At 73.6% G+C, this 57,671-nt stretch carries 50 protein-coding genes and 1 pseudogene (1 of these 51 running past the window's edge); 24 read left to right on the top strand and 27 right to left on the bottom strand.

All coding sequences use genetic code 11. The annotated features are described in order from the left end of the window. Positions 1-179: 179 nt before the first annotated feature. Entirely contained in the window at positions 180-2,999 is a 2,820-nt protein-coding gene (locus K7640_RS27610; protein ID WP_308042786.1) for a M36 family metallopeptidase, read from the top strand. Positions 3,000-3,273: 274 nt separating this feature from the next. Continuing rightward, the gene (locus K7640_RS27615; protein ID WP_255610069.1) at positions 3,274-7,641 is read left to right on the top strand and encodes an ExeM/NucH family extracellular endonuclease; all 4,368 of its coding nucleotides are present in this window, start codon (positions 3,274-3,276) and stop codon (positions 7,639-7,641) included. Positions 7,642-7,789: 148 nt separating this feature from the next. Here the strand turns inward: K7640_RS27615 and K7640_RS27620 are convergent, their stop codons facing one another. Then, positions 7,790-8,863, bottom strand: a complete 1,074-nt coding sequence (locus K7640_RS27620; RefSeq protein WP_222957860.1) for a DUF4037 domain-containing protein — start codon at positions 8,861-8,863, stop codon at positions 7,790-7,792. Between the two features lie 182 nt (positions 8,864-9,045). Between K7640_RS27620 and K7640_RS27625 the strand changes: the two genes are divergently transcribed. Further along, positions 9,046-9,969: a 5'-3' exonuclease gene (locus K7640_RS27625; RefSeq protein WP_222957861.1), complete on the top strand. Its 924-nt coding sequence runs from the start codon at positions 9,046-9,048 to the stop codon at positions 9,967-9,969. A 30-nt stretch (positions 9,970-9,999) separates the two neighbouring features. On the opposite strand, the gene K7640_RS27630 is transcribed toward K7640_RS27625, so the two are convergent. The 3 genes from K7640_RS27630 to K7640_RS27640 form a co-directional block, all read right to left on the bottom strand. Next, positions 10,000-10,875: an MHYT domain-containing protein gene (locus tag K7640_RS27630; protein WP_222957862.1), complete on the bottom strand. Its 876-nt coding sequence runs from the start codon at positions 10,873-10,875 to the stop codon at positions 10,000-10,002. 232 nt (positions 10,876-11,107) lie between these two features. Then, positions 11,108-11,890 carry a ThuA domain-containing protein gene (locus tag K7640_RS27635; protein ID WP_222957863.1) on the bottom strand — a complete coding sequence of 261 codons (783 nt, stop codon included), beginning with the start codon at positions 11,888-11,890 and terminating at the stop codon, positions 11,108-11,110. Between the two features lie 687 nt (positions 11,891-12,577). Next, a complete protein-coding gene (locus K7640_RS27640; RefSeq protein ID WP_222957864.1) occupies positions 12,578-15,376 on the bottom strand; it encodes an RNA helicase in 2,799 nt (932 codons plus the stop codon). 85 nt (positions 15,377-15,461) lie between these two features. Here K7640_RS27640 and K7640_RS27645 point away from each other — a divergent pair, with 85 nt between their 5' ends. The 7 genes and pseudogenes from K7640_RS27645 (at position 15,462) to K7640_RS27675 (ending at position 21,517) form a co-directional block, all read left to right on the top strand. Beyond that, complete coding sequence (locus K7640_RS27645; protein ID WP_374198132.1) at positions 15,462-16,232, top strand: HAD family hydrolase; 771 nt, start codon at positions 15,462-15,464, stop codon at positions 16,230-16,232. A gap of 89 nt (positions 16,233-16,321) precedes the next feature. Continuing rightward, positions 16,322-16,426 (top strand): annotated as a pseudogene (locus K7640_RS31040) (hypothetical protein); the annotation flags it as partial. 151 nt (positions 16,427-16,577) lie between these two features. Further along, positions 16,578-17,036 (top strand): hypothetical protein, encoded by a 459-nt coding sequence (locus tag K7640_RS27655; protein ID WP_222957866.1) that lies wholly within the window; start codon positions 16,578-16,580, stop codon positions 17,034-17,036. Positions 17,037-17,111: 75 nt separating this feature from the next. Further along, on the top strand, positions 17,112-17,636 hold the full coding sequence (locus K7640_RS27660) for a PadR family transcriptional regulator (RefSeq protein ID WP_222957867.1): 525 nt from the start codon (positions 17,112-17,114) through the stop codon (positions 17,634-17,636). Next, on the top strand, positions 17,633-18,313 hold the full coding sequence (locus tag K7640_RS27665; RefSeq protein WP_222957903.1) for an ABC transporter ATP-binding protein: 681 nt from the start codon (positions 17,633-17,635) through the stop codon (positions 18,311-18,313). Before K7640_RS27660 ends, K7640_RS27665 begins: the two co-directional genes overlap by 4 nt. Next, on the top strand, positions 18,310-20,463 hold the full coding sequence (locus K7640_RS27670; RefSeq protein ID WP_222957868.1) for an FtsX-like permease family protein: 2,154 nt from the start codon (positions 18,310-18,312) through the stop codon (positions 20,461-20,463). The genes K7640_RS27665 and K7640_RS27670 overlap by 4 nt, the downstream gene beginning before the upstream one ends. A gap of 58 nt (positions 20,464-20,521) precedes the next feature. Further along, on the top strand, positions 20,522-21,517 hold the full coding sequence (locus tag K7640_RS27675) for a DMT family transporter (RefSeq protein WP_374198133.1): 996 nt from the start codon (positions 20,522-20,524) through the stop codon (positions 21,515-21,517). On the opposite strand, the gene K7640_RS27680 is transcribed toward K7640_RS27675, so the two are convergent. Further along, positions 21,480-22,406 (bottom strand): diacylglycerol kinase family protein, encoded by a 927-nt coding sequence (locus tag K7640_RS27680; RefSeq protein ID WP_222957869.1) that lies wholly within the window; start codon positions 22,404-22,406, stop codon positions 21,480-21,482. The two genes, K7640_RS27675 and K7640_RS27680, sit on opposite strands and share 38 nt — an antisense overlap. 169 nt (positions 22,407-22,575) lie before the next feature. Here K7640_RS27680 and K7640_RS27685 point away from each other — a divergent pair, with 169 nt between their 5' ends. The 3 genes from K7640_RS27685 to K7640_RS27695 all read left to right on the top strand — a co-directional run bounded on the left by K7640_RS27685 (position 22,576) and on the right by K7640_RS27695 (position 26,609). After that, entirely contained in the window at positions 22,576-23,988 is a 1,413-nt protein-coding gene (locus tag K7640_RS27685) for a metallophosphoesterase (protein ID WP_222957870.1), read from the top strand. Between the two features lie 291 nt (positions 23,989-24,279). Beyond that, positions 24,280-25,626, top strand: a complete 1,347-nt coding sequence (locus K7640_RS27690) for a nucleotide sugar dehydrogenase (RefSeq protein ID WP_222957871.1) — start codon at positions 24,280-24,282, stop codon at positions 25,624-25,626. Beyond that, on the top strand, positions 25,623-26,609 hold the full coding sequence (locus K7640_RS27695; protein WP_222957872.1) for an NAD(P)-dependent oxidoreductase: 987 nt from the start codon (positions 25,623-25,625) through the stop codon (positions 26,607-26,609). Before K7640_RS27690 ends, K7640_RS27695 begins: the two co-directional genes overlap by 4 nt. A 73-nt stretch (positions 26,610-26,682) precedes the next feature. On the opposite strand, the gene K7640_RS27700 is transcribed toward K7640_RS27695, so the two are convergent. From K7640_RS27700 to K7640_RS27710, 3 genes are read right to left on the bottom strand one after another with little or no spacing between them, the layout of a single operon-like run. Beyond that, positions 26,683-27,612 carry a diacylglycerol kinase family protein gene (locus K7640_RS27700; protein WP_222957873.1) on the bottom strand — a complete coding sequence of 310 codons (930 nt, stop codon included), beginning with the start codon at positions 27,610-27,612 and terminating at the stop codon, positions 26,683-26,685. 44 nt (positions 27,613-27,656) lie between these two features. Further along, positions 27,657-28,892: an RNA polymerase sigma factor gene (locus tag K7640_RS27705; RefSeq protein ID WP_222957874.1), complete on the bottom strand. Its 1,236-nt coding sequence runs from the start codon at positions 28,890-28,892 to the stop codon at positions 27,657-27,659. Beyond that, a complete protein-coding gene (locus K7640_RS27710; protein ID WP_222957875.1) occupies positions 28,889-29,236 on the bottom strand; it encodes a YciI family protein in 348 nt (115 codons plus the stop codon). The genes K7640_RS27705 and K7640_RS27710 overlap by 4 nt, the downstream gene beginning before the upstream one ends. A 193-nt stretch (positions 29,237-29,429) precedes the next feature. On the opposite strand from K7640_RS27710, the gene K7640_RS27715 reads away from it, so the two are divergent. From K7640_RS27715 to K7640_RS27740, 6 genes are all read left to right on the top strand, one after another. Next, positions 29,430-29,717: a hypothetical protein gene (locus K7640_RS27715; RefSeq protein WP_222957909.1), complete on the top strand. Its 288-nt coding sequence runs from the start codon at positions 29,430-29,432 to the stop codon at positions 29,715-29,717. A gap of 243 nt (positions 29,718-29,960) precedes the next feature. Beyond that, the gene (locus K7640_RS27720; RefSeq protein ID WP_222957876.1) at positions 29,961-31,499 is read left to right on the top strand and encodes an ABC transporter substrate-binding protein; all 1,539 of its coding nucleotides are present in this window, start codon (positions 29,961-29,963) and stop codon (positions 31,497-31,499) included. Further along, positions 31,496-32,440, top strand: coding sequence for an ABC transporter permease (locus K7640_RS27725; protein ID WP_222957877.1), 945 nt, complete (start codon positions 31,496-31,498; stop codon positions 32,438-32,440). Before K7640_RS27720 ends, K7640_RS27725 begins: the two co-directional genes overlap by 4 nt. After that, positions 32,437-33,312, top strand: a complete 876-nt coding sequence (locus K7640_RS27730; protein ID WP_222957878.1) for an ABC transporter permease — start codon at positions 32,437-32,439, stop codon at positions 33,310-33,312. Before K7640_RS27725 ends, K7640_RS27730 begins: the two co-directional genes overlap by 4 nt. After that, positions 33,309-34,298, top strand: coding sequence for an ABC transporter ATP-binding protein (locus K7640_RS27735; RefSeq protein WP_222957879.1), 990 nt, complete (start codon positions 33,309-33,311; stop codon positions 34,296-34,298). The genes K7640_RS27730 and K7640_RS27735 overlap by 4 nt, the downstream gene beginning before the upstream one ends. Further along, positions 34,295-35,293, top strand: a complete 999-nt coding sequence (locus tag K7640_RS27740) for an ABC transporter ATP-binding protein (RefSeq protein ID WP_222957880.1) — start codon at positions 34,295-34,297, stop codon at positions 35,291-35,293. The genes K7640_RS27735 and K7640_RS27740 overlap by 4 nt, the downstream gene beginning before the upstream one ends. A gap of 150 nt (positions 35,294-35,443) precedes the next feature. On the opposite strand, the gene K7640_RS27745 is transcribed toward K7640_RS27740, so the two are convergent. From K7640_RS27745 to K7640_RS27770, 6 genes are all read right to left on the bottom strand, one after another. After that, positions 35,444-36,250 carry an SAM-dependent methyltransferase gene (locus K7640_RS27745; protein WP_308042794.1) on the bottom strand — a complete coding sequence of 269 codons (807 nt, stop codon included), beginning with the start codon at positions 36,248-36,250 and terminating at the stop codon, positions 35,444-35,446. 274 nt (positions 36,251-36,524) lie between these two features. After that, positions 36,525-37,478 (bottom strand): twin-arginine translocase subunit TatC, encoded by a 954-nt coding sequence (gene tatC, locus K7640_RS27750; protein WP_222957882.1) that lies wholly within the window; start codon positions 37,476-37,478, stop codon positions 36,525-36,527. An 18-nt stretch (positions 37,479-37,496) separates the two neighbouring features. Then, positions 37,497-37,838 (bottom strand): Sec-independent protein translocase subunit TatA, encoded by a 342-nt coding sequence (gene tatA, locus K7640_RS27755; protein ID WP_222957883.1) that lies wholly within the window; start codon positions 37,836-37,838, stop codon positions 37,497-37,499. 214 nt (positions 37,839-38,052) lie between these two features. Beyond that, positions 38,053-38,301 (bottom strand): hypothetical protein, encoded by a 249-nt coding sequence (locus K7640_RS27760; RefSeq protein WP_222957884.1) that lies wholly within the window; start codon positions 38,299-38,301, stop codon positions 38,053-38,055. Positions 38,302-38,311: 10 nt separating this feature from the next. Next, positions 38,312-39,322, bottom strand: a complete 1,011-nt coding sequence (locus tag K7640_RS27765) for a YafY family protein (RefSeq protein WP_222957885.1) — start codon at positions 39,320-39,322, stop codon at positions 38,312-38,314. After that, complete coding sequence (locus K7640_RS27770; RefSeq protein ID WP_222957886.1) at positions 39,319-40,317, bottom strand: YafY family protein; 999 nt, start codon at positions 40,315-40,317, stop codon at positions 39,319-39,321. Before K7640_RS27770 ends, K7640_RS27765 begins: the two co-directional genes overlap by 4 nt. 117 nt (positions 40,318-40,434) lie before the next feature. Between K7640_RS27770 and K7640_RS27775 the strand changes: the two genes are divergently transcribed. Next, the gene (locus K7640_RS27775) at positions 40,435-41,418 is read left to right on the top strand and encodes a cation diffusion facilitator family transporter (RefSeq protein WP_222957887.1); all 984 of its coding nucleotides are present in this window, start codon (positions 40,435-40,437) and stop codon (positions 41,416-41,418) included. A 56-nt stretch (positions 41,419-41,474) separates the two neighbouring features. After that, positions 41,475-42,560 carry a DUF3866 family protein gene (locus tag K7640_RS27780; RefSeq protein ID WP_222957888.1) on the top strand — a complete coding sequence of 362 codons (1,086 nt, stop codon included), beginning with the start codon at positions 41,475-41,477 and terminating at the stop codon, positions 42,558-42,560. A 6-nt stretch (positions 42,561-42,566) separates the two neighbouring features. Here the strand turns inward: K7640_RS27780 and K7640_RS27785 are convergent, their stop codons facing one another. Next, positions 42,567-43,058, bottom strand: coding sequence for a carboxymuconolactone decarboxylase family protein (locus tag K7640_RS27785; protein WP_222957905.1), 492 nt, complete (start codon positions 43,056-43,058; stop codon positions 42,567-42,569). 306 nt (positions 43,059-43,364) lie between these two features. Between K7640_RS27785 and K7640_RS27790 the strand changes: the two genes are divergently transcribed. Continuing rightward, positions 43,365-44,309 (top strand): hypothetical protein, encoded by a 945-nt coding sequence (locus tag K7640_RS27790; protein WP_222957889.1) that lies wholly within the window; start codon positions 43,365-43,367, stop codon positions 44,307-44,309. Between the two features lie 53 nt (positions 44,310-44,362). Here the strand turns inward: K7640_RS27790 and K7640_RS27795 are convergent, their stop codons facing one another. From K7640_RS27795 to K7640_RS27805, 3 genes are all read right to left on the bottom strand, one after another. After that, positions 44,363-44,557: a hypothetical protein gene (locus tag K7640_RS27795; RefSeq protein WP_222957890.1), complete on the bottom strand. Its 195-nt coding sequence runs from the start codon at positions 44,555-44,557 to the stop codon at positions 44,363-44,365. 61 nt (positions 44,558-44,618) lie between these two features. Then, entirely contained in the window at positions 44,619-45,977 is a 1,359-nt protein-coding gene (gene pafA, locus K7640_RS27800) for a Pup--protein ligase (protein ID WP_222957891.1), read from the bottom strand. Positions 45,978-46,164: 187 nt separating this feature from the next. Continuing rightward, positions 46,165-47,253: a LacI family DNA-binding transcriptional regulator gene (locus K7640_RS27805; RefSeq protein ID WP_222957892.1), complete on the bottom strand. Its 1,089-nt coding sequence runs from the start codon at positions 47,251-47,253 to the stop codon at positions 46,165-46,167. 16 nt (positions 47,254-47,269) lie between these two features. Here K7640_RS27805 and K7640_RS27810 point away from each other — a divergent pair, with 16 nt between their 5' ends. Continuing rightward, on the top strand, positions 47,270-48,505 hold the full coding sequence (locus K7640_RS27810; protein WP_222957893.1) for a sugar MFS transporter: 1,236 nt from the start codon (positions 47,270-47,272) through the stop codon (positions 48,503-48,505). Here the strand turns inward: K7640_RS27810 and prcA are convergent. The 6 genes from prcA to arc form a co-directional block, all read right to left on the bottom strand. Next, positions 48,502-49,335, bottom strand: coding sequence for a proteasome subunit alpha (gene prcA, locus K7640_RS27815; RefSeq protein WP_222957894.1), 834 nt, complete (start codon positions 49,333-49,335; stop codon positions 48,502-48,504). The genes K7640_RS27810 and prcA overlap by 4 nt on opposite strands. 63 nt (positions 49,336-49,398) lie before the next feature. Beyond that, positions 49,399-50,238: a proteasome subunit beta gene (prcB, locus tag K7640_RS27820; protein ID WP_222957895.1), complete on the bottom strand. Its 840-nt coding sequence runs from the start codon at positions 50,236-50,238 to the stop codon at positions 49,399-49,401. Further along, positions 50,157-50,843: an endonuclease VII domain-containing protein gene (locus K7640_RS27825; RefSeq protein ID WP_222957896.1), complete on the bottom strand. Its 687-nt coding sequence runs from the start codon at positions 50,841-50,843 to the stop codon at positions 50,157-50,159. Before K7640_RS27825 ends, prcB begins: the two co-directional genes overlap by 82 nt. A gap of 21 nt (positions 50,844-50,864) precedes the next feature. After that, a complete protein-coding gene (locus K7640_RS27830) occupies positions 50,865-51,074 on the bottom strand; it encodes a ubiquitin-like protein Pup (protein WP_222957897.1) in 210 nt (69 codons plus the stop codon). A 107-nt stretch (positions 51,075-51,181) separates the two neighbouring features. Then, on the bottom strand, positions 51,182-52,699 hold the full coding sequence (gene dop / locus K7640_RS27835) for a depupylase/deamidase Dop (RefSeq protein WP_374198134.1): 1,518 nt from the start codon (positions 52,697-52,699) through the stop codon (positions 51,182-51,184). Positions 52,700-52,864: 165 nt separating this feature from the next. After that, a complete protein-coding gene (gene arc / locus K7640_RS27840) occupies positions 52,865-54,646 on the bottom strand; it encodes a proteasome ATPase (RefSeq protein ID WP_222957898.1) in 1,782 nt (593 codons plus the stop codon). Positions 54,647-54,824: 178 nt separating this feature from the next. Between arc and K7640_RS27845 the strand changes: the two genes are divergently transcribed. Then, positions 54,825-55,121 carry a ferredoxin gene (locus tag K7640_RS27845; RefSeq protein ID WP_222957907.1) on the top strand — a complete coding sequence of 99 codons (297 nt, stop codon included), beginning with the start codon at positions 54,825-54,827 and terminating at the stop codon, positions 55,119-55,121. Between the two features lie 56 nt (positions 55,122-55,177). Here K7640_RS27845 and K7640_RS27850 read toward each other — a convergent pair whose 3' ends face one another. The 3 genes from K7640_RS27850 to K7640_RS27860 form a co-directional block, all read right to left on the bottom strand. Continuing rightward, complete coding sequence (locus tag K7640_RS27850; protein WP_222957899.1) at positions 55,178-55,747, bottom strand: hypothetical protein; 570 nt, start codon at positions 55,745-55,747, stop codon at positions 55,178-55,180. 220 nt (positions 55,748-55,967) lie between these two features. After that, positions 55,968-56,936: a tRNA (adenine-N1)-methyltransferase gene (locus tag K7640_RS27855; RefSeq protein ID WP_222957900.1), complete on the bottom strand. Its 969-nt coding sequence runs from the start codon at positions 56,934-56,936 to the stop codon at positions 55,968-55,970. Then, positions 56,933-57,671, bottom strand: partial view of a site-2 protease family protein gene (locus K7640_RS27860; protein WP_374198135.1) — the 3' portion only. The gene runs 416 nt beyond the window's last position; the window shows 739 of its 1,155 coding nt (coding positions 417-1,155); the start codon falls outside the window, past its right edge; the stop codon is at positions 56,933-56,935. Before K7640_RS27860 ends, K7640_RS27855 begins: the two co-directional genes overlap by 4 nt.

Genomic DNA, 57,671 nt, shown 5'->3' on the forward strand with positions numbered 1-57,671 from the left:
GCTGACCCTCGACAACGGATTCCAGTACCGCAGCTATTTCAAGTTCATCAGCTGATCCCTGACCGCGACACCGGATAGCCCCGGAGGGAGCGTCCCGACCACGGACACTCCCTCCGGTGGTGTCGCGGACCCGTTCGAGGCGAGACCCGCCGCGTCCGTACAGCGAAGGGAAACCCCCCGTGCAGACATCCCCCTCGAATTCGCGTGGCCGACGCGTCGCCGCGGTGCTGATGGCCACCGGCCTCGTCGTGGCCCTCGGGCCGTTCACCGCCCGGCCCGGTTGGGCCGCGCCCGACGAGCAACCCGAACCCCTCGGCCGCTTCCTCACCGGCCCGAACCAGGGCAGCCCCGCGGAGATCGCCACCCGCTACCTGCGGGCCCACCCGGCCGAGTACGGGGTCCGCGCCGCGGACCTCGCCGACCTCACGGTCGCCTCCAGCTACACCAGCAAGCACAGCGGAGTGACCCACGTCAACCTGGCGCAGCGCCACCAGGACCGGGAGGTCTTCGGCGCCACCGCCACCGTCAGCGTGGCCCGCGACGGCAGCGTCGTCTTCGTCGGCGACACCCTGGTCCCCGGGCTGACCGGCGCGGCCACGGCCACCCCGTCCCTCGACGCGGTCGACGCGGTGCGGGCCGCCGCCGACGCGCTCGACCTGGCCGACCCGCAGGGCCCCCGGGTGCTCAGCCGCACGACCGGCCCGGCCCAGCGCACCGTCGTCTCCGGCGGCGGCATCTCCGACCAGCCCATCCCCGCCAAGCTCGGCTGGCAGCCCACCGACGACGGCCTGCGCCCGGCCTGGCAGCTGGTGATCGACGACGCCAGCGACGTGCACCTGTGGAACGCCACCGTCGACGCCGAGAGCGGCGAGCTGCTCGCCGCCGACGACTGGACCGACCAGGACAGCCCGGCCGACCTGGCCAGCACGCTGGGCCGCCGGACGGCACCGGCGGCGGCCGCCGCCGCTCCGGCACCGGCCGCCGCGAGCGTCCGGCCGCCGAACCCGGTCCAGGACGGGTCGAGCTACCGGGTGTTCGAGTTCCCCAAGGGCGACCCGAACGACGGCCCACAGACGGTGGTGACCAAGCCCGCCGACGGGGACGCCTCGCCGTACGGCTGGCACGACACCGACGGCGCCGCCGGCGCCGAGCACACCACCACCCGGGGCAACAACGCGCACGCCTACACCGACCGGGACGCCAACAACCAGGTCGACCCGGGCAGCGCGGCCGACGGCGGCGCGGGCCTCAGCTTCGACTTCCCGGCCGACCTGAACGAGCACCCGCAGACCTACACCCAGGCCGCGGTGGTGAACCAGTTCTACTGGTGCAACGTGGTGCACGACCTGACCTACCGGTACGGCTTCGACGAGGCGTCCGGCAACTTCCAGGTCAACAACTACGGCCGGGGCGGGACCGGCGGCGACGACGTGCAGTGCGAGGCGCACGACGGCTCGGGGCAGAACAACGCCAACTTCTCCACCCCGGCGCTGGACGGCGGGCGGCCCCGGATGCAGATGTTCCTCTGGCCGGGCAACCAGTTCGGCCTGCCCAACGCGGTCACCGTCGACGGCCGCACCTACGAGGCGGAGTACGCGCGGTTCACCCCCGCGCCGACCAGCGCCGGCTTCGCCGGCCAGGTGGTGTCGGTCGACGACGGCGTCGGGGCGGCCGGCGACGGCTGCACCGACTACCGGCTGCCGGCCGGCGCGATCGCGGTGGTCGACCGCACCAGCGCCTGCAACTACCACGTCCAGGTGAGCAACGCCGAGCGGGCGGGCGCCACCGCCGTGGTGGTGGTGAACAACGTGGCCGGCGCCCCGGTGGTGATGAGCGGCTCGATGAGCCCGGCCGTCGGCATCCCCGCGGTGATGGTGAGCCAGGCCGACGGGGCCGGCCTCCGGGCGGCGCTGCCGGCCGCCGGCCGGGTGCACCGCAACCTCGACCGGCCGGCGATGCGGGACGCCTCGTTCCGCTCGGAGACGATCTTCCACGAGTACGGCCACGGGGTCTCCAACCGGCTCACCGGCGGCCCGACTGTCAACTGCCTCACCGGCGACGAGCAGATGGGTGAGGGCTGGAGCGACTTCCTCGCGATCACCTCGCTGCTCAACCCCGCCATCGACGACCCGGAGAACGCCCGCGGCTACGGCCAGTACCCGCTGTTCCAGGACAGCCGGGTCGGCGGTGGCATCCGGCCGCGGCCGTACTCGCGGAACATGGAGATCCAGCCGTTCACCTACGACAGCATCAAGACCGGCGGCTGGCTGGACGGCACCTCGCTGGCCGCGCCGCACGGCATCGGCCACGGCTGGGCCGCCGTCCTGTGGGACGTGACCTGGAACCTCGTCGACCGGCACGGTTTCAACCCGAACCTCTACCAGGCGTGGCACACCGGCGGGAACAACCTCGCGATGCAACTGGTGATCGACGGGTTGAAGATGCAGGGCTGCGGCCCCGGCTTCGTCACCGGCCGCAACGCGATCATCGCCGCCGACGCCGCCCTGACCGGTGGGCAGAACGCCTGCATCCTCTGGGGCTCCTTCGCCCGCCGCGGCCTGGGCTACAGCGCGGTGCAGGGCACCACCGGCCGGAACGACAACAGCGAGGCGTTCGACACCCACCCGTCCTGCCGCGGTGACTTCGTCGGGCGGGCGGCCCAGCCGGCCCTCAACACCGTCGTCGCCGGGGACGCCGTACCGATGAAGTTCACCCTCGCCACCAACCGCGGCCTGGACATCCTGGCCAGCGGCTCGCCCTACTCCCGCCTGGTCGACTGCGACACCCTGCGCACCGTCAACCCCGACGGGTCGATCACCCCGCGTCCGACCCCCGTGGCGGCCCGCAACCCGGGCGGCGCCGGCCTGAGCGCCAACGCCAACGGCCAGTACAACTACCCGTGGAAGACCGACCCCGCCTGGGCCGGCACCTGCCGCGAGTTCGTCCTCACCCTCGACGACGGATACCAGCACCGGGCCTACTTCAGGTTCATCAGCTGACCCCTCGACCGGGTCGGGCCCGGGTCACGCCGCAGCCGGCGGCGTGACCCGGGCCGGTCACGTTCGGTGATCACGGGTGCCCGCCGAGCGCTCCGGCGACCGGCCGGGCACCCGTCGACAGCGTGACGCGGCAGGTCGACGCCGGGGCCGTCGCGTCGATCAGCGTCGCCGGCTGCCCGGTCGACCATTCCTTTCCGTACATCCGACGGCTCACCACCGGACACCGTGCTCGCTTATCCTCCAGCGGTCGAACCCCCCTCGGAGGCTCAGCTTCATGCGCAGAACCAGAAGATCACTGACCGTGGCGGGTGCGCTGCTCACCAGCGGCCTGCTCGCCCTGACCAGCGGCGCCACCGCGTACGCCGACCCAGCGGACACGCTCCCCGCCATCAGTGAGATCCACTACGACAACGCCGGGACCGACACCGGCGAGGCGATCGAGATCGAGGCGCCGGTCGACTTCGACCTGACCGGCTGGCAGATCGTCCTCTACAACGGCGCGAACGGCGCGGCGTACAACACCCGGACCCTGAGCGGCACGGTGCCGGCCGCCGGCGTGGTCGTCGCCAACTACCCGACCGACGGCATCCAGAACGGCTCCCCCGACGGCGTCGCGCTGGTCTCCCCCACCGGGTCGGTCGCCGAGTTCCTCACCTACGAGGGGACCTTCACCGCGGTCGGCGGCCCGGCCAACGGGATGACCGGCACGGACATCGGGGTCGAGGAGACCACCACCACCCCGGTCGGCCAGTCGCTGCAGAAGATCAACGGCAAGTGGAACGCCCCGGCGCCGCACACCTTCGGCGCCCGCAACGCCACCCCCGGGCCCGACCCGGACCCCGAGCCGGAGCCGGTCGGCTGCACCGTCACCGTCGACCGCACCATCGCCGAGGTGCAGGGCACCGGCGGCGCGACGCCGCTGCCGAACACCCGGGTCACCGTTGAGGGCATCGTGACCGCCGACCACCGCACCGGTGGCTACAACGGCGTCTACGTGCAGACCGCCGGCAGCGGTGGCGACCGCCCGGTGGCCGCCGGCACCGCCTCCGACGGCATCTTCGTCTACCTCACCACGAACACCGCGAACCACCCGTCGGTCACGGTCGGTGACCGGGTCCGGGTCAGCGGCACCCCGAACGAGTACAACGGCCTCACCCAGCTCACCATCGCCGCCAAGGCGGACGTGCAGATCTGCGCGCACGACGCGACCCTGCCCGCCCCGGTCCCGGTCGGCCTGCCGCTGGCCGACGACGCCCGCGAGTCGGTCGAGTCGATGCTGGTGGCGCCGCTCGGGCAGCACACCGTCTCCGAGGTGTACAACACCAACCGCTACGGCGAGGTCGTGCTCGCCGCCGGTGACCGCCCGGCCCCCAACGCGACCGACCTGGCCCGCCCGGGCTCGGACGCGGCCAAGCAGGTGATCGCCGACAACAAGCTGCGCCGGATCCTGCTCGACGACGGCAAGACCACCAACCTGTCCACCGCCGGGCTGCTGCCGCCGTACCTGTCCAAGGAGAACCCGCTGCGGGTCGGCGACTCGGTCGAGGCGTTCGGGCCGGTCGTGCTCTCGTACGGCTTCAGCGAGTGGCGCCTGCAGCCGACCACGCCGGTCAGCGCGGACACCCCGACGGTCGGCCGGACCACCTTCAAGGCCACCAACCCGCGGACCGCGACGCCGGCGAACGTGGGCGGCGACATCCGGGTGGCCAGCTTCAACGTGCTCAACTACTTCGTCCACTTCGGTGGCGACGCCCGCGGCGCGGCGAACGAGGCCGGGCTGGCCAAGCAGGAGGCGAAGATCGTCGCGGCGATCAGCGCGCTGGGCGCCGACGTGGTGGGTCTCGAGGAGATCGAGAACTCGGTCCGGTTCGACGCGAACGACCCGCAGCAGGCGCTCAAGCGCCTGGTCACCGCCCTGAACGCCAAGGACGGCGCGGGGACCTGGGACTACGTCCGCACCCCGGCGGAGCTGCCCAGCGCGGCCGAGCAGGACTTCATCACCACGGCGATCATCTTCAAGCCGGCCAAGGTCGCCCCGCAGGGCCCGGCGCGGTCGGTCAACGACGAGAGCGTCTGGTTCAACGCCCGCGAGCCGATCGCGCAGACGTTCACCGCGGGCAAGCTCACCTTCACCGTGGTGGTCAACCACCTGAAGTCCAAGAGCGGCACCGGCACCGGCGACAACGCCGACACCGGGGACGGCCAGGGCTCCTGGAACGGCGACCGGGTCCGGCAGGCCCGGGCGCTGACCGCCTTCGTCGACCGGGTCAAGGCCGACAGCGGCACCGACGACGTGCTGCTGCTGGGTGACTTCAACGCGTACACCCAGGAGGACCCGATGCAGGTCCTCTACGACAAGCAGTACAAGGACCTCAACGACACCGGCAAGGCCACCTACGTCTTCGGTGGCGAGTCCGGCTCGCTCGACCACGCCCTCGCCTCGCCGTCGCTGGCGTCGCGGGTGACCGGCGTCGACGTCTGGCAGATCAACGCCGTCGAGTCGTTCGCCTTCCAGTACGACGGGCTGGCCGCCTTCTACGACCCGAACCCGTACCGGGCCAGCGACCACAACCCGGTCGTGGTGGGCCTGAGCACCAGCGCCAAGCCGGTCAACCTCCAGCTGCTGGGCATCAACGACTTCCACGGCCGGCTGGAGTCCCCGGCCACCGTCGGTGGTCAGCCGGCCGGCGGCGCCGCCCAGCTCGCCGGCCTGGTCGGCCAGCTGCGGGCGCAGAACCCGAACACCGCGTTCGTCTCGGCCGGTGACAACATCGGCGCGTCCACCTTCATCTCCGCGATCGACGGGGACAACCCGACGATCGACGCGCTGAACGCGGCCGGCCTGGTCGCCTCGGCGGTGGGCAACCACGAGTTCGACAAGGGCATCGCCGACCTGACCGGCCGGGTGTCCGACCGGGCCGACTTCCCGTACCTGGGCGCCAACGTCTACCGGGGCGCCGACCGGGCGCTGCCGGCGTACTCGGTGAGCACCGTCGGTGGGATCAAGGTCGGCTTCGTCGGCGTGGTGACCGAGCAGACCGCGTCGCTGGTCAGCCCGGACGGCATCGCCGGCCTGACCTTCCGTGACCCGGTGGCCGAGGCCAACCTGGTCGCCGGCCAGCTCAAGGACGGCAACCCGGACAACGGCGAGGCCGACGTGGTGGTGCTGCTCGCGCACGAGGGCGCCGCGACGGAGAACATCAGCTCTGCCGAGGCGCTGGCCAACGACCCGGTCTTCGGCAAGTTCACCCGGGTCGACGCCACCATCGACGCCATCTTCAGCGGTCACACCCACCAGCCGTACGCCTTCAAGGTGCCGGTGCCCGGGTCGGACAAGCTGCGGCCGGTGGTCCAGGCCGAGGACTACGGCCTGCGGCTGGGCAAGGTCAACCTGACCTTCGACCCGAACTCGCGCTCGGTGACCGCCGCCGACGCCACACTGGTCGACGTGGTCGGCGCGCCGCAGCACCCGGCGGTGGCCGACATCGTGGCCGCCGCGAAGGTCAAGGCCGCCGAGCTGGGCAAGCAGAAGCTCGGGGCGATCACCGCGGACATCAAGCGGGCCTACACCAACGGCAACGAGGACCGGGGCAAGGAGTCGGCGCTTGGCAACTTCATCGCCGACGTGCAGCTCGCCGGCACCTCCGACGCCGGCCGGGGTGGGGCGCAGATCGCGTTCATGAATCCCGGTGGCCTGCGGGCCGACCTGCTCTACCGCACCGACGGCACGGTGACCTACGCCGACGCCTTCGCCGTGCAGCCGTTCGCCAACGACGTGGTCACCAAGACCTACACCGGCGCCCAGATCAAGCAGGTGCTGGAGGAGCAGTGGCAGCCCGACGGGGCGTCCCGTCCGGTGCTGTGGCTGGGGGTCTCGAAGGGGTTCAGCTACACCTACAACCCCGACGCGCCGAAGGGCTCGCGGATCACCTCGGTCAAGCTCAACGGCACGGCGCTGGACCCGGCGGGCAGCTACCGGGTGACGGTCAACTCGTTCCTCGCCTCCGGTGGCGACAACTTCACCACCCTCGGCCAGGGCACCAACCGGGCGACCACCGGTGACAACGACCTCACCATGCTGGTGAGCTACTTCGCGGCGAACTCGCCGGTCACCGCGGACACCCAGCCGCGCTCGGCGATCGGGCAGGCCGGACCGCAGTGCACCACCACGATCACCGGCAACTACGCCAAGCCGCTGGTGGTCACCGCGGGCCTGACCTGCCTGGAGAACGCCACCATCGGCGGCTCCGTCACGGTCAACCCGGGGGCGTCGCTGGTGGTCACCGGCGGCACCATCGGCGGCCCGCTCTACGCCACCCGCCCGGTGCTGCTCGACCTCGCCGGCGCGACGGTGTCCGGCCCGGTCACGGTCTCCGGCGCCACCGGCGCACTGAAGATCGTCAAGGGCAAGGTGGGCGGCCCGCTGTCGGTCACCGCCAGCACCGGCGGGGTGTCGGTCGACACGGTCACGATCAGCGGCCCGGTCACCCTCACCGGCAACACCGGCAGCCAGCCGGTCGTCGTCGCGGCGAACACCATCGGCGGCCCGCTCGCCTGCTCCGGCAACACCCCCGCCCCGGCCAACGACGGCCGGCCGAACAAGGTGAGCGGCCCGGCCAGCGGCCAGTGCGCGCGCCTGTGACAGCGGGCTGACCGCCGGTCCACGGACCGGCCGGCCCGAACCCGGTCCCCCGGGCATCGCCACGATGCCCGGGGGATCGGCGTTTCCCGCCGGGCCCGCGCCGTCGGTCCCGGCGGGGCGCGACAGGGGCGTGGTGCCGGCCGCGCCGTCAGTCCGGGTGGACCGCCGCCGCGATCCGGCGCAACCCCGCCGGGTCGGCGAGCACGTCGACGCTGTGCAGGTACTGGTCGACGGCGCCGACCGGTGGCCGGTCCCGCAGCACCGGGTCGGTGATCGCCGCGCGCAGCGCGGTGACGAACCGGCCGGCATGCAGCACGAGGAAGGGCCGGCCGTGGAACGGGCGGGCGGTGGGCGCGACGGGCCGGGCCAACCCGGTGTCGTTGGTCCAGGCCGCGACGATCTCCAGGGCCCGGACCAGGCCGTCCTGCCGCTCGGCCCAGTCACCCGGCCCGAGCGCCCGGGCCAGCGCGTCGACCGCCGGGTCCGCCGCCGGCAGCCGGCGGAACACGCTGCCGAGCCACTTGTCGTACGGCGGCCACCGGCGGTGCGCCAGCAGGCCGAGCCGCATCAGGTCCCGGGCCAGCCCGGCGGCCACCACCCGGCTGCCCAGCTCGTCGCCCACCTCGGCGCAGCGTCCCACCAGGTGTTCGGCCTGGCCGACCCGGCCCCAACCGGCGGCCAGCACGTACCGCCAGACGTCGTCGGGATACCAGGCCAGCCGGTCCCGGACGGCGGTCAGCGCGCCGCCGAGCCCGTCGTGGAAGACCGCCCCGCCGCTCAGCTCGGCCAGCCGCTGGGTGGGCAGCCCGAGCCAGTCCACGGCGGCCAGCCCTCCGCGGGGGTCGAGGCCGAGCTTGTCCCGCAGCCAGCCGCCCAGCTCGTCGACGGTCACCCCGTGCCGGTCGCCGTCGGCGTCCACCGTGCCCAGGCGGGTGGTCGGGCCGCCGGAGAACCGGGTCGGCCAGCCCAGGAACTCGGCCGGCAGCCCGGCGTCGAGGACCGCCCGCAGCGGCGCGACCTCGTCTTCGTCGGCGACGAAGAGCTGGGTGCGCGGACCCCAGTCGTGGTCGGTGGAGCGCGGGGTGTCCAGGCCGAGCAGCTCCGAGCCACCGTCGAGCAGCCCGGCGGCGTACCGCAGGTCGGGCCGGCGCTCGGCCAGCAGCGGGGCGACCACCTCGTGGTGGAACCGGCGGGCCAGCGTCAGCCCGGGAACGAACGCCATGCCGGCATCCTGCCCCGTCCCGCCGGGCCGGACCAGCCGATTCCCGCCCACGCCGCCCGCCCCCTCGCGGGTGGTTCGGTGTCGTACCGAGTGCGGCCCAGCCCGGCGGGCGACCGGCTACGACGACGACCGCCGCTGAGTCGCGTACCCCGGTTGTCGGTCGGTTGTGCCAGGCTGTCCGCGTGACCCAGCGAGCCCCGATCCTGCTGATCGACTCCCCCAGCCTCTACTTCCGGGCCTACTTCGGCATTCCGGAGTCGGCCGCCCGGACCGGTGACGGCCAGCCGGTGAACGCCGTGCGCGGTTTCCTCGACATGCTCGCCCAACTGATCCGCACTCGCCGGCCCGACCGGATGGTCTGCGCGCTGGACCACGACTGGCGGCCGCAGTGGCGGGTGGAGCTGCTGCCGTCGTACAAGGCGCACCGGGTGGCGCCGGCGGGCGGCGAGGTGGTGCCGGACACGCTCTCCCCGCAGGTGCCGATGATCCTGGAGGTGCTGGCGGCGGTCGGCATCACCGTGGTGGGCGCGGCCGGCTACGAGGCCGACGACGTGCTGGGCACCCTGTCGGTCACCCAGCCCGGCCCGGTGGAGGTGGTCTCCGGCGACCGGGACCTGTTCCAGCTGGTCGACGACGCCCGTGGGGTGCGGCTGCTCTACGTCGGTCGAGGCGTGGCCAAGCTGGACGACTGCGACGACGCGGCGGTGCGCGCCCGCTACGGCGTGCCCGCCGACCGGTACGCCGACTTCGCCGCCCTGCGCGGCGACCCGAGCGACGGGCTGCCCGGGGTGGCCGGGGTCGGGGAGAAGACCGCCGCCCGGCTGATCGACAGGTACGGCAGCCTGGACGGCATCCTGGCCGCCCTCGACGACCCGGGCGCCGGCTTCGCCCCGGGCCTGCGCACCAAGCTGGTCGCCGCCCGGGACTACCTGGCCGTGGCGCCGAAGGTGGTCCGCGTCGCGCTGGACGTGCCGCTGCCGGCGCTCACCACCGACCTGCCCACCGCGCCGGCCGATCCGGAGCGGCTGCTGGAGCTGGCCGAGCGGTGGAACCTGGCCGGTTCCACCCGCCGCCTGGTCGACGCGCTCGCCGGCGCGCGTGCCTGAGCGCGACCGGGTCGCGGCGCCGCCGGCCGGTCACTTCCGCCGCGACGGGAAGGTGCTGCCCGGTTGGGCCAGCGTCGACCGGGCGCGCAGCCCCACCGGGTCGGCCGCCGGCTCCGGGGCGGCGTCGGCGGGGCCGTCGGGTCCGTGCCGGCCATCGACGTAGGCGAAGCCGGCCCGGTCCTCGTCGGTCGGCGCGGCCAGCAGGGCGTAGATCAGCCCGACCACGCCGAAGATCACCGCGAGCACGATCGGCACCAGCAGACCGCTGACCTCGGTGCCGGTCAGCTCCCCGCGCCGGGCGTGCAGGTGCACCGACAGGGCACTCATCCCGGTGAAGTGCATGCCGTTGACGGCCACCCCCATGACCAGGGCGGAGGCGGCCAGGGCCAGGGCCCGGCGGACGGTCATCGACAGCCAGAGCGCGACGGTCGCGGCGACCACGGCGATGACGATGGACAGCGCCACCCGGGTCGGGTCGTAGCCGAGGCTGCCGTCCAGCCGCATCGCCGCCATGCCGGTGTAGTGCATGGCCGCCACGCCGCTGCCGGTGAACAGCCCGCCGATCAGCACCCGGCGCGCGCCGAGGCGGCCGGTGCCCACGATGGCCAGCCCGATGCCGACGGCGACCACGGCGATCACCGTGCTGGCCGCGGTGAGCGGGATGTCGTAGCGGATCCGGGTGCCGGCGACGGCGAAGCCCAGCATCGCCATGAAGTGCATCGCCCAGATGGCGGTGCCGCCGATGGCCCAGGCGGCGAGCAGGCCCCACCAGGCACGCTGGCCGGCCGTTGCGGCGCTGCGGATCCGGCCGGCGCAGACCAGGCCGAGGAAGGAACCGAGCACCGACAGCGCGTAGCTGAGCGCCGGCGTGATCCATCCGTACTCAAAGTGATTGATCTCCGCCACCTCGGCGCTCCCCTATCCCTCGTGCGGCCCGGGACAGGCCCGCCCGGACAATGATCGGACAGCCCGTGAGCAGGCGCGACGGCACCCCCGGGACACTTCCCGCGGTGTCACCGCAGTGACTCTGCGCGATCCCGTCAACGGGACCGTCGTGACCGAAAGTGATCATCCGGCCCGCCCGCCGACCCGGGGCGGGTGGCCGGGGCCCTCGGTCGGGCCCCGGCCACCACGGTGGTCAGTTCGGGTCGCAGTTGAACTTGGCCTGACCGGCCGCCATCTTGATCCCGCCGAGCAGGTGCTTCAGGAAGAGCGGCTCGGTGTACGAGGCGTCGGTGTGACCGAGGGCCGTGTACACGGAGCGCCCACCGTCGTAGCGGTGGCACCAGACCATCGGGTGGTCCTCGCCCATGGATCCGCCGGTGTAGCCGACCGGCTGGTAGGTGGACTCGTCGATCCTGGCCAGCACCCGGACCGAGCCGCGCGGACTGGTCTGGAAGTTGTACCACTCGTCGGTGCGCCACCACTTGTTCGGCAGCCCCCGGGTGACCTCGGTGCCCTGTCCGACGACGCGGACCAGCGCCGGCTGGATGGCCGGGTGGTCCCGGAAGTACGCGCCGACGAGGCCGCCGTACCAGGACCAGCTGTAGCCGCTGTCCGAGGCGGCGTGCACGCCGAGGTAGCCGCCGCCGCCCTGGATGTAGCGCTCGAACGCGGCCTTCGCCGCGGGCGAGGTCACCGGGTCGCCGGTGGTCGACAGGAAGATGACCGCGTCGTACTTGGCCAGGTTCGCGTCGGTGAACTGCCCGTCGTCCTCGGTGGTGTCGACGCCGAAGCCGTTCTGCTGGCCCAGCTTCTCGATGGCGGCGATGCCGGCGGGGATGGAGCCGTGCCGGTAGCCGGTGGTCTTCGAGAAGACGAGGACCTGGTACTGCGCGGTCTCCGCCGCCGCCGGGGCGACCGGGGCGACCAGGCCGACGATGAGCGCGAGCACGGCGAGCGCTCGTGACGATGCCTTCATGACTCTCCTTGTTCGGTGTGGTGGGTGCGGTGCGTCGCCCGTGGGCTGACGCCGCGTCTCGGGTCGACGGCCTCCTTCCGGTCGGTGCGCGCCGTCGTGCCCCGGCGCGCCGAACTGGGACGGGGAGAGTGGGACAACGGGGACCGGCGCCGCCGCCGGCCGCCGGGGGAACGCTGGTCGGGCGGTCGAGGATCCGCTCGACGGCGACGCCACGGCCGCCGGGTACGGCGGACGCGGAGCCGGGGCGCGCACTCCCTAATTTTGTCCATCCGCTGAACAAACTATGGAGCCCTGACGCCGTCCACAAGAGCGGGTTCGTCCGGTTCGCCCCGTTCGCAAGGCGCGCGGCGGCCTATGCCGGAAGTTGCCTCCATCAACAACTTGCGGCGACGTGCCTGGTCAGCAGCATGGTGGGCCAGCACCACCCCATGGCGGAGTTAGCGGCCGTGGTGGGCCAGCACCAGCCTGGGTGGTCAGCGGCCGTGGTAGGCCACCGGGCCGTGCGGGGTGCGTTCCGCGTCCTACCAACTTGATGTCGTAGACGAATCATTCGGTGGCTCGGTCGCGCCCGTTCGCGGCAATGAGCGGGGTCGGTGATTCGTTTGTGAGGTCAAGTTGGTAGGGCGCGCATGAGGTAGGTCCGGCTCCGGGCCCGCGCGTGGGCGTCCCGGGGCACCCCGTGGGTGGTCAGCGGGCGTGGTAGGCCAGCACGCCCCGGTTGACGGTGGCGATCGCCTGCCGCGCGGTGGACCGCAGCTCGGTCGAGGCGCCACCGGAGTCGGCGAGCTGACCGAGCAGGTCGACCACCTGGCGGGCCCACCGGACGAAGTCGCCGGCCGGCATCTCACCGTCGACCTGGTGGCCGCTGGCCAGCACCTTGGCCAGCGCCTCTCCCCTGGCCCACCGGTAGATGGGCCAGGCGAAGCCGAGATCCGGCTCCCGGGTGACCGCCAGGCCGTGCTCGGCCTCCTCGGCCTCGATCTCGCCCCACAGCTTGAGCGTCTCGTCTACCGCCTCGGCGACCGGGCCGCGCGGCAGCGACGCCCGCTCGTCGACGTCGCGGCGGGCCTCGAAGACCACCACCGACACGGCGGCGGCCAGCTCGGCCGGGGAGAGCCCGTCCCAGACGCCCCGGCGCAGGCACTCGGCGACCAGCAGGTCCGCCTCGGTCCAGATCCGGCCCAGCATCCGCCCGGCGTCGGTGACGTCGCCGCCGGTGGCGAGGTAGCCCCGGGCGGTGAGCAGCGCGACGATCCGGTCGAAGGTGCGGGCGAGCGAGCCGGTCCGCCCGGCCACCCGCTGACGCAGCTCCTCGGTGTCGCGTTCCAGCCGGCGGCGCCGCTCCGCCCAGCGGGCGTGCTCCTCCCGGTCCGGGCAGTCGTGGCAGGGATGCCGGCGCAGCTCGGAGCGGAGCTGGCTGAGCCGGTGATCCTCGCCGGCGGCCTGCCGGGACCGGCCGCCCCGGCGGCCACCGTGCCGGTCCAGGCCGGTGCCGCTGACCGCCGCGGCCAGGTCCCGGCGGGCGGCCGGGGAGCGGTGGTTGAAGTGCTTCGGCACCCGGATCCGGGTGAGCACCTCGGCCGGGCTGGTGAAGTCACCGGGGCTGACCCGGCCGGCCCACCGGTCCTGGGTGAGCACCAGCGGACGGGGCTCGCCGAAACCGCCGGTGGCCGGGTCGAGCACCACCGCCAGGCCGGCCCGCCGGCCGGACGGCACCCGGATCACGTCACCGACCCGCAGCCGTTCCAGGGAGGCGACGGCGGCGGCCTTGCGCTGGGTCTGCCCCTGCCGGGCGATGGCCCGCTCCCGGTCGGCGATCGCCACCCGCAGCGCGAAGTACTCGTCGAAGTCGCCGTGGTGGCAGGCGGCCTCGGCGCCGTACGCGTCGATGGTCTCGGTGTTGCGCTGCACCTGCCGGGCCAGGCCGACCACCGACCGGTCCGCCTGGAACTGCGCGAACGACGACTCCAGCAGCGCCCGGGCCGGCTCCGCGCCGACCGTGCCGACCAGGTTGACCGCCATGTTGTACGACGGCCGGAAGCTGGAGCGCAGCGGGTAGGTGCGGGTGGAGGCAAGACCGGCCACGTGCCGGGGGTCGGTCTCCGGCGACCAGACCACCACGGCGTGCCCCTCGACGTCGATGCCGCGCCGCCCGGCCCGGCCGGTGAGCTGCGTGTATTCCCCCGGGGTGAGGTCGACGTGCGCCTCGCCGTTGTATTTCACCAGGCGTTCCAGCACCACGCAGCGGGCCGGCATGTTGATGCCGAGCGCGAGGGTCTCGGTGGCGAAGACCGCCTTGACCAGGCCGCGGACGAACAGCTCCTCGACGACCTCCTTGAAGGCCGGCAGCATGCCGGCGTGGTGCGCGGCCAGACCGCGCTCCAGGCCGTCGAGCCACTCCCAGTAGCCGAGCACCGACAGGTCCTCACCGGGGATGGCGGTGACCCGCGACTCCACCACCCGGCGGATCTCGGCCCGCTCCTCGGGGGAGGTCAGCCGCAGCCCGGCGGCGAGGCACTGCTGCACGGCGGCGTCGCAGCCGGCCCGGCTGAAGATGAACAGGATCGCCGGGAGCAGCCCCTCCCGGTCGAGCCGGTCGACGATGTCCGGGCGCATCGGACCCCGCCAGCGGGGGCCGCGCCGGCCACCGCCGGGCCCGGCGCTGCGGCCCTCGCCCAGCTCCAGGCGGCGCAGCGTGTCCCGGGTGTAGCGCAGCAGCTCAGGGTGCACGTCGTGCTTGCGGGCCGCGTCGGCGTCGTGGAACAGGTCGAACATCCGCTTGCCGACCAGCATGTGCTGCCACAGCGGCACCGGCCGGTGCTCGCTGACCACGACCGCGGTCTCGCCGCGCACGGTGACCAGCCAGTCGGCGAACTCCTCGGCGTTGGAGACGGTGGCCGACAGCGAGACCAGGGTGACCGAGGCGGGCAGGTGGATGATCACCTCTTCCCAGACCCCGCCACGGAACCGGTCGGCGAGGTAGTGCACCTCGTCCATCACCACGTAGGCCAGTCCGTCGAGGGTGCTGGAGCCGGCGTAGAGCATGTTGCGCAGCACCTCGGTGGTCATCACCACCACGGGCGCGTCGCCGTTGATCGCGTTGTCGCCGGTGAGCAGGCCGACCTGCTCGGCGCCGTACCGGTCGACCAGGTCGTGGTACTTCTGGTTGGACAGTGCCTTGATCGGCGTGGTGTAGAAGCACTTGCGCCGGGTGGTGCCGGCCGGGCCGCCGTCGGCCACCGACGGCTGGTCGGGCGTGCCGCGCAGCGCCAGGTGTACGGCGAACTCGCCGACCACGGTCTTGCCGGCGCCGGTCGGGGCGCAGACCAGCACCCCGCTGCCCCGCTCCAGGGACTGACAGGCCTCCCGTTGGAAGTCGTCGAGGTCGAACCCGAGGTCACGGGCGAACTCGTCCAGTGCCGGAAACTCGGCGGCGTACGCGGCCCGGCGGCGCGCCGCGGCGTACCGCTCGGCGGGACTCGACATGCTCCCAAGATTACGGCGTGCGCCGGGACGGCACCGACCAAGGCGTCCGGTCAGGGCGTCCGAGGCGGTCGGTAGGGTGCACGGCGTGCCGGACCATGCGCAACCCACTCAGAAGCCCGCTGCGGCGGACGCCGAGGACGCCGTCCGCCCGCGGGTGCCCCGTCGCCCCGTGGCGGCGGTGCTGCTCGACTTCCACGGCACCCTGGCCCAGGTGGAGGACCCGCTCGCCTGGGTCACCGCCGCCGCGGCGAGCTGCGGGGTGAGCCTGGAGCGCGGCCGGGCCACCGTGCTTGCCGACCGGCTGGTCACCGCCGGGCGCGCCGGTGGGCCGCCGCCCGCCCGGGTGCCGCCCGGGCTGGCCGAGCTCTGGGCCGACCGGGACCTCTACGAGTACGCCCACCGGGGCGCGTACACCGGGCTGGCGGAGACCGTCGACGCCGGCATCGACGGGCTGGCCGAGGCGCTCTACGAGCGGGTGCTGGCGCCGGAGGGCTGGGTGCCGTACCCGGACGTCGAGGCGGTGCTGAAGGAGCTGCGGGGCGCCGGGGTGAAGGTGGCGGTGGTCAGCAACATCGGCTTCGACATCCGTCCCTTCTTCGCCGCCTGGGGCCTGGCCGACCTGGTCGACGCCTACGCCCTGTCGTACGAGGTGGGTCGCTGCAAGCCGGACCCGGGGATCTTCCTGCGGGCCTGTGGCCTGCTCGGCGTCGACCCGGAGCACGCGCTGATGGTGGGTGACACGCCGGCCGACGCCGGCGCGGTGCACGCCGGCTGCGCGGCGCTGGTGCTGCCCTGCGCGGACGCCGGCCGGCGCAACGGCCTGGGCGCGGTGCTCGACCTGGCCCTGGGCGGCTGACCAGCACTTATCGGTGCTAACGCTCGGGTGATACTCGCGTTAGCCAGCGGCGCTAACCGGGTCCGGGTAGCGCTGATATCGTGATCTTCATGGACGCCGCACCCCGGGACCGGATCGTGCGGGCCGCCGCGGCGCTGCTCGCCGAGGGGGGCCGTGACGCGGTCTCCACCCGGGCGGTGAGCCGGGCGGCCGGCGTCCAGGCGCCGACCATCTACCGGCAGTTCGGTGACATGCGGGGGCTGCTCGACGCGGCGGCCAGCTTCGGCTTCGCCGCGCACCTGCACGCCGAGGCGGCCCGGGAGCCGGCCCTCGACCCGGTCGACGGGCTGCGCCAGGGGATGGGACATGCACGTGGGGTTCGGCGTGGCCAACCCCGCCTTCCACGCGCTGATGTACGGCGATCCGCGCCCCGGGGTCCGGCCGACCGCGGCCCGGGTGGCCGCCGAGATCCTGCACCAACTGGTCACCCGGGTGGCGCGGGCCGGCCGGCTCCGGGTGGGGGTGGACCGCGCCGCGGCCATGGTCGAGGCCGCCGCCTGCGGGGTCACCCTCAGCCTCATCCAGTCCGCGCCGGCGGACCGGGACCCCGAGCTGTCGGCCGCCACCCGGGAGGCGGTCCTCGCCGCGGTCTGCACGGACAGCGCGCTGGCCCGCGCCCACCGTTCCGACCAGGGGGTCCGCCACGCCGTGGCGCTGCGCGCCGCGCTGCCCGCCCTCGCCACCGACCTGAGCCCCGCCGAGCGGGCGCTGCTCGCCGAGTGGCTGGACCGCCTCACCGGCAGCCCACGTCCCGCCGGGTCCTGACCCACGCCGCACGACCTACCGCTTCCGAGCCGCCAGCTATTCACTCGGGGTATACACCCGGTGTAGTTTGCTCGCATGAGTGTTCCGCTTACCCTCCTCGGCCTGCTGGAACGGCAGCCCAGCCACGGCTACGACCTGAAGCGCGACTACGACTCCTTCTTCGGGCGCGGCCGGCCCCTGCCGTACGGCCAGGTCTACTCGACGCTGAGCCGGCTGGCCCGCGACGGCAAGGTGGTGATCAGCGACGTCGAGCCCGGCGCCGGGCCCGACCGCAAGCGCTACGTGATCACCGACCGGGGCGCGACCGAGGTCGACCAGTGGCTCACCCAGCCGGTCGAGCCCGAGCCGCACCTGCAGACCGTGCTCTTCGCCAAGGTGGTGCTCGCGCTGATGCTGGACCGCCCCGCCGGCGAATACCTGGACGCGCAGCGCCGCTCCCACCTGCAGCGCATGCGGGAGCTCACCGAGCTCAAACGCGGCGGCGGCCTGGTCGACGCGCTGCTGGCCGACCACGGGTTGTACCACCTGGAGGCGGACCTGCGCTGGATCGAGACGACCGCCGCCCGGCTGGACGCGCTGAAGCGGACGGTACGGCCATGACCGTGTTGATCGAGGCGCGCGACGTGCGGTTCTCCTTCGGCAACACCCCGGCCCTGCGCGGCGCGACCCTCGCCGTCGAGGCCGGCGAGATCCTCGCCGTGATGGGCCCCAGCGGCTCCGGCAAGTCGACCCTGCTGCACTGCCTCGCCGGCATCCTCGTGCCGGACTCCGGCGAGATCCGCTTCGGCGGGACGCGGCTGGACACGATGAACGAGACCACGCGCAGCACCCTGCGCCGCAGCCGGTTCGGCTTCGTGTTCCAGTTCGGCCAACTGGTCCCCGAGCTCACCGCCGCGGAGAACGTCGCCCTGCCGCTGCTGCTCGGCGGCGAACGGCGGGCGCCGGCGCTGCGCCGGGCGCACGGCTGGTTCGAGCGGCTCGGCCTGGCCGGCAAGCCCGACCGCCGCTCCGGTGAGCTCTCCGGCGGCGAGGCCCAACGGGTCGCCCTGGCCCGGGCCCTGGTCACCCGGCCGGAGGTGCTCTTCGCCGACGAGCCGACCGGCGCGCTCGACTCGCTCACCGGCGAGCAGGTGATGGACCTGCTGGTCGCCGTCGCCCGCGAGCAGGGCACCACGGTCGTGCTGGTCACCCACGAGCCGCGCGTCGCCGCGTACGCCGACCGGGAGGTCATCGTCCGGGACGGGCGGGTCAACGCGCCGGACAGGATCGGCTCGTGATCCGCCTGGGGCTGCGCCTGGCGGTGGCCGGCGGCCGCGAGGCGCTCGTCCGGCTGGTCGCCATCGCCGCCGCGGTCGCGTTGGGCGCCGGCATCCTGCTCGCCGCCCTGGCCGGGGTCAACGCGACGAACGCCCAGCTCACCCGGTACGCCGCGCTGCACCCCGTCGCCAGCACGGGTGCGGACGCCGATCCGCTGTGGTGGTCGACCCGCCAGGACTACTTCCACGGCCGGCAGATCGTCCGGGTCGACGTCGCCGCCACCGGCCCGGACGCGCCCACCCCGGTCGGCGTCCCACGCACCCCCGGGCCGGGCGAGTACTACGCCTCACCGGCGTTGCGACAACTGCTGGACGCCTACCCGGCCGACCAGCTCGCCGCCCGGTACGCCGGGCGGGACGCCGGCACCGTCGGCCCGGCCGCCCTCCCCTCGCCGGACTTCCTGCTCGTCATCGTCGGCGGCCGCCCCGCCGAGGTCGCCGCGCTGCCCGACGCCCGGCAGCTCACCGACGTCACCGCCAGCGCCCCCGCGCTGCCCGACAGCGTGGTGGACCTGATCCTCGGCGTGGTCGCCGGCGGGCTGCTCTTCCCGGTGCTGATCTTCATCGGCACCGCCACCCGGCTCGGCGCCGCCCGCCGGGAACAGCGCTTCGCCGCCATGCGCCTGGTCGGCGCGACGCCCCGGCAGATCTCGGCGATCGCCGCGATCGAGGCCGCCGCCGCGGCCGCCGTCGGCACCGCCCTCGGCTTCGCCCTGTTCCTCGCCGGCCGTGGCGCGCTGGCCGACATCCCGTTCACCGGGATGCCATACTTCCCCGCCGACCTGTCGCTGCGCCCGATCGACGCCCTGGTGGTGGCGCTCGGCGTGCCGGCCGGGGCGGCGCTGGCCGCGCACGTCTCGCTGCGCCGGGTGCAGATCTCCCCGCTGGGCGTGACCCGGCGGGTCACCCCCCGGCCGCCGCGCGCGTACCGGCTGATCCCGCTCGCGCTCGGGCTCGGCGGGCTGGCGTTCGCCATCGGCCGCAGACCCGAGACGGCCGACGGCCAGACCGCGGTGTACCTGCCCACGCTGCTGCTGGTGATGGCCGGACTGGTGGTGGCCGGCCCGTGGCTGACGATGGCCGGCGCCCGGCTGCTGGCGGCCCGCGCCCGCCGCCCCGGCACGCTGATCGCCGCGCGCCGCCTGGCCGACAACCCGAAAGCCGGCTTCCGGGCGATCAGCGGCATCATGCTCGCCCTCTTCGTCACCAGCACCGCCACCGGCGTCATCACCACCATCGTCGCCGAGCGCGGCCCCGCGCCGATCGGCTCGCTCGACGCCGCCACCCTGACCACCGTGCTCGGCGCGGAGACCACGTCGGTGCCCGCCCCGCTGCTGGCCGAGCTGTGGGCCATCCCCGGCGTACGGAGCACCACCGTGACCCGCAAAGTCGAGGAGCCGCACTACTACGCCAGCGTCGTCGCCTGCGCCGACATCCCCCCGGTGTACGGCCGGTGCGCCGCGGGCGCCACCGTGGCCGAGGTGCCGGTGGACTTCATCCCCTTCCGCGCCTCGGCCTCCGCCGACCGGGTGTGGACGTCCTCGTCCGTCCGCGGCGACGAGCTGACCGGGTTGCCGGTGGAGTCGATCGTCGTCGGCACCGACGGCTCGGCCGCGGCCCGGGAACGCGCGCGGACCGTCCTCGAAGCGGCCTACCCGACCTTCTGGGTGGCCCCGCACGTGCCCGGCGACTTCGAGGTGGACTTCGCCAACCTGCTGCGGGGCTGGCGACAACTGGCCGACGTGGTCATCGTCGTCAGTCTCGTGCTGGCCGGCTGCAGCCTCGCCGTCGCCGTGGTCGGCGGCCTGCAGGAACGCAAACGCCCGTTCAGCCTGCTGCGCCTGGCCGGCGCGCCGGTGGGAGTGCTGCGCCGGGTGGTGGCGTTGGAGACCGCCGTGCCGATGCTCGCCGTCGCCGCGCTCGCCACCGGCATGGGCCTGCTCGCCGCGCACCTGTTCCTCAGGGGCCAGATGCAGTACGCGCTCACCCCGCCGGGCCCGGGCTTCTACGCGCTGGTGGTCGCCGGCCTGCTGGCCTGCCTCGGCATCATCGCGGCCACCCTGCCGCTGCTGGCACGCGTCACCGGCCCGGAGACCGCGCGCAGCGAGTGACCCGGGGCCCCGGGCCGGCGTACCCACGCCGGCCCGGGGCATGACCTAGCCTCGCAGGGTGACCCGTACCGTCCCGCCCCCACCGGCGTCCGGCGCCGACGCCCATCCGGCCGGACGGGCCCCCCGGGCACCGGACGGCACGGGGCCGGTGACCGGGCGGCTGGGGGCCATCGGGCTGGTGCTCGGCGGGGCGCTGTCGGTGCAGTTCGGCTCGGCCGTGGCCGCGCTGCTGTTTCCCCGCACCGGGGTGTCCGGCGCGGTGACCCTGCGGCTCGCCCTCGGCGCCGCGGTGCTGGTGCTGGTGTGCCGGCCCCGGCTGCGCGGGTACGGCCGCGCCGACTGGGCCGCGGTGACCGCCTTCGGCTTCGCCCTGGCCGGCATGAACTCGGTGTTCTACCACGCCATCGAGCGGATCCCGCTCGGACCGGCGGTGACCCTGGAGGTGCTCGGCCCGCTGGCCCTGTCGGTGTTCGCCGCCCGCCGCCGGCTCGCCTGGGCCTGGGCCGGGCTGGCGCTGGCCGGGGTGGCACTGCTCGGGCAGGGCGGCTTCGAACGGCTCGACCCGGTGGGCGCCGGGCTGGCACTGGGCGCCGGCGCGCTGTGGGCGGCGTACATCGTCTGCTCGGCCCGGGTCGGCGGGCGGTTCCCCCGCGCCGACGGGCTGGCCCTGGCGCTGGCGATGGCGGCCGTGATCACCCTGCCGGTCGGGTTGCTCGACGCCGGCGCCCGGCTGTGGCACCCGGCGGTGCTCGGCCTCGGCGCCGGGCTGGCGCTGCTCGCCTCGGTGCTGCCGTACACCCTGGAGCTGCTGGCGCTGCGGCGGCTGCCCACCGCCACCTTCGCGGTGCTGATGAGCCTCGGCCCGGCGATCGCCGCGCTGGCCGGTTGGCTGGTGCTCGGCCAGGCGCTGCATCCGCGCGAGCTGATCGCCATCGGGTTGGTGATCGCCGCCAGCATCGGCGCGGTCCAGGCCGGCGCGCCGGCCCGGCGGCGGCCCGACGACGAGCCGCCGACGCTCAGCGCAGCAGGCGCACCGCCGCCGGCACCGCGGTGATCCGGACCGGCAGGTCCAGCGCCCGCTCGCCGTCGGCGTACGTGGTGATGCCCTCGGCGGCCAGTTCCACCGTCCGGGCCCGGTAGCTGCGCACCAGCGGGTGCGTCACGTGGGTGCCCTGGTAGATGCGCGGCTTCACCCGCATCAGCGTGCGCCGGTCGAACCGTCCGCCGACCACCACGTCGAGCAGCCCGTCGGTGGGGTCGGCGTCCGGGCAGATCCGCATGCCACCGCCGTAGCTGGCGCAGTTGCCGACCGCCACCAGCACCGCGTCGAACTGCTGCGCCACGCCGTCCAGGCGCAGGGTGTAGCGGCGGGGCCGCAGCCGGGCCAGCTCCACCAGGATCGCCAGGTCGTACCGGCGGGGACCGCGCGGACGGCGCATCCGGTTGGCCCGCTCGTTGACGATCGCGTCGAAGCCGGCCGCGAGCACCGCCCCGTACCAGCGCTCGGCCCCGCCGGGCCCGGTCATCCGGGCCAGATCGACGGGCCGGCTGCGGCCCTCGCGCAGCGCTGCGGCGATCACCCCGGCCGCGGCGAGCGGGTCGGCCGGGAACCCGGTGTCGACGGCGAAGTCGTTTCCGGTGCCCGCCGGCACCGGGCCGAATCCGACGGCGGTGCCGGCGACCGCCTGCAACGCCCGGTGGACCGTGCCGTCGCCGCCGACCGCCACCAGCGCCCCGGCCCCGGCGGCGACCGCGGACCGGCAGGCCGCCTCCGCCTCGTCCGGGGTGGCCGCCGAGAGCAGCTCCACCGGCCGCCCGGCGGCACCGAGCCGGTCGAGCAGCGCGGGCAGCAGGCCACGGTGTCGACCCCGGCCGGCCGTCGGGTTGGCGAGCACGGCCACCGGGCCGGACGGAGCATGATCGTGCGCGGTCACGGCGAGCACCGTACGGCACGGCGCGTCCCCTCACCAGCGCCGCTGCGCCGATCGTCGGTGGGTTGAGCGGTCCGACCCGCGGGCACCCGAAAGGGCAAAGGTGAACTTTCTCCACGTCGCGGCATTCGACCGGACATAAGGTGATTTTATCTCACCCGTCGAGTTTCCAGGAGGAGCCGTGACAACAGGAAGACGACGTCTGGCCGCGGTCGTTGCCGCGATCGGCATCGCCCTCGGCGGGGCGGGCGCCGGCAACCCCGCGGCCCACGCCTCGACCACGACCTGCGGGGACCAGCCGACCGAGTGGACGCAGCGTTGCGAGCGGCCGACGAGCTCCTGGCTGGCCCTCAGCGACGTGCACTTCGACCCCTTCGCCGGTCTCACCACCACCCAGGTCGACCAACTGGCCGCCACGCCGCCGGACCAGTGGGGCGGCATCCTCGCGCAGGTGCCGCAGCAGCCGAGCGGATACGGCAGCGACACCAACTACGCGCTGCTGGCCTCGGCCCTCACGGCCATGCGCAGCACCGTCGCGTACCCGCCCGCTGTGGTCATCTCCGGTGACTTCCTGAGCCACAACTTCAAGGACCGATACTTCGCGCTCGCGACGGACAAGACCCAGCAGGGCTACGACAGGTTCGCCGACAGCACGGTCGACTTCCTCGCCGACACGTTCGACCGCGTCTTCCCGTACTCGCAGTTCCTCGTCACCCTCGGCAACAACGACACGACGTGCGGGGACTACGAACTCACCCCGCACAGCGAGTTCCTGCGCAACTTCGCCGAGGCCTGGGAACCGCTCGTCAACCGGGCCGGTCGGTCGCCCTCCTTCGCCAAGAGCTTCCCGCAGCTCGGCTCCTACCAGGCGGAACTGCCCACCGGAGGGCAGGCGGTCGTCCTCAACGACGTCTACCTGTCGTCCCGGTACCAGAACCGGTGCGGGGTGCCGGGCGAGGACCCGGCCGCCGAAACGCTCCAGTGGCTCGCCGACACCGCGCAGCACCTGCCGAGGGACGAGCGAGCCTGGCTGGTCACCCACATCCCCTTCGGCATCGACGTGTTCGGCACCCTGAGCGCCGGGCAACCGGTCGGGCTGATGAACGCGGACGACCAGGCGCGCCTGTTGGGCATCCTGCACGGCCGGCAGTGGCAGCTCACCGTCACCGGACACCTGCACATGAGCACCTACCGCCTGGCCACCGGGCAACAGCCGGTGCCCGCGATGGTGGTGCCGTCGATCAGCCCGCTCTTCAACAACAACCCGGCCTACTACGTCCTGGCGGTGACCGCACGCGGCGGCGTCGCGGACTACACCGCCTACGCCTTCGACCTGCAGGCCAGCACGCCGACCTGGAACCTGGAGTACTCCTTCAACCAGACCTACGGGCTCGCCGGATTCGACGCCAGCAATCTGGCTCAGCTCCAGATCGAGCTGAACCAGAACGCGGACCTCCGCGACAAGTACATCGACTTCTACAACTCGGGCAGTGGGATCGGTGGCATCACCCCGTCGACGTTCCATGCCTACTGGTGCGGAGCCGTCGCGGTGACCGCGGCCGAGTACGCGGACTGCACCCGACCCGGTTCCTGACGCCACCGGCCCCCGCCCGCCGACGGAGCGGGCGCCGGCCGCCACCGGCCGGCCCGGCCGGTGGCGGCCGAGCCGGCGGGGTGCCCGCAACATCACCCGTCACCCTGCGTACGCGGACCAGTTGTACCGGGTGGTCGGCGAGCTGACCGACTGACAAGCCGGACGCCCATCTCGGCGTCCTCCCGGTCCCATCGGCGGGCTGCCCCGTCGTCCCGTCGGCCGGGGAATCGTCAGGGCTACCGCCGACCAGCCGGTCCCGAATCCGGGCCGGCTTCCCCGATTGGAGCGTTGATGGAAGTTCTGTCCGACCGACGAGATCCCCGCGTGGCGGTGATCGGGCTCGGGTACGTCGGGTCCTGCATCGCGGCCGTCCTGGCCGACCGCGGCTTCGAGGTGGTCGGCGTGGACGTCGACCCGCACCTCGTTGACGAGCTGCGCGACGGACACTGCCGATTCGAGGAGCCCGACCTCGCGAGCCTGGTCCGCGCTGGCATCACCGGCGGCCGGCTCCGGGTGAGCAGTGACTACGCCACGGTCGCCGAGACCGACGTCGTCCTGGTCACCGTCGGCACGCCGGTCCGCGAGGACGGCTCCCTCGCCGACGAGCAGCTGCGCGGTGCGTGCGTCGAACTGAGCCGCTGGTTGCGGCCGGGTCAGCTGGTGGTGCTCAAGAGCACGGTCCCGCCGGGCACCACCCGACAGCTGGTCAGGCCGCTGCTGGAGGCTGGTGGGGCCACCGCCGGCGTGGACTTCCAGCTGGCGTTCACCCCGGAACGGCTGGCCGAGGGCACCGCGCTGCGCGAGCTGCGGACCTTCCCCATCGTCGCCGGCGGGCTGGACGCGGACAGCACCCGCGACGCCGCACGGTTCTGGCAGCGCGCACTCGGCGTCCAGGTGATCCCGATGCAGTCGCTGGAGGCCGCGGAGATCGTCAAGCTCGCCGACAACTGGTGGATCGACCTGAACATCGCGCTCGCGAACGAGCTGGCCAAGTTCAGCGCCCTGTTCGACGTCGACGTGCTGGACGTGATAGCCGCCGCGAACGGCATACCGAAGGGCAATGGGTCCGTCAACATCCTCACCCCCAGCGTCGGAGTTGGCGGCTCGTGCCTGACCAAGGACCCGTGGATGGTCTGGCATGCCGCCCAACAGCGAGGCGTGGAGATCCTGACCGCCCCGGCCGGCCGGCGGGTGAACGCGGACATGCCCGCCTACACCGCCAAACTGATCCTGGACGAACTGGCCGCCGCCGGCCGGCCGGCCCGGGGCGCGACGGTCGCCGTACTCGGCCTCTCGTTCAAGAACAACACCGGCGACCTGCGGGCCACCCCCGTGGCACCGGCCGTGTCGGCGCTGCAGGAGGCCGGCTGCGAGGTTCGCCTGCACGATCCGCTGGTCGACCCGGACGAGGCCGAGAAGCTGTTCGGCCTGCGACCGGTCGAGGACCTGGACAAAGCGGTACGCGACGCCGACTGCCTCGCCGTCCTGGCGTACCACCGGCCGTTCGCCGGCATCGACTTCGGCGCCCTGCCGGTGGCGCGGCCCTGTCTGGTATTCGACGGGCGGGCGTACTACCCGAAGAAGAAGATCGCCGAGCTGCGTGCGGCCGGTTACCGCTACCGCGGGATCGGCCGGTGAGCGCGCGGGTGGTGGTCACCGGGGGCCACGGCTTCATCGGCAGCCACCTGGTGGAACGGCTGTTGACGCGCGGCGACCACGTCACCGTCTTCGACGGCCCGGCGCCGCAGGTCGGCCGGGACCCGGCCACCGCGCACGCCCGCCTCGTGGAGGGTGACGTCCGCGACGCCGCGCGGCTGGCCGACGCGATCACCCCCGGCGTCGACGTGGTCTACCACCTGGCCGCCGTGGTCGGCGTCGACCAGTATCTGGCCCGGCCGCTGGACGTGATCGACATCAACTTCACCGGCACCCGCAACGTGCTCGACCTCGCCTGCCGGGCGGGCGCCAAGGTGGTGCTCGCCAGCACCAGCGAGCTGTTCGGCAAGAACCCGGCGGTGCCGTGGCGGGAGGAGGACGACCGGGTGCTCGGTGCCACCTCCGCCGACCGGTGGACGTACGCGACGAGCAAGGCGCTCGCCGAGCACCTGACCTACGCCTTCGCCCGGCAGCACGGCCTGGCGGCCACCATCGTCCGGTACTTCAACGTCTACGGCCCCCGCCAGCGGCCGGCGTACGTGGTCAGCCGGTCGGTGCACCGGGCGCTGAACGGCCGGCCGGTGGTGGTGTACGACCAGGGGCGGCAGACCCGCTGCTTCACCTACATCGATGACGCCGTCGCCGGCACGCTCGCCGCGGCGACCGTCCCCGCGGCGGTCGGCGAGTCGTTCAACATCGGCAGCATGGTGGAGAACACGGTCGGCGAACTGGTGGAGCTGGTGGGCGAGTTCACCGGCAGCACCGCCGTCGCCCCGGTGGACACCCAGGCCTCGCTGGGCAGCCGGTACGAGGACCTGCCCCGCCGGATCCCGGACACCACCAAGGCCCGCACCCTGCTGGACTGGAAGTGCGAGGTGCCGCTACGGACCGGCCTGGAGCGCACCGTGCGGTGGGCCCGGGAGAACCCGTGGTGGCTGGCGCTGCCGGACACCGGGGCGGTCTGATCCGAGCGGCGACGGGGCTCCCGACCGAGTGCGGTCGGGAGCCCCGTCGTGCCGCCCGGCCCGTGGCCGGGCGTCAGCGGTCCGGCGTGCCGGCGGGGGCCATCACCCGCAGGGCGTTGGCGTCGAGGCCGACCCGGATCGGGGTGGTGCCGCACAGCTCGCCGTCCACCTCGACCTGCGCCGGTCGGTCGGTCTCCACCAGCAGCTCTCCCACCGCGAGGAACGGCTCGTCGCCGAGGCTGCGCCGGTGCCCGGTCAGCGCGTTGCGGGCGGTCTCCCGCAGCAGGCCGCGCCGGGTCGACCCCCCGACCGGGTACGCCACCAGCAGCCGGTCGTCGGCGTTGGCGTCGGCGGTGATCGGCCGGCCCGCCTGGAACCCGCCGTTGGCCACGTAGAGCTGATGAGTCCGCAGCTCCCGGACCACCCCCTCGGCGCGCAGCGTGACCCGCAGCGGGCGGTGCCCGGCCAGCAGCGCCAGCGCGGTGACCGGGTACGCGACCCGGCCGGTGAGCCGCTTCAACCGGGCCGGCGTGCGCAGCATGACGTCGGCGGAGAGGCCCACCCCGACGTGGTTGGCGAAGCGCAGCTCCCCCACCAGGCCGAGGTCGACGTCGATCACCGTGCCAACGGTGAGCACCGCGACCGCGGCGTCCAGGTCGAGCGGGACGCCCACCGTCCGGGCGAAGTTGTTCGTGGTGCCCAACGGCAGCAGGCCCAGCGCGATGTCCCGGTGGGCGAGCAGCCGGGCCGCGGTGCCGAGGGTGCCGTCGCCGCCCCCGGCGACCAGCAGGTCGGCACCGGAGTCGGCGGCCTGGGCGAGGCGGGCCGGCAGCTCGCCGGGCCGGTCGACCGGGTGGTCGGCGACCAGGGTGAAGCCGGCCGTGACCAGCCGGGCGCGGGCGCTCTCGTAGAGCCGCCGGCCCCGCCGGGAGTGGGCGTTGACCACCAGCGCGGCCCGCCGCTGTCGCGCGATGGCCGCCCCCAGCTCCCGCTTGGTCCGCATGGGCACCGAGCCTATCCGGGCGGCGCCGGTCGACCCCGGAACGGTCAGGACGCCACCTCCCGGGCCCGCTCCAGCAGCGCCGCCCGTTCGGTGGCCGACGGCGTCGCCGCGGCGGCCTGCCGGAACAGCGCGGCGGCCCGGCCGGTGTCGCCGTGCCGCGCGGTCAGGTGCGCCTCGGCCGCGATCGCCAGCGGATTGCCGTCCAGCCCGCCGCCGGCCCGCGCCTCGGTGAGCAGCCGCAACCCCGCCGCCGCCCCGTACGCGTGACCGTGCGCCACCGCGCGATTCAGCGCGACCACCGGCGACGGCTGCCGCCCGAGCAGCGCGTCGTACCCGGCGGCGATGGCCGGCCAGTCGGTCGCCGCGGCGCTGGGCGCGGTGGCGTGGCAGGCGGCGATGCGGGCCTGCCAGGCGTACGGGCCGTCGCCGGTGACGCCGTCGAGGATCCGCAGCGCCTCGGTGATCGCCACCCGGTCCCAGCGGTCGCGGTCCTGCCGGTCCAGCGTGAGCAGGCCGCCGTCGGGGGCGCACCGGGCGTCCCGCCGGGAGTGTTGCAACAGGAACAACGCCAGCAGCGCGGCGACCTCGGAACGCGCCGGCATCAACCGGACCAGCAGCCGGGCCGACCGGATCGCCTCCTCGGCGAACGCCGGCTCGCCGTCGGCGTCGTAGCCCCGGGTGAAGAGCAGGTAGAACACGGCGAGCACGCCCGGCAGCCGCTCGTCGAGCGCCGGCCCGCTCGGCACCCGGTACGGGATGCCGGCCGCGGCGATCCGGGCCTTGGCCCGGGTGAGCCGCCGGGTCATCGTGGACTCGCTGACCAGGAACGCGCGGGCGATGTCGGCGGTGGGCACGCCCAGCACGGTCCGCAGGGTCAGCGCGACCCGGTCCGGCAGGCTCAGCGCCGGATGGCAGCAGGTGAAGACGAGACGCAGCCGGTCGTCCACCAGGTCCGCTCCCTCCGTGGCCGGCTCGTCGCCGGGGTCGGTCAGGGCGAGCACCGCCAGCTCGCGCAGTTTGCGCCGCTCCACCGAGGCGCGGCGCAGCACGTCCAGCGCCCGGTTGCGGGCGACCGTCATCAGCCAGCCGCCCGGGTTGGCCGGCACCCCGTCGCGCGGCCACCGTTCCAACGCCGTGGCCAGCGCCTCCTGGGCGCAGTCCTCGGCCAGCGTCCAGTCGCCGGTCACCCGGATCAGCGTGGCGACGATCCGGGGGTACGCCTCGACGCCCGCCGCCGCGACGGCCGCGCCGGCCGTCGCGGTCGGGCGGGTGCCGGTCACGCGGGCTGCTGGTCCGGCAGCTCGGCGAACGGGCGCAGCTCCAGCCGCCCCTGGCGGGCCATCGGGTGGGCGCGGGCGACCTCGACGGCCTCGTCCAGGTCGGCGCAGTCGAGCAGGTCGAAGCCCACGATCACCTCCTTGGTCTCGGCGAACGGGCCGTCGGAGAGCAGCAGCTCACCGTTGCGCACCCGGACCGTGGTGGCGGCGGCGACGGGCGCCAGCACGTTCCCGGTCAGCCGCCGGCCCCGGCTGTCGTTCTCCGCGACCCAGCGGTGGATGTCGGGCTCGGGCGTGGGATCGGTGTCCGGCGCGGTGTCGGTGCAGACGAACATCAGGTACTTCATGGAATTCGCTCCTCGGTCTCGGTGCTGTCACCAGGGTGACGAACGGCCCCCGCCGATCCGGACCGCCCCGCCGGAAATTTCGCGGACGGGGCCCGCCGTGACGTGGCGCTGTCACCGAGGTCACCCTCCGAAGTGTCGTTTACCGCACCGCTGGTGGGAAATGCTGGAGTGAGTCGACCGGAGGAGCGACCCGATGGCCATCCGTAACCGCCCCAGCCAGTCCCGTCCGCTGCCGGGCGGCGTGACCGACCCGCTGCTGTGGCGGCTGGCCGAGGACGTCGCCGCCGCCCACCAGCCCGACGGGCGCGACGGCTGCCGCAACCTGCTCTGCGCCGGTGAGGCGTACCCCTGCCCGCCGCTGCGCCACGCGCAGCGGGCCCGGGAGCTGGCCGGCACCGACGTGCGGCGCGACCGCCCGGCCGGCGGCGAGCAGCGGCGCGGCACCCCGCTGCCCCGGGCCCACCGCCGGCCCGCCGCGTAGCGGCCGGGCGCGGGCCGACGGCGCTCCCGCCGCCGCCGGTGGAAACGGTCACCGCAGGGGCACCCCGCACCCGGTCCACAGCCATCCGGCCTCACCACCGCCCTGGCCGCTCTGATCGCTAGCGGACAGCTCCGGTACGCACCATCCCGGATAGAGGACGGCTTTTCCACCGATTGATTGACACCGTCCGGGCAGCCCACCAAGATTGCCGAATCGTTCGGGTCAAGGCATCGGAGGGGGACCGTGTCTAATTTCGGATCCAGGCTGGCCGGCGCCACGCTCGCCGTCGTCCTCGTCGCGGCCGGCGGGTGCAGCGCGGGCAAGGGTGTCGACGTGGACGGTGGCGGTGCCACCGGCGGCGCGGGCGGGGTGCTCACCGCCGCGATCGGCGGCGAACCGGACCAGCTCGACCCCCACAAGACCTCGGCCTACTACAGCTTCCAGGTGCTGGAGAACGTCTACGACACCCTCGTCGAGCCGGACGAGAACCTGGAGATGAAGCCGGCGCTGGCCACCGAGTGGAAGACCAGCGACGACCAGCTCACCTGGACGTTCACCCTGCGCGAGGGGGTCAAGTTCTCCGACGGCTCCCCGCTGACCTCGCAGGACGTGAAATACTCCTTCGACCGGATCGTCGGCGAGAAGCTGAACAACGCCTACCGGTTCGCCTCGGTGAAGTCGGTGGCCGCGCCCGACCCGAAGACCGTGGTCGTCACGCTCAGCGCGCCCACCCCGAACCTGCTGGCCAACCTCGGCGGTTTCAAGGGCGTCGCCATCGTGCAGAAGGCCAACATCGAATCCGGGGCGGTCAAGACCAAGCCGGTGGGCAGCGGCCCGTTCGCGGTCTCGGCGTACACCTCCGGCGACAGCGTCAAGCTGGTCCGCAACGACAACTACTGGGGTGACAAGCCGAAGCTGGACGGGGTCACCTTCACCTTCGTCAAGGACCCCACCGTGGCCCTGCAGAACCTGCGCGGCGGCGAGGTGCAGTGGACCGACAACCTGCCGCCGCAGCAGGTGCCGTCGCTGAAGGACGGTGGCGACCTCGAGGTGCAGACCACCCCGTCGAGCGACTACTGGTACCTCACCCTCAACCAGGCCCGCAAGCCGTACAGCGACGTGAACGTGCGGCGGGCCGTCGCCTTCGCGCTGGACCCGGCCGCGATCACCAAGGCGGCCAAGTTCGGGCTGGCCACCACCAACCAGACCGCCATCCCCAAGGGCAGCGCCTGGTACTACGAGTACGCGCCGTACCGGCACGACCCGGCGCAGGCGAAGCAGCTGCTCGGCCAGGCCGGGGTCACCGGGCTGACCATGGAGCTGATGGTGACCAGCGAGTACCCGGAGACGGTCAGCGCCGCGCAGGTCATCGCCGCCCAGCTCAAGGAGGTCGGGATCACGGTACGCATCCGTACCCTCGACTTCGCCCAGTGGCTCGACGAGCAGGGCAAGGGCAACTTCGACGCGTTCATGCTGGGCTGGCTGGGCAACATCGACCCGGACGAGTTCTACTACGCCCAGCACCACAGCGGGGGCACCTTCAACTTCCAGAAGTACCGCAACCCGGCCGTGGACAAGCTCCTCGACCAGGCCCGCACCGAGACCGACCAGGCCGCCCGCAAGCAGGCGTACGACCAGGTGGCCAAGCAGGTCGTCGACGACGCCAGCTACATCTACCTGTACAACCCGGACGTGGTGCAGGGCTGGTCGAAGAAGGTCACCGGCTATCAGGCCCGCACCGACCGGGCGATCCGCTTCCGCGACGTCGCTCTCGCCAAGTGAGCCGCTTCATCCTGCGTCGCCTGCTCCAATCGGCCGTCGTCCTGCTCGGCGTGACGCTGGTGGTCTTCCTGCTGCTGCAACTGGTCCCCGGCGACCCGGTGCGGGTGGCGCTGGGCACCCGGTTCGACCCGCAGACGTACGAGGCGTTGCGCTCCCGCGCCGGGCTGGACCGGCCGCTGCTCACCCAGTACCTCAGCTACGTCGGTAACGCCCTGACCGGCGACCTCGGGGTGAGCTTCCGCAGCGGCCAGCCGGTCACCACCATCGTGCTGGAACGGCTCCCGGCGACGCTGTCGCTGGCGCTGACCGCCGTGCTCATCGCGGTGCTGATCGCGCTCCCCCTCGGGGTGCTCGCCGCGGTGCGCAACGGCTCCGCGCTGGACCACGCCGCCCGGGTGTTCAGCCAGTTCGGCGTCTCGGTGCCGGACTTCTGGATGGGCATCATGGGCATCCTGCTCTTCGCCGGGGTGCTCGGCTGGCTGCCGCCGTCGGGCTACGTGGCGTTGACCGACGACCCGGCCGGCTGGCTGTCCCACGTGCTGCTGCCCGCCGCCACGATCGGGCTGGTCACCGCGTCCATCCTCACCCGCTTCATCCGCTCCTCGGTGCTGGAGGTGCTCTCCGCCGACCACGTCCGCACCGCCGAGGCGAAGGGGCTGCGCGGCCGGGTGGTGGTGCTGCGGCACGTGCTGCGCAACGCGCTGATCCCGGTGGTCACCGTGGTCGCGGTCCAGCTCGCCAGCCTGCTCGGCGGGGTGATCGTGGTCGAGGTGCTGTTCGCCTGGCCGGGCATCGGCCGGCTCACCTACGACGCCGTGCAGGCCCGCGACTATCCCGTACTCCAGGGCGCGGTGCTGCTGGTGGCCGCGCTGTTCCTGGTGATGAACCTGCTGGTGGACATCCTCTACGCCCGCCTCGACCCGCGGATCCGGGTCCGATGAGCGCCGACAGCCGGACCCGGCGCGCGCTCTCGGCGCTGCGGCACGACCCGCCCGCCGTGGCCGGGGCCGCGGTGCTGCTGCTGCTCGTGGTGGTCGGGGTGGCCGGGCAGTGGCTCGCCCCGGCCGGGGTCAACGACGTCGACGTCGACCAGATGCTGCATCCGCCCAGCTGGGCGCACCCGTTCGGCACCGACGAGTTGGGCCGGGACGTGCTGAGCCGGGTGCTGGTCGCGGCCCGGGTGTCGCTGCAGGTGGGCGTGGTAAGCGTCGGCATCGCGCTGCTGGTGGGCGCGACCATCGGGCTGATCGCCGGCTACTACCAGGGCTGGGTCGACAACGTCCTGATGCGCGGCATGGACGTGCTGTTCGCGTTCCCGGTGCTGCTGCTGGCGGTGGCGATCGTCGCCGTCCTCGGCCCCGGGCTGCTCACCGCGATGATCGCCATCGGGGTGGTCTACACGCCGATCTTCGCCCGGGTCACCCGGGCCGGCGTGCTGTCGGTCCGGGAGCAGGTCTTCGTCCGGGCCGCGGTCTCCATCGGCGCCTCCGACCTGCGGATCATCCGCCGGCACGTGCTGCCCAACATCGCCGCGCCGCTGATCGTGCAGACCTCGCTGTCGCTGGCCTTCGCCATCCTCTCCGAGGCGGCGCTGTCCTTCCTCGGCCTCGGGGTGCAGCCCCCGGCGCCGGCCTGGGGCCGGATGCTCTTCGACGGTCGTGGCTTCGTCACCGAGGCGTGGTGGCTCGGCTTCTTCCCCGGCGCGGCGATCTTCCTCACCGTGCTCGCGTTCAACCTGGTCGGCGACGCGCTGCGCGACGTGCTAGACCCCCGGCAGCTGACCCTCGGCGAGGCGAGGAGGAGCACCGCGTGACCGCAGAGCCCGTGCTGGCGGTCGAGGACCTGACCGTCACCCTCGGCACCCGCCGTGGGCCGGCCCGCGCGGTCGCCGGCGTCGACTGGTCCGTCGCGCCCGGCCGCACGCTGGCCCTGGTGGGCGAGTCCGGCAGCGGCAAGACGATGAGCGTGCTGGCGGCCACCGGCCTGGCCCCGCGCACCGCCCGGGTGACCGGCCGGGTCCGCCTGCTCGGCGAGGACCTGACCGCGCTGCCGCCGCAGCGGCGCCGGGTGCTGCGCGGGCGGCACGTCGGGTTCGTCTTCCAGGACCCGTCGACCTCGCTGAACCCGGTGCTCACCGTCGGCCGGCAGGTCACCGAGGCGGCCGAGGAGCACCTCGGGCTGACCCGCCGGCAGGCCCGCGACCGGGCGGTGGAGCTGCTGGAGCTGGTCGGCATCCCGTCCGCGGCGCGGCGGGTGGACGAGTACCCGCACCAGTTCTCCGGCGGCATGCGCCAGCGGGTGGTGATCGCGATGGCGCTGGCCTGCGACCCGGCGCTGCTGATCGCCGACGAGCCGACCACCGCCCTGGACGTGACCACCCAGGCCCAGATCGTCGAGCTGGTCGCCGGCCTCCAGGAGCGGATGGGCACCGCGGTCGTCTGGATCACCCACGACCTCGGGGTGGTAGCCGGGGTCGCCGACACGGTGGCGGTGATGTACGGCGGCCGGATCGTCGAACACGGCCCGGTCGACGACGTCTTCGCCGCCCCCGGCCACCCGTACACCCGGGCGTTGCTGGCCGCCCGGCCCCGGCCCGGCCACCGCGACGCCGACCTGCCGGCCATCCAGGGCTCGCCGCCGAGCCCGCTGGACCTGCCGGCCGGCTGCGCGTTCTGGCCGCGCTGCCCGGTGCGCGGCGACGCCCGCTGCGAGCACGAACTGCCGCCGCTGACCGAGGTGGGCCCGGCGCACCGGGTCCGCACCTTCTACCCGTCGCCGCCGACCGGGGAGGACCGATGAGCGCCGACGTGCTCGCCGAGCTCGACGACCTGCGGGTGTGGTTCCCGGCCGCCGGCAGCGCTCCGGTGCGCGCCGTCGACGGGGTGTCGCTGCAGGTACGCCGGGGCGAGACGCTCGGCCTGGTCGGCGAGTCCGGCAGCGGCAAGTCCACCACCGGGCTGGCCCTGCTGCGGCTGGTCGACCCCACCTCCGGCCGGGTCCGGGTGGCCGGGGAGGACGTGACCGGCTGGTCGCGGCGCCGGCTGCGCACCGTACGCCGGCGGGTGGCGATGGTGTTCCAGGACCCGCAGGCGTCGCTGGACCCGCGGCACACCGTGGCGGCCAGCGTCGCCGAGCCGCTGGTGGTGCACCGGCTGGTCGACGGGGCGGACGCCCGCCGCCGCCGGGTCGCCGAGCTGCTGGACCTGGTGGGCCTGCGCCCCGAGCTCGGCGAGCGGCACCCGCACGAGCTCTCCGGCGGGCAGCGGCAGCGGGTCGGCATCGCCCGGGCGCTGGCCGGCGAGCCGGACCTGGTCGTCCTCGACGAGCCGATCGCCTCGCTGGACCTGAGCGTGCAGGCGCAGATCATGAACCTGCTGCGCCGGCTGCAACGGGAACTCGGGCTCACCTACCTGTTCATCTCGCACGACCTGGCCGCCGTGGAGCACATGAGCGACCGGGTGGCGGTGATGTACCTGGGGCGGATCGTGGAGACCGGCGATCCGACGCAGATCTACCGCGAGCCGGCGCACCCGTACACTGCGGCGCTGCTGTCGGCGGTGCCGGTGGCCGACCCGGCGGAGGAACGACACCGGCGACGGATCATCCTGACCGGCGACATTCCCAGCCCGGTCGACCCGCCGAGCGGCTGCCGGTTCCGCACCCGCTGCCCGAGCGCCCGGGACACCTGCGCGCAGACCGACCCGGCGCTGGAGGTCGTCGCCGGCGACCACCGGGCCGCCTGCCTCTATGCCGGGGACGCGGTCCGCGAGATGCGCGCGACGCCGTCGGCCTGACCCCGCCCCATCCGTGCGGCGGCGGGCGGGCGCGCGATGCCGTCGGCCCGACCCGCCCCACCCGCACACGGCGGGCGGGCGGGCGCGGGACACCGTCGGCCCTGACCCCGCCCCACCCGCACGGCGGCGGGCGGGGCGGCCCGGCGGCGGTCAGCCGATCTTGCGGCCGACCGCGGAGTATTCCGAGGTGGGGGTGGTGTCGTTGCCGTCCGGCCGCCACCGGGAGCAGGTCACCAGGCCCGGTTCGAGCAGCTCCAGCCCGTCGAGGAAGCGGGCGATCTCCGCCGGGGTGCGCACGGCCATCGGCGCCGAACCGCCGGCGTTCCACATCTGCACCGCCCGGTCCACCGCCTCCGGGTTCACCTCGCGGGTCGGGTGCGAGACGACCAGGTAGCTGCCGGCGGGCATCGCCGCCACCAGCCGCCGGACGATCGCGGTGGCCTCGTCGTCGTCGACCACGAAGTTGAGGATGCCCAGCAGCATGATCGCCATCGGCTGGTCGAAGTCGAGGGTGCGGGCCGCCTCGGCCAGGATCCGCTCCGGGTCGCGCAGGTCGGCCTCGATGTAGTCGGTGGCCCCCTCCGGGCTGCTGGTGAGCAGGGCGCGGGCGTGCACCAGCACCATCGGGTCGTTGTCGACGTACACCACCCGGGACTCCGGCGCGGCGGCCTGGGCGACCTGGTGGGTGTTGTTGGCCGTCGGCAGGCCGGTGCCGATGTCCAGGAACTGGCGGATGCCGCACTCGCCGGCCAGGTGGCGGACCGCCCGGCCGAGGAACTCACGGTTGAACCGGGCCGACTGGACCAGCTCCGGCATGAGGGCGAGGACCTGCTCCGCGGCCTCCCGGTCGGCGGCGAAGTTGTCCTTGCCGCCGAGCAGGTAGTTCCACAGCCGGGCCGAGTGCGCGACGCTGGTGTCCAGGCCGGCGGTGCCGGCGCTGGTGGAGGGGTTCGTCACCGACGCTCCTTTGTGTCCGTCCACGAACGATGCCGCCCAGCCTAGGCCGCCCCCCACCCCCGCTCTCCCCCACCCCCCGGGTCCACCCCTCCCCGCACCCCGGCCCCGCGCCTGCCCGCGTTGATCAAGGGGTTTGCGTCGGAATCCGAGCTCTCGGGTGACGCAAACCCCTTGATCAACGCGGGTGGAAGGCGGGGTGGGTGGGAGAGGTGGCGGGAACGGCGAACGCCGCCCCGGAGGCGGGGCGGCGTTCGGCGGGTCGGGGCCGGGGCGGTCAGGTCATGTCGTCGTAGCGGCGTTCGATGGGGGCCGGGGCGGCGACCGGGTCGGGGGCGTCGACCGGGGTGACGCCGTCGACGCGCTGGCCGGCCTCGACCGGCTCCGGGGTCAGGTCCAGCGGGGACACCTCGTCGTCGGCCAGGTCGGAGTAGATCTCCTTGCCTCGGCCCCGGCGGCGGTCGTTGAGGAACGCCACCCCGACCGCGGCGAAGTAGAGCGCGCAGAGGCAGATCGCCAGGGCGGTCATGCCGAACGGGTCCGGCGTGGGCGTGACCACGGCGGAGAAGGCGAAGAACACGAAGACCGCGATCCGCCACCAGCCCAGCAGCCGCTTCGCGCTGACCAGCCCGACGAAGTTGAGCATCAGCACGATCAGCGGGAACTCGAACGCCACCCCGAACAGCAGGATCAGGTTGGTGACGAAGGAGATGTAACGGGTGACCTCGAGGGTGGTGGCGATGTCGTCACCGGAGATGTTGAGCAGGAACTCCAGGCCCTTGGTGGTGACGAAGAAGGCCAGCACCGCGCCGGCCGCGAACAGCGGCGCGGCCAGGGCGGTGAAGACGTACGCGTAGCGCCGCTCGTGCCGGTGCAGGCCGGGGGCGATGAACGCCCAGAGCTGGTAGAGCCAGATCGGCGCCGCGATGATCAACCCCACCCAGAGGCCGATCTTGAGGTTCAGCAGGAAGACGTCCGCCACGCCGAGCTGGACGAACTTGCACACGCCCGTCTCCGGGTCCTGTGCCTGCGGCAGGTCACAGTAGGGCTCGGAGAGCAGCTTGCGGACCGGCGTCGCCAGCCAGATGCCGAAGCCGAAGCCGACCAGGATCGCCAGCGAGGCACGGAAGAGCCGGTTGCGCAGCTCACGGATGTGCTCGATGAGCGTCATCGAGCCGTCGGAGGCCCGTTCGAAGTTGCTCGGGCCGCGTTTGCGGAGGGCGAAGGCCACGGTGGCGGGGCCCTTCGGTCAGTTGTCGCGGACGCGCTGCACCGGGTCGACCGGCGGGGCGACCGGCTGCTGCTGCGGCTGGGCGTACGGCTGCTGGGCGTAGGGCTGCTGCTGCGGCTGGGCGTAGCCCGGCTGGGGCTGCGCGTACTGCTGCTGGGGCGGCAGCGGCTGGTAGCCGGACTGGGCGTCGGCCTTCTCCGCCAGGTCGCGGTCGTCGTCCTGCAGGCTCTTGGTCTCCGCCTTGATGATCCGCAGCGAACGGCCCAGCGAGCGGGCCGCGTCGGGGAGCCGCTTCGCGCCGAAGAGCAGGATCAGCACGACCACGAGTACGGCGATGTGCCACGGCTTGAGGGCACCCATGGGAAGCTCCAGTCGCTCTGTGTCGAAGGGTCGGTCGCAGCCCATCGTACGTGCGTCGAGGGCCGTTGCCACCCGCCGGTCCGCCGCTGATGGGTCCCGGCCGGTGAAGTCTTGACCACCGTCGAGTGTCCCGTCAACCACCTACCGGGATCGTCCGGGCCCGAACCGGGCGGCGAACCCGCAGCTGAACCCGGGGTCGACCGACCGCGATCGATCACTCGCCCCGCTTGGCCTTGATCAGCTCCACCCGCTGCTGCGCCGTCTCCGCCCGCCGCTGGAGCGCCTCGGCGCGCTCGGTGAGCACCTCGGCGGCCTCCCGCAGTGCCTCGGCCTCGGCCTGCCGGCGTTGCAGGGCCACCGCCGCCCGCCGCAGCCGCGGCAGCCGCCCCAGCACGGGCCGGGCCGACAGGGCCAGCACGACGAGCGGGACCAGCACCAGCGCGAGCACGATCCACTTCACCACGGCGGCCAGCCTACTGGGTGCGCGCGGCCACCGCCGGGTCGGCGGGGGTCGGCGGCGTCGCATACGCCTCCAGCGCGGCCACCGCCTGCGCGCGGACCTGCTCGGCCAGCTCGGCCGGGGCGACCACGGTCACCTCCGGGCCCAGCCCGACCACGAACCGCCGCGCCCACCCCAGGTCGGTCACCCGCAGCGACACCAGCCACTGCTCGCCGTCGGCCACCACCCGCTCGCACGGGTAGTACTCGGTGATCCACCGCTCCCCCCGGCCGATCCGCAGGGTGATCAGCGGCAGGTCCGGTGACGGGCGGAACACCCCGTCGGTGAGATCCTGCGGGCGGGCCTGCGGCGGCACCACGGCCGGGTCGTCCAGCTCCACCACCGCGTCGACCCGGTCGGCCCGGAACAACCGCACCGCCTCGGCCCGGCGGCACCACGCCTCCACGTACGCCCGGCCGCCGACCATCAGCATCCGCAGCGGGTCGATGACCCGTTCGGTGGTCTCGTCCCGGGCCGCCGTGTAATAGGTGATCCGCAGCGCCCGGCCGCGCTCCACGGCGGCGCGCAGCTCGCGGACCCGGGCGGAGTCGCCCGGCAGCCGCACCTCCACCGGCGCGCCGGCCAGGTCGCCCGCCGCGTCCTCGATCTTGGCCAGGGCCCGCTCGACGGCCTCCCGGTTGGCCACCCCGGGCGTCTCGGCGAGCATCCGCAGCGCCACCACCAGGGCCAGCGCCTCGTCGGGGGTGAGCCGCAGCGGCCGGTCGATCCCGGCGTCGTAGGTGATCGTCACCCGGTCGCCGTCGAACGCCATGTCGATCAGGTCACCCGGCCCGTAACCGGGCAGCCCGCACACCCAGAGCAGTTCCAGATCCTCGCGCAGCTGCCGCTCGGTGACGCCCAGGTCACCGGCCGCCTCGGCGATCTCGATCCCCGGCCGGGCCAGCAGGTAGGGCACCAGGTTGAGCAGCCGGGCCAGCCGGTCCGCCGAGGCGCGGGAGCCGCGCGCCACGGCCGGGCGGGTCACCGGGCACCCCCGGCCACCGCCAGGTCGTCGTGCCGGGTGGCGATCTCCTTGAGCCGCTGGATGACCGCCTCCCGCACCTCCGGCGGGTCGAGCACCCGCACCTCCGGGCCGTACCCGACGATCTGGCCGGCCAGGTAGTCCGCGTCGGCGTACGGCAGGACCAGCCGGTCACCGTCCGGCCCGGTGTCGGCGCGCACCGCCCAGCGGCGCAGCCCGGCCGCCCGGCCCGGCGCGACCAGCACGGTGGCCCGGCCGGTCCGCTCGACCGGCCCGGACCAGCGGGCGACGTGGCTGATCAGGTCGACGTCGGCGGGCGGCCGGTAGCTGTCCGGCGCGCCGCTGGGCCGGACCGCCCCGACCACCCGGGACAGCCGGAAGCAGCGGGTGGCCGCCCGGTCCAGGTCGTGGCCGACCACATACCACCGGCCCCGCCAGCAGACCACGCCCCACGGCTGCAACCGGCGTCGGGTCGGGGCGTCCCGGTCCGGCACCCGATAGTCGAAGGTGACCTCCCGCCGATCCCGGGCGGCGGCGGTCAGCGGCGCGAACGCCGGGTCGACCGTCACCATCGGCTCCAGCCCCAGGGTGGCCTGCGGGTCCACGTCGACCCCCGCGGCGCGCAGCTTGGCCAACCCCGAGGAGGCGGCGGCGGCCAGGCCGGCGTGCTGCCACAGCCGGGCGGCGATGCCGACCGCGGCGGCCTCGTCCGGTTCGAGCGGGATGTCGGGCAGCGCGTATTCCCGGGGGGCGATCCGGTAGCCGGGCTCGGCGTCGAACACGCTCGCCGTCCCGGTCTCCAGCGGCACGCCCAGCTCACGCAGCTCGGCCTTGTCCCGCTCGAACTTGCGCTGGAACGCCTCGTGGTCCTTCGCGTCGTCCGGGTCGTGCTCGTACCCGGGCACGGTCGCGGCGATCTGCGCGGCGGTCAGGAACCGTCGCGTGGACAGCAGGCAGATCACCAGGTTGACCAGGCGTTCGGTGCGGGTCCGCGACACGGGTAGACGCTAGCAGCCCGCACGGCCGGCACGGGTACCCCGGCGGGCGTGCCGCGCCGTGCGCCACACCCGGAGACACCCCACGGGGGACGCGGTCGCGGTCTTAGGGTGATCCGCATGCCGTCGGAAGCCGAAGCGAAGAGCGAGAGCGTGGGCACGGTGGTGGTGGCCGGCACGGCCAACCTCGCCATCGCCGTGGCCAAGCTGGTCGCCGGCCTGATCTCCGGCTCCGCCGCGATGCTCTCCGAAGCCGCCCACTCGGTCGCCGACACCACCACCGAGGTGCTGCTCTTCCTGGCGCTGCGCCGCGGCGCCCGGCCGGCCGACACCCGCCATCCGTTCGGCTACGGCAAGGAGAGCTACGTCTGGGCGTTCCTGGCCGCGGTGTTCACCTTCGTCGCGGGCGCCGGCTTCGCCATCACCCACGGCGTCACCACCATCCTCGTGCACAAGCACAGCGGCAACTACCTCGCCTCGTACGTGGTACTGGCGATCTCCTTCGTCATCGAGGCGGTGTCGCTGACCCGGGCCACCCGCCAGATCCGGCGTGAGTCCCGGCGCTGGATGACCACCCCCCGCCGGTTCCTCCGGCTGACCGCCGACACCACCGTCAAGGCGGTCTTCCTGGAGGACAGCGCCGCGCTGATCGGCCTGCTGCTGGCCGGCGTCGGACTCGGCCTGTCCCAGCTCACCGGCGACGAGCTCTACGACGGGCTCGCCTCCATCCTGATCGGCGTGCTGCTGCTGGTGGTCGCCGTCATCCTGGCCCGGAGCAACATCTCGCTGCTGGTCGGCCGGGCGGTCCCCGAACGGGTACACCGCGAGATCGAACGGGACCTGGCCGGCCTGCCCACCGTCGACCGGATCGACACGCTGATGACCATGCAGCTCGGCCCGCAGGACATCCTGGTCGCCGCGAAGGTCGACTTCCTGGACGAGGCCACCGGCGCCGACATCGAGGCCGCCGCCGACGAGGCCGAACGGCGGCTGACCGCCCGCTACCCGGAGGTGGCGTACGTCTTCCTCGATCCCACCCGCTCGCTGACCCGCCTCGACGGGCGCCACGCCCGGCGTACCCAGGAATCCACCGACGAGCCGTGACGGCGCGGGCGGACCCGGGCGACGGCGGCGGCACCGGCGCGGATAGCGTGCCGGTCATGGTGCGATGGCGGGCCGGTGCGGTCACGGCGGTACGGCGGCGGTGGGCCGGCGCGGTGGAACTCGACGTCACCCTGGCCGACTCGACCGCCGTGCGCGCCCTGGCCTACCCGGCCCTGGTCGGCGAGCCGCAGCCCGGCGACCGGGTGCTGCTCAACGCCGGCGCCCTGCTGATGGGCCTCGGCACCGGCGGGTACGCCCTGGTGGTGGCCCTGCCCGACCGGCTGCCGGCGGACCCGCCGCAGGCCGGCGACACCCGCGACGCCGGCCACCTGGTCAAGGCCCGCTACACCCCGTTGCAGCCGATCCTGCTCGGGGTGGACGAGGAAGCCTCCCCGCACCACGACCTGCTCGCCGCGGCGGAGGACGTCGGCGGCATGCCGGTGGTCACCGCCGACCTGCACTCGGCCCTGCCGGCGGTGCTCGCCGGGATCCGGGCCGACGCGCCCGACGCGCGGGTGGCCTACCTGCTCACCGACGGCGGGGCGTTGCCCGCCTGGTTCTCCCGCACCCTCGCCGGGCTCGCCGGTCACCTCGCCGGCACGATCAGCGTGGGGCAGGCCTTCGGCGGCGACCTGGAGGCGAGCACCCTGCACAGCGGCCTGCTCGCCGCCCGGCACGTGCTGCGCGCCGACCTGGCGATCGTCGCCCAGGGGCCGGGCAACCTGGGCACCGGCACCCGGTGGGGGTTCTCCGGGGTGGCCGTCGGGGAGGCGGTCAACGCCGTCGCCACGCTGGGCGGCCGACCGGTCGGCTCGCTGCGCGTCTCGGACGCCGACCCCCGACCCCGGCACCGCGGCGTGTCCCACCACAGCCTCACCGCGTACGGGCGGGTGGCGCTGGCGGCGGCGGACCTGGTGGTGCCCGACGGCCTGGACCCGGCGCTCGCCGCGCAGGTGCACGCGGCGCTGGTCCCGCTCGCCGCCCGGCACACCGTCGTCACCGTGCCCACCGACGGCCTCGACGCGGCGCTGCGGGCCAGCCCGGTCAGGCTGTCCACCATGGGTCGCGGGCTCGACGCCGACCACGCCTACTTCCTGGCCGCGGCCGCCGCCGGCCGGCACGCGGTACGCCTGCTCGGCTGACCGGACTCAGTCCGCCCGGTAGCCGTGCGCGACGATGCGGTCGGCGGCCCGCGCGTACACCTGCGGGTCGCGGGGCGCCCAGGTGCCCAGACCGTCGACGTAGCGGTTGAACATGCAGAACGCGGCGGCGATCAGCACCGCGTCGTGGATCTCCAGGTCGGTGGCGCCCGCGTCCCGGGCCGCCTCGACCAGCTCGGTGGTGACCTCCCGGCCGTCGCGCCGCACCGCCGCCGCGATCCGCAGCAACGCCCGCAGCTTCCCGCTCACCGGCGCGGAGTCGACGTCCCGGCGGACCTGCTCCACCAGGGACATCCCCGCCGGCAGTTGCGCGGCGGCGAACGCCGAGTGCGACGAACAGCAGAAGGTGCACTCGTTCAGGCCCGACACGTACGCGGCGATCAGCTCCCGCTCACCCGCCGTCAGCGTCGGGTGCGGGGCGCGCAGCAGCACCTCCGCGAGGTCGTTCAGCGGCCGGGCGGTCTCCGGGCGGAACCGCATCGGCCCGTTGATGCCCGGGTGGACCCGCTCGTCCAGACCAAGATCGATATGTGCGGTCACGGCACCCTCCGGTCGTCGCACGATCGCCGGTTCGACGCTCCCATCCGCCCCCGGTCGGGCGCACCTTCCGTCGTGCGCACCCCGGGCCGACCTGCGCACCCTCGGAGACGTGCCGCCGCCGAGCGCCGCCGGATCCTGAAGCAGGTACCCGGAACCCGTCCGCACCGGCCCGGACCGCCGCGACCGGCACCGCCGCCGGCCCCGACCACCGCGACCCGGTGCGGCCGTCTGCGAATGCGAGGCGTCATGGCACTGCGCGAACTCCCCCAGACCCAGCACCCGGTCGGCACCCCCGACCACCGGCCCGCGCACCCCGGCCGGGTGGCGCTGCTCAGCGCCGCCGCCGGCATCCTGCTCGCCGTCCTCTGGTCGTTCGAACTGGTCGACTCGGTCATCGGCGACAACGTGGCGAACACGGTGCTCGGCCACGACGCCAAGGGCACCGCGATCGGCGGCACCCTCGCCGGCCTGCTCTTCGCGTTCGTCTCCGGCTTCGCCGGCACCTTCACCGCCTGCAACATCGCGATGGCCGCCTCGATCGGACCGATGAGCCAGGTCTCCGGCGCCACCGGCGCCCACGGCACCGGCGCCGCCCTGCGGTCCCTGCTCCGGCCGGTCGGCTGGCTCGCCCTGGGCATGGTCACGGTCTCCGCCGGCTACGGCGCGATCGGCGTACTCCTCGGCGACCGGCTGCCGCAGCTGTCCACCGAGGTGGTCGACGGCGTGCCGGTCCGGCTCATCCAGTCGTTCGTGGTGTTCGGCGTCATCGGGCTGGTCCTGACCTACCTCGGCCTGGCCACCCTCGGGCTGCTCCCCGACGTCCTCGCCGGCCGGCCCGTCGCCCGGGTGGTGCTGATGGGCGCGCTGGTCGGCGGCTTCCTCGTCGGGCGCCCCTACCCGCTGTTCAACAAGCTCTTCCACTGGGCCGCCGAGACCGGCAACCCGCTGTACGGGGCGCTCGCCTTCACCCTCCAGTCGCTGGGCAACATCCTGCTGGTCACCCTGCTCATCGCGCTCGCGGTGGTCGTCAGCCGGGGCGGGTTCCTGCGCTGGATCGCCCAGCCCCGCCGGGCCACCCTGGTCGCCGGCGCGCTGCTGGTCGCCCTGGGTGTGTTCACCGTCGTCTACTGGGACCTGCGGGTGCCCGCCCACTTCGGCATCGGCTGGTTCCCGAGCATGCCGTACAACTGACGCCAGGCGCCCCGGCGGCACCGGGCGGCCGAGCGGCGCCGGCCCCCGGCGGCTCAGCCCACGAAGAGGATCAACGCCAGCCAGCCGCCGACGATCAACACCAGCGCCGCCGCCAACACCCAGGTGGGCACGGTGTACTCGCCACGCCGGTTGCGTTCGACCTCGGCGCGGATCTTCTCCCGCCGCCGGTCGATCCAGTTGGCCTTCTCGGCGCCGCGGTCGCGGTCGGAGGATTCGGAAGTGTTCATCGCGCCGCCAGCCTACCGGTCGGCCGCCGGCCGGTGCCTCGCACCAGCCGGCGGCCGAGCGTCACATGCTGGCGATCAACCGCTCCACCCGCTCGTCGTACGCCCGGAACGGGTCCTTGCAGAGCACCGTGCGCTGCGCCTGGTCGTTCAGCTTCAGGTGCACCCAGTCGACGGTGAAGTCCCGCCGCTTCTCCTGCGCGTGCCGGATGAACTCACCGCGCAGCCGCGCCCGGGTGGTCTGCGGCGGGGTCTCCTTCGCCTCGAAGATCTCCGGATCGGTGGCGATCCGGTCCACCTCGCCGCGCCGCTCCAGCAGCCCGTAGAGCCCGCGCCCCCGGCGCAGGTCGTGGTAGGCCAGGTCCATCTGCGCCACCCGCGGGTGCGACAGCGGCAGGTCGTGCTTGCGCTGGTACCGCTCGATCAGCTTCAGCTTGGTCACCCAGTCGATCTCCCGGGCCACCGGATCCAGGTCACCGGTCTCTACCGCCCGCAGCACCCGGCCCCACAGCTCCACCACCCGCTTGCCGGTCTGGTCCCCGCCCCGGCGCTCCACGAACTCGGTCGCCTTGGCCAGGTATTCCTGCTGGATCTCCAGGGCGCTGACCTCCTTGCCGGAGGCCAGCCGCACCTTGCGCCGGCCGGTGATGTCGTGCGACACCTCGCGGATCGCCCGGATCGGGTTCTCCAGCGTCAGGTCCCGCATCACCACCCCGGCCTCGATCATCCGCAGCACGATGTCCGCGCTGCCCACCTTCAGCAGCGTGGTGACCTCGTTCATGTTCGAGTCACCGACGATCACGTGCAGCCGGCGGTACCGCTCCGCGTCGGCGTGCGGCTCGTCCCGGGTGTTGATGATCGGCCGGCTCCGGGTGGTCGCCGACGACACCCCCTCCCAGATGTGCTCCGCCCGCTGGGAGAGGCAGTAGACCGCCCCGCGCGGCGTCTGCAACACCTTGCCCGCCCCGCAGATCAGCTGCCGGGTGACCAGGAACGGGATCAGCACGTCGGCCAGCCGGCCGAACTCCCCGTGCCGGGACACCAGGTAGTTCTCGTGGCAGCCGTACGAGTTGCCGGCCGAGTCGGTGTTGTTCTTGAACAGGTAGATCTCACCGGCGATGCCCTCGTCGTGCAGCCGCTTCTCCGCGTCGACCAGCAGGCCCTCCAGGATCCGCTCCCCCGCCCGGTCGTGGGCGACCAGGTCGGTGACCGAGTCGCACTCGGGGGTCGCGTACTCCGGGTGGGAGCCGACGTCCAGATAGAGCCGGGCGCCGTTGCGCAGGAACACGTTGCTCGACCGGCCCCACGACACCACCCGCCGGAACAGGTACCGCGCGACCTCGTCGGGGGAAAGCCGGCGCTGCCCGCGGTAGGTGCAGGTGACGCCGTACTCGGTCTCGAGGCCGAAGATTCGCCGCTCCATGATGTGACACTAGCCGCCCGAGGAGCCGGATGGGCAGTGCTCGATCACCCGAAGCGCCGCGGTCCACCCCCGGGACACGCACCACCTGCGGCATGTCGGCGCATCCGCCACCCCGCCGGGCACCCTGCGGCATGTCGGCGCATCCCGAGGCGCCCGCCGCCACCCCAGGGCGGTATGCGCCTCCTCGTCATCCGCCCGGCCGCCCGCGGGTCAGCTCGGGCGGCCGGGCGGTCGTCCGCGCCACGACCCGCCACTCGTGTCGCGGCGCGGGCGTCGGGTCGAGTCCGAGCGCCGTACGGGCGCAGTGCGCGCCCTGCTCGCGCAGGGACTGCGCCAGCGTGGTCAGCCCGGCGGGCGCGGCCGGGTCGCTGTCGTCCCAGCCGGTCACGGCCAGGTCGTCGGGCACCCGCAGGCCGGCGCCGGCCGCGGCGCGCAGCGCCCCGAGGGCGAGCTCGTCGCTCATCGCGGCGATGGCGTCCGGCGGGTCGTCCCCCCGGAGCAGCTCACCGGCGAAGGACTCGCCCTCGGCGCCGCGGTTGACCGGGCACACGGCCAGTCGCAGCCGCGCGGCCGGGTGGCCCGCGCGCGTCCACGCGTCCCGGAAACCCTCCCAGCGCCGGCGGGTGACCGGGAACCGGACGTCCGGCACCTCGTCGCCGGTGAGCAGCCGGCGGGCGCGAGCGCGGTCGAGCGGGAAGCCGAGCACCAGCGGACGCCGGGCCGCCGCGAACGCCACCGCTCCGATCGCGGCGGCCGCGGCGCGGTCGTCGATGCCGATCACGGCCATCCCCGGCCGGTCCGGGCCGGCGTGGACCACCGCGGGCAGGCCGGTGTCGGCGACGGCGTCCAGCACCGGATCGTCGTCGCTGGTGGTCCAGACGACGAAGCCGTCCACGGCGGCCTGGGCGACCCGCCAGGCGTCGGACGGCGCGCCGGTGATCGGTACGAGGGTCAGGCCGACGCCCTCGGCGGCGCACACGTCGGAGACCCCCGCGAGGAAGCGGGCCGCCTGCGGATCGTCGAAGGCGTAGCTCAGCCGCTCGCCGAGCACCACACCGAGCGAGCCCACCCGCCCCCGACGCAGCGAGCGGGCCGCCGGGTGCGGCCCGGGATAACCGAGCCGCTGGGCCGCCGCCCGCACCTTCGCCGTGGCCTCGGAAGAGACCCGGCCGGGCTGGGAGTACGCGTAGGAGACGGTCATCGGCGACACCCCGGCGGCGCGGGCCACGTCGCCCATCGTCGGGCGCCGCCTCGGGTTGTGGGCGGGGCGGTCCATGGCGCACACTCTACTTGTGTATCGATACACAGAGCGCCGGAAGGCCCTTCCCACGCCAGCCCCGGCGCCACCCGGTGGCCCGGGCGGAGAACCACCCCGGCCGGCCGCCTTCGTCCGGGACGCGCCGACCCTGCTCTCGTACGCGGCGCTGGGCTGCTTCACCTTCTGGCTGTACGCCTTCGGGCCGGCACTCACCCTGCTCCGCGACGAGCTGGGCTTCTCCTACTCGCTGCTCGGCGGCTACTCGGTGCTCTGGTCGGCCGGCGCGGTGCTGACCGGCATCGGATTCCCGTGGGCGGCCCGCCGCCTGGCCAGAGGCACCCTGCTGTGGTGCGCCGCGCTGGTCAGCGCCATCGGCGCCGCCCTGTTCACCCTCGGCGGCAACGTGCCCGTCACCCTGCTCGGCGCCGGGGTGCTGGGGCTGGCCGGCACGATGCTGCTCGCCGTGCTCCAGGCGACCCTGTCCGACCGGCACGGCCCTCGCCGGGACCGGGCCCTGACCGAGGCCAACATCGGCGCCGGCGCGTCCGCGGTGGTCGCCCCACTGGTCCTCGGCGCGCTGGCGGCCACCGCGGTCGGCTGGCGCGTCACCTTCGCCCTGCCCGCCGCCGTCCTCGCCGTGCTGTTCCTGCGCTACCGGCGCCAGCCGCTACCGACGACACCGCGCCGGCGCGCGGCCGGCCGAGCCGGCCGGCTGCCGCTGGCCTGCTGGCTGTTCGCCCTGCTCACCGCGGCCAGCTCGGCGATCGAGTTCTGCCTGGTGTACTTCGCGCCCCAACTGCTCCTCGACACCGGCCTGACCGCGGCCGCGGCCAGCACCGCGCTGAGCGGCAACCTACTCGGCATCCTGATCGGACGGCTGCTGGGCGCGGCGCTCACCCGCCGCCCCGGGCGCAGCGTCACCCTTCTCTACGCCTCGCTCGTGGGCACCGCCGGCAGCTTCGCGCTGTTCTGGCTCACCGACCAGCCCACCGTCGCCATCGTCGGGCTGTTCCTGTGCGGGGTGGGCATCGCGAACCTCTATCCGCTGGCGCTCGCGCTCACCCTCGACGCCGCCCCCGGCCGCGAGGACCAGGCCAACGCCCGCTCCCAGCTCGTCCTCGGCCTGTTCGCCGCCGCCGCCCCCTACCTGCTCGGCAGCCTGGCCGACCGGCACGGACTGGCCGCCGCCTTCGCCCTCGAACCGGTGCTGATCACCGGCTGCATCCTGCTGCTCTGGGGCGGGCTGCGCGCCCGCCCCAGGAGCACCTAGCCCTCCGGCTGGTCGGCCTGCTGGCCCTCCAGGTCCGCCGAGCCGGCCGACGTGGTCGGCTTGTGCGCCTCCTCCGTCGGCGTCGTCGGGGTCTTCGCCACCCCGGGCGCCGGCGCGGCGTCCGCCGCCTGGTCGCCCTCCAGCAGCGCGGTCAGCGCCGCGCCGGTGATCCGCCGGAACGTACGCCCCACCCGGCGCCGGTCCAGCACCGCCACCTCCAGCTGATTCGCGGCGATGGTCCGGGAGGCGCCGCCCTCCCCGCCCACGCTGCCCAGCGCGGCCACCGCCACCTTGACCGCCTCACCCAGCGACATGTCCGGCCGGTGCTGCGACTTGAGCACCCCGGCGATCGCGTCCGCCTGACCGCCCATCGCCATCCGGCCCGGCTCGTCGTTGACCGAGCCGTCGTAGGTGAGCCGGTAAAGCTCGTCGTCGTCCGCGGTGGCGCCCACCTCGGCCACGCAGATCTCCACCTCGAACGGCTTCGACTGCTCGGTGAAGATCGCCCCCAGGGTCTGCGCGAACGCGTTGGCCAGCGCCCGGCCGGTCACGTCCCGCCGGTCGTAGCTCAGGCCGTTCAGGTCGGCCATCCGCACCCCCGCCCGGCGCAGGTTCTCGAACTCGTTGTACCGGCCGACGGCGGCGAAGCCGATCCGGTCGTAGATCTCGCTGACCTTGTGCAGGGCGCTGGAGAGGTTCTCCGCGACGAAGAGCACCCCGTCGGCATAGCTCAGGACCACCGCGCTCCGACCCCGGGCGATGCCCTTGCGGGCCAGCTCGGAGCGGTCGCGCATGATCTGCTCGGGCGAGGCGTAGAACTGCATGGCCACGGCGGCGGTTCTCCTTCAGGGCGCTGTGCTGACGACTGCTGGGGTGCTGCGGGGCGGGGCGGCTCAGCCGCCCGGGTTCTCCATCCGGCCGGCCACCACGGCCTCGGCGATCGCCGCCGTCTCGGCGTCGGTGAGCCGGTGCGTGCCCTCGGCGGTCGCCGTCATCACCACCGGGTAGATCCGGCGGGTCAGGTCCGGCCCACCGGTCGCGGTGTCGTCGTCGGCCGCGTCGTAGAGCGCCTCGACCGCCAGCTTGACCGCGTCGTCGACCGACAGGCCGGCGCGGAAGCGCTTCTTCAGCGCCGACTTGGCGAACAGCGAACCCGAGCCGATCGCGTCGTAGCCGGTCTCCTCGTACGGGCCGCCGGTGACGTCGAAGCTGAAGATCCGGCCGGCCCGGTTCGGGTCGGCGGCGGCCAGGTCGAAGCCGGCGAAGAGCGGGACCACGGCCAGGCCCTGCATCGCCGCGCCCAGGTTGCCGCGGATCATCGAGGCGAGCCGGTTGGCCTTGCCGTCGAGGGAGAGCATCGCGCCCTCGATCTTCTCGTAGTGCTCCAGCTCCACCTGGAACAGTCGCATCAGCTCGATGCCGATGCCCGCGGTGCCCGCGATGCCGACCAGCGAGTACGCGTCGGCCGGGTGCACCTTCTCGATGTCGCGCTGGGCGATCAGGTTTCCCATCGTGGCGCGCCGGTCGCCGGCCATCACCACGCCGCCGGCGGCCGAGATGGCCACGATCGTGGTGGCGTGCGGCGCCAGGTCGGCGGCCATGCCCGGCGGCAGCGGCCGGCGGCCGGGAAGCATCTCGGGGGCCACCCGGCTCAGGAACGTGGTGAAGGAGGACGTCCCCGCGTTGGTGAACACATCTGGTAGACGCCCGGATGGATCAAAAGCCGCTGCCACGTGGTTCCTCTCAGGTACGTGATCGCCCTGGCCAGGGCCGTGGGGCTGTCCCGGAACTGGCCAAGACCGCCGTTACAGTTGAAGCAGAGTATCCCGCGCACCCACCCGGTGCGATGATCGTGGTCCAGATGTTGAGGATCTTCGCCGCCACAGATGGCGCAGACCCCGCCCTGCTCGGCGAGAAGCTCGTCGAACTCCTTCTGCCCGACGCCGTAGCGCTGGCGCAGGTGGTATTCACGGTTGCCGCCGTAGAGCCGCTGCTTGGTTTCCCGCGTGCGGGTGTTGTGGCAGGGCTTGCAGTAGGTGGCGTACCCACTGCTGTCGGAGCGGTTGCGGGGGAAGTCAGCCACGGGCTTGACGGTTCCACAATCCGCGCAGAAGCGGTGCCCATCAGGGACTTCCCGGGCACGCTTCACCTCACGGTTGTACTGGGTCTTCACCCGCTTGGCGTAGCTGGCCTTAGAACGCGTGTTGAAGCACGGCTTGCAGTAGCTGCCACGACCGCTGGGACGCTTGCTGCTCGCGCAGAACTCCTCGAGCAGCTTCCATTCCCCGCAGTCGCGGCAACGGCGGCGGCCATCCTGATCACCCGAACGAGGCGCCATGTCTGAATTGCCCCGGAATGATCACTGACCTCCTTTTTGTACGTAACCCCTCACGAACTCTTCTGCGTTCTCCTCCAGGACCGAGTCGATTTCGTCAAGCAGGTCGTCGACGTCCTCGGTGATCTCGGCGTGCCGCTCGGCCACCTCGGGGTTGGCCTGCGCGGTGGCCTCCTCGACCTCCTCGCCCTGGGTCGACTTGCCGGACTGGGTCTGGCCGCCCTCTTGCGCCATCAGGTCCTCCTCCACGATCGCCCTGCGATGAACTTACCTCGCGGGAGCGACGAAAAGCCCGCCGCGCGCCGGGTCGCGGCGCACGGCGGGCTCACCGGGTACGGCGGTCACCCGCCGGTCAGCGCCTCCAGCAGGTCCTTGGCGCTCGCGCACCGGTCGAACAGCTCCCCGACGTGCGCGCGGGTGCCCCGCTCCGGCTCCATCATCGGCACCCGGACCAGCGACTCGCGGCCCACGTCGAAGATGACCGAGTCCCAGCTCGCGGCGACCACCTCGGAGGCGTACTGGGCCAGGCAGCGTCCCCGGAAGTAGGCCCGGGTGTCGGCCGGCGGCTCGGTCATCGCGGTGCGGGTCTGCTCGTCGGTGAGCAGGGTCTTCATCGAGCCGCGGGAGACCAGCCGGTGGTAGAGGCCCTTCTCCGGGCGGACGTCGGAATACTGGAGGTCGACCAGCTGGAGCTTGTGCGAGCCCCAGCCGAGCTTCTCCCGCTCCCGGTAGCCCTCCAGCAGCCGCAGCTTGGCCACCCAGTCGAGCTCGTCGGCGCACTCGAACGGGTCACGACCGAGCCGGTCCAGCACGCTCTCCCAGCGGTCCAGCACGTCGGCGGTCTGCGGGTCCACGTCGGCGCCGTACCGGTCCTCCACGAAGGAGCGGGCCCGTTCCAGGTATGCCCACTGGAGGTCCAGGGCGGTCAGCCGGCGGCCGTCGCGCAGCCGCATCCGGTGCGCCAGCGACGGGTCGTGGCTGACCGCGCGCAGCTCGCTGACCGGGTCGGCGATGCCCAGGTCGGGGCCGAGCGCCTTCTCCTCGATCATGGTGAGGATCAGCGCGGTGGTGCCGACCTTGAGGTAGGTGGAGACCTCCGACAGGTTGGCGTCGCCGATGATGACGTGCAGCCGGCGGTACTTGTCGGCGTCGGCGTGCGGCTCGTCCCGGGTGTTGATGATCGGCCGCTTGAGGGTGGTCTCCAGGCCGACCTCGACCTCGAAGAAGTCGGCGCGCTGGGAGATCTGGAAGCCGCTGGAGCCGCCGTCCTGCCCGATGCCGACCCGGCCGGCCCCGCAGACGATCTGCCGGGTGACGAAGAACGGCGTCAGGTACGCCACGATGTCGGCGAACGGGGTCTGCCGCCGCATCAGGTAGTTCTCGTGGGAGCCGTAGCTGGCGCCCTTGTTGTCGGTGTTGTTCTTGTAGAGGTGGATGGGCTGGGTGCCGGGGATGGTGGCGGCCCGGCGGGCGGCCTCGGCCATCACCCGCTCCCCCGCCTTGTCCCAGCGCACCACGTCGAGGGGGTTGGTCACCTCGGGGGTGGAGTATTCGGGGTGGGCGTGGTCGACGTAGAGCCGGGCGCCGTTGGTCAGTATGACGTTGGCCAGCCCGAGGTCCTCGTCGGCGAGCGCCTCCGCCGGGTCGTACGCGGCGCCGGAGTAGGTGAAGCCGCGGGCGTCGCGCAGCGGCGACTCCTCCTCGTAGTCCCAGCGGGCCCGGCCCCCCCGGTTGAGTTCCGGGCGGGCCCCGTAGGCGTTGACCACCTGCGAGGAGGTGACCATCGGGTTGGCACCGGCCTGGGTCGGCACGGAGATGCCGTACTCGACCTCGGTGCCCATGATCCGTCTGACGCTCATCCGACCTACCGCTCTGCTCGCCGTCCCGGTCCCCCCGTCATGTCGAGCGTAGTCGCCGGGACGGCGGATGGGGGTGTGGCGGCGGCGCGGGCCGGTGGTGTCGCCGCGCGGGCCGGGACGCGCGGAGGCCCGCGGCGGGTGCCGCGGGCCTCCGTGGTGCGTTCGTTACAGGTACTGGCCGGTGTTGCTGGCGGTCTCGATGGACCGGCCGGCCTCGGCGCCCTTGCCGCCGGAGACGAGCGTGCGGATGTAGACGATCCGTTCGCCCTTCTTGCCGGAGATGCGGGCCCAGTCGTCGGGGTTTGTGGTGTTGGGCAGGTCCTCGTTCTCGCGGAACTCGTCGACGCAGGCGTCGAGCAGGTGCTGCAACCGCAGCCCCTTGCGGCCCGAGGTGAGGAACTCCTTGATGGCCATCTTCTTGCCCCGGTCGACGATGTTCTGGATCATCGCGCCGGAGTTGAAGTCCTTGAAGTAGAGGACTTCCTTGTCGCCGTTGGCGTAGGTGACCTCGAGGAAGCGGTTCTCCTCGGTCTCCGAGTACATCCGCAGCACCACGGCGTCGATCATCGCCGCCACCGTGGACTGCGGGTCGTTGCCGTGCTCGGTGAGGTCGTCGGGGTGCAGCGGCAGGCCGGAGAGGATGTATTTCGAGAAGATGTCCTTGGCCGCCTCGGCGTCCGGACGCTCGATCTTGATCTTCACGTCGAGCCGGCCGGGGCGCAGGATGGCCGGGTCGATCATGTCCTCCCGGTTGGAGGCGCCGATCACGATGACGTTCTCCAGCCCCTCGACGCCGTCGATCTCGCTGAGCAGCTGCGGGACGATGGTGTTCTCCACGTCGGAGGAGACGCCGGAGCCGCGGGTGCGGAAGACCGAGTCCATCTCGTCGAAGAACACGATCACCGGCGTGCCCTCGCCGGCCTTTTCCCGGGCCCGCTGGAAGATCAGCCGGATGTGCCGCTCGGTCTCGCCGACGTACTTGTTGAGCAGCTCCGGGCCCTTGATGTTGAGGAAGAAGCTGGTGTGCCGCTCCTTGCCCTCCCGCTCGGCGATCTTCTTGGCCAGCGAGTTGGCCACCGCCTTGGCGATGAGCGTCTTGCCGCAGCCGGGCGGGCCGTAGAGCAGGATGCCCTTCGGCGGCCGGAGCTGGTGCTCGCGGAACAGGTCGGCGTGCAGGAAGGGCAGTTCCACCGCGTCGCGGATCTGCTCGATCTGGGAGTGCAGGCCACCGATGTCGGAGTAGTCGACGTCGGGCACCTCCTCCAGGACCAGTTCCTCGACCTCGCTCTTCGGGATCCGCTCGTACGCGTACGCCGAGCGGGGCTCGATCATCAGCGAGTCGCCGGCCCGGATCGGGCTGCCGATCAGGGTTTCGGCCAGGTGGACGATGCGCTCCTCGTCGGAGTGCGAGACCACCAGCGCCCGGTCGCCCGGTGCGCCGTCGGGGCCCGCCAGCACCTCCTTGAGCATCACCACCTCGCCGACCCGCTCGTAGCCGAACGCGTCGACGATGTTGAGCGCGTCGTTGAGCAGAACCTCCTGGCCGCGCCGCAGCTCGTCGGTGTCGAGCGAGGGCGAGACGGCGACCCGGAGCTTGCGGCCGCCGGTGAAGACGTCCACGGTGCCGTCGTCGTGCTTGGCCAGGAAGACGCCGTAACCACTCGGTGGCTGCGCGAGGCGGTCGATCTCCTCCTTGAGCGTCACGATCTGCGCGCGAGCCTCCTTGAGGGTGCTCACGAGCCGTTCGTTGTTCTCGGTCAGCCGCGCCAACTGCGCCTGGGTGGCGGCCAGCCGCTCTTCGAGCTGCCGGACGTGTCGGGGGCTTTCGGTCAGCTTGCGCCGCACCAGAGCGAGTTCCTCTTGAAGGAACGCGACCTGCGTGGAGAGATCGTGGGCCTCCTTCTCCCACCGTGCGGCGCGCGAGTCCGCGTCGTCGCTGCGTGCCACGTCCCACCTCCCCGGGGGCTTGAACGTTCTTGCCTAACACTAGCCGCTGTGAGGGCGATTCGGTCCCACGCAACGCCCTCGTCACCGAACCTTGATCGCCAAGGGACGCCGGAAGGGGCCGGTCCGGGCGTTCGGGTACCGTCGGGGCGTGGGACGGGAGAACATGGGGGGTGCAGCGGTGGCGCAGGTCGCGACGGACCAGCTTCAGGTCTGGGTGGACCAGGATCTCTGCACGGGCGACGGCCTCTGCGTGCAGTACGCGCCGGAGGTCTTCGAGTTCGACGTCGACGGCCTGGCGTACGTCAAGGGCGCCGACGGGGAGCTGCGGCTGGCCCCGGGCAGCCGGGTCGACGTGCCGGAGCACCTGCGGCTCGAGGTGATCGACTCGGCGAAGGAGTGCCCGGGCGAGTGCATCCACGTGGTGCGCGCCGGCGACGGGGTCGAGGTGGCCGGCCCGGAGGCCGACGAGGAGTGAGCCGCGCCGTCACCTGAGTGACGTTGCGCACAATTCCCAACACCTGGCGTCACCCGTCAGAGCACCGGCCGGCCGACCACCGAGGCGACCAGCCGGGCGAACTCCTCCAGCCGGGCGATCTGCCCGGCGCCACCGTCGTCGAGGGTCTTGCCGAAGCGCAGCGCGTCGTGCCGCGGCGCGGCCGCGATCTCGTCGCCCGGCGGCGCCTCGTCCAGCGAGCTGAGCAGCAGGTAGACGTCGATGCTGTCGACCCGGATCTCGCCGTTCTCGGCCCGGGTGAGCCGCCGCCGGCAGCCCACCTCGGTGACGGTGGAGACCGGCACCACCCGCAGCGACGAGGTCATCGAACCCGGCGGCCCCTCCCCCGGCGGGACGTCCTCGCCGTGCCAGAGCACCAGCCGGCTGCCGTCGCAGACGACGACCTCCTGCCAGACCCCGTTCACCTCGTTGACGAAGCGTTCCAGGGTGAAGCCGAGCACCGAGGCGCCGCGCAGCACCCCACCGAGGGCCTCCAGGGCGACGTCCGGGTCGCGCAGGTAGGCCCGGGCGGCGGACTCCAAATCCTGGTACGGCGACCAGTCGGGAAAGACGGCGGGCACGTCACCGTTGAAGCCGGGTCGGCTCACGCAACCGCCCCCGACCGGTCGGTCCGCCGGCGGGGCCCCACCCCACCGCGCCGGACGCCGTTGCACCCGTCCATGCCACCGCCTCCCCAAGGCCGGTCCACGCCCGGCGGAACGATACGCCCGCGCGCGCGGGCGCCTGCACCCGCCCGGCACACCGTCCGGGTGGCGGGGCGGCCCGGCTCCGTCGCCCGGTTCGTCCCGTCCCGCCACCCCGGCGGGATCACCGCTGCTCAGGCTCCGCCGCGCCGCCCTCCGCGCCGGCGGCGGCCTGCCGGGCCGCCTCGGCCTCGCGCAGCGCCTGCCGCCGTTGCGCGTACGCCTCGGTGCCCTTGCTCGGCTTGCGCCGCCGCGGCGGGGCGGTGACGCCGGGGGCGAGCTTGCGCGCGGAGACCAGGAACGCGGTGTGCGCGATCATGCGGTGGTCGGGCCGGACCGCGAGGCCCTCGGCGTGCCAGTCGCGCACCAGCGACTCCCAGGCCCGGGGCTCGGTCCAGCCGCCGCGCTCGCGCAGCGCCTCCACCAGCTCGGACAGCTGCGGGGTGGTGGCGACGTACCCGATGAACACGCCGCCGGGCAGCAGCGCCCGCTCGACCATGTCGAGGGTCTCCCAGGGGGTGAGCATGTCGAGGATGATCCGGTCGAAGCCGGTCTCCGCGCACTGCGCGACGTCGCCGACGGTGAGGTGCCAGGCCGGGTGCGGGCCGTTGAAGAACGCCTCGACGTTGCGCCGGGCGATCTGGGCGAAGTCGTCGCGCACCTCCCAGGAGTGCAGCTCGCCCCCGACCCCGACGGCGCGCAGCAGCGAGCAGCTCAGCGCGCCGGAGCCGGCGCCGGCCTCGAGCACCTTCGCGCCGGGGAAGATGTCGCCCATGGCGACGATCTGCGCCGAGTCCTTCGGGTAGATGACCTGCGCGCCGCGCGGCATGGACAGCACATAGTCCGACAGCAGCGGCCGCAGGGCCAGGAAGGCGGTGCCGCCGCCGGCGGTGGTGACGACGCTGCCGTCGGGGAGCCCGATCAGGGTGTCGTGCTTGAGGATCCCGCGGTGGGTGTGGAACTCCTTGCCGGGCTCCAGCGTCACGGTGTGCATCCGGCCCTTCGGGTCGGTCAGCTGCACCCGGTCACCCGGCCGGAACGGCCCCCGGTGCACGGGAGGATCGGCCGGGACGGTGGAGGGATGTGCGGTCACGTGTTCATCTTCCGTTTGGGTTCCAGGAGCTGCGCCAGATCCGCGATGTGCAGAACGCCGACGACATCTTCGCCTGCGGTCACCACGTACTGCGCGCCCGGGTGGGTCTGCACGATCTCCATCACCTGTTCGCCGTCCAGGCCGACCGGCAGGACGGGTAGCTGGGTCAGCGGCCGGGACACCTCGTCGACCGCCACCCAGGGGCGGCGTTCGGCGGGCACCCGGCCGGCCCGGACCGGGTCGAGCAGGGCGACGGTGCGTCCGGCGCCGTCGGCCACGCCGACCGCCGCGCCGGGCGGGGAGTACGCGTCGCGCCGGCGCTGCGCCTCGGCGAGCGGGGTGCCGGTGGGCACGGCCAGCACCGGCCGGGCGAGCCGGCGCAGGTCGACCAGGGGGAAGCGGCGGCTGATCCGGGCGTAGCGGATGGACTGGCCGGCGCCGCGCCAGAGCGTGAACACCACGAGCAGCATCAGTGGCAGCGCGAGCGGGACGAGGATCCGGGCCAGGGTGAGCAGCACGACCAGGACCGCGGTGCCGACCGCGACGGCCCGGCCGACCCAGCCGGCGATCTCGGTGGCCCGGTGCCGGTCGCGGGTGAGCGCCCAGACGGCGGCCCGCAGCGCCCGGCCGCCGTCCAGCGGCAGCCCGGGCAGGATGTTGAACAGCGCGACGACGACGTTGCTCAGGGCCAGTTGCAGCGCCAACTGGTGGGCCAGGGTGTGCGGGGGCAGGGCC

It is taken from the genome of Micromonospora sp. PLK6-60, from assembly GCF_019890675.1.
Taxonomy (GTDB): domain Bacteria; phylum Actinomycetota; class Actinomycetes; order Mycobacteriales; family Micromonosporaceae; genus Micromonospora.

What these genes read in the sequence shown, in the direction of transcription:
- K7640_RS27615 (WP_255610069.1), top strand. Translation starts at nt 3,274, where the DNA reads ATGCGCAGAACCAGAAGATCACTGACCGTGGCGGGTGCGCTGCTCACC.
- K7640_RS27620 (WP_222957860.1), bottom strand. Translation starts at nt 8,863, where the DNA reads ATGGCGTTCGTTCCCGGGCTGACGCTGGCCCGCCGGTTCCACCACGAG.
- K7640_RS27635 (WP_222957863.1), bottom strand. Translation starts at nt 11,890, where the DNA reads ATGAAGGCATCGTCACGAGCGCTCGCCGTGCTCGCGCTCATCGTCGGC.
- K7640_RS27640 (WP_222957864.1), bottom strand. Translation starts at nt 15,376, where the DNA reads ATGTCGAGTCCCGCCGAGCGGTACGCCGCGGCGCGCCGCCGGGCCGCG.
- K7640_RS27655 (WP_222957866.1), top strand. Translation starts at nt 16,578, where the DNA reads ATGCACGTGGGGTTCGGCGTGGCCAACCCCGCCTTCCACGCGCTGATG.
- K7640_RS27660 (WP_222957867.1), top strand. Translation starts at nt 17,112, where the DNA reads ATGAGTGTTCCGCTTACCCTCCTCGGCCTGCTGGAACGGCAGCCCAGC.
- K7640_RS27665 (WP_222957903.1), top strand. Translation starts at nt 17,633, where the DNA reads ATGACCGTGTTGATCGAGGCGCGCGACGTGCGGTTCTCCTTCGGCAAC.
- K7640_RS27690 (WP_222957871.1), top strand. Translation starts at nt 24,280, where the DNA reads ATGGAAGTTCTGTCCGACCGACGAGATCCCCGCGTGGCGGTGATCGGG.
- K7640_RS27700 (WP_222957873.1), bottom strand. Translation starts at nt 27,612, where the DNA reads ATGCGGACCAAGCGGGAGCTGGGGGCGGCCATCGCGCGACAGCGGCGG.
- K7640_RS27710 (WP_222957875.1), bottom strand. Translation starts at nt 29,236, where the DNA reads ATGAAGTACCTGATGTTCGTCTGCACCGACACCGCGCCGGACACCGAT.
- K7640_RS27715 (WP_222957909.1), top strand. Translation starts at nt 29,430, where the DNA reads ATGGCCATCCGTAACCGCCCCAGCCAGTCCCGTCCGCTGCCGGGCGGC.
- K7640_RS27730 (WP_222957878.1), top strand. Translation starts at nt 32,437, where the DNA reads ATGAGCGCCGACAGCCGGACCCGGCGCGCGCTCTCGGCGCTGCGGCAC.
- K7640_RS27740 (WP_222957880.1), top strand. Translation starts at nt 34,295, where the DNA reads ATGAGCGCCGACGTGCTCGCCGAGCTCGACGACCTGCGGGTGTGGTTC.
- tatA (WP_222957883.1), bottom strand. Translation starts at nt 37,838, where the DNA reads ATGGGTGCCCTCAAGCCGTGGCACATCGCCGTACTCGTGGTCGTGCTG.
- K7640_RS27775 (WP_222957887.1), top strand. Translation starts at nt 40,435, where the DNA reads ATGCCGTCGGAAGCCGAAGCGAAGAGCGAGAGCGTGGGCACGGTGGTG.
- K7640_RS27780 (WP_222957888.1), top strand. Translation starts at nt 41,475, where the DNA reads ATGGTGCGATGGCGGGCCGGTGCGGTCACGGCGGTACGGCGGCGGTGG.
- K7640_RS27785 (WP_222957905.1), bottom strand. Translation starts at nt 43,058, where the DNA reads ATGCGGTTCCGCCCGGAGACCGCCCGGCCGCTGAACGACCTCGCGGAG.
- K7640_RS27790 (WP_222957889.1), top strand. Translation starts at nt 43,365, where the DNA reads ATGGCACTGCGCGAACTCCCCCAGACCCAGCACCCGGTCGGCACCCCC.
- K7640_RS27795 (WP_222957890.1), bottom strand. Translation starts at nt 44,557, where the DNA reads ATGAACACTTCCGAATCCTCCGACCGCGACCGCGGCGCCGAGAAGGCC.
- pafA (WP_222957891.1), bottom strand. Translation starts at nt 45,977, where the DNA reads ATGGAGCGGCGAATCTTCGGCCTCGAGACCGAGTACGGCGTCACCTGC.
- K7640_RS27805 (WP_222957892.1), bottom strand. Translation starts at nt 47,253, where the DNA reads ATGGACCGCCCCGCCCACAACCCGAGGCGGCGCCCGACGATGGGCGAC.
- K7640_RS27825 (WP_222957896.1), bottom strand. Translation starts at nt 50,843, where the DNA reads ATGGCGCCTCGTTCGGGTGATCAGGATGGCCGCCGCCGTTGCCGCGAC.
- K7640_RS27830 (WP_222957897.1), bottom strand. Translation starts at nt 51,074, where the DNA reads ATGGCGCAAGAGGGCGGCCAGACCCAGTCCGGCAAGTCGACCCAGGGC.
- dop (WP_374198134.1), bottom strand. Translation starts at nt 52,699, where the DNA reads ATGAGCGTCAGACGGATCATGGGCACCGAGGTCGAGTACGGCATCTCC.